This is a genomic window from Nocardia sp. NPDC050408 (assembly GCF_044458905.1).
GTDB lineage: Bacteria > Actinomycetota > Actinomycetes > Mycobacteriales > Mycobacteriaceae > Nocardia.
Window position 1 is genome coordinate 111482 of the sequence record NZ_JBITIL010000017.1, and the last position, 52508, is coordinate 163989.

Annotated in this window: 51 protein-coding genes and 1 other RNA gene (1 of these 52 cut by a window edge); 24 read left to right on the forward strand and 28 right to left on the reverse strand. The window is 64.4% G+C overall.

Features of this window, described 5'->3' with window-relative positions; all coding sequences use genetic code 11:
• Nucleotides 1–896, reverse strand: the 5' portion of a protein-coding gene (locus ACIBJI_RS33800; protein WP_397087297.1) for an ABC transporter substrate-binding protein. Its footprint begins 148 nt before the window's first position; 896 of the gene's 1044 nt are visible here — the first part of the coding sequence; the start codon lies at nucleotides 894–896; its stop codon lies beyond the left edge, outside the window.
• A gap of 209 nt (nucleotides 897–1105) precedes the next feature.
• On the opposite strand from ACIBJI_RS33800, the gene ACIBJI_RS33805 reads away from it, so the two are divergent.
• Nucleotides 1106–1567 carry an STAS domain-containing protein gene (locus ACIBJI_RS33805; RefSeq protein ID WP_364345182.1) on the forward strand — a complete coding sequence of 154 codons (462 nt, stop codon included), beginning with the start codon at nucleotides 1106–1108 and terminating at the stop codon, nucleotides 1565–1567.
• A 13-nt stretch (nucleotides 1568–1580) separates the two neighbouring features.
• Here ACIBJI_RS33805 and ACIBJI_RS33810 read toward each other — a convergent pair whose 3' ends face one another.
• The 6 genes from ACIBJI_RS33810 to ACIBJI_RS33835 form a co-directional block, all read right to left on the reverse strand.
• Nucleotides 1581–2759: a DoxX family membrane protein gene (locus ACIBJI_RS33810; RefSeq protein WP_397087300.1), complete on the reverse strand. Its 1179-nt coding sequence runs from the start codon at nucleotides 2757–2759 to the stop codon at nucleotides 1581–1583.
• A gap of 697 nt (nucleotides 2760–3456) precedes the next feature.
• Nucleotides 3457–5199, reverse strand: coding sequence for an amidohydrolase family protein (locus tag ACIBJI_RS33815; protein WP_397087302.1), 1743 nt, complete (start codon nucleotides 5197–5199; stop codon nucleotides 3457–3459).
• A 4-nt stretch (nucleotides 5200–5203) separates the two neighbouring features.
• Nucleotides 5204–6877, reverse strand: a complete 1674-nt coding sequence (locus ACIBJI_RS33820) for a class I adenylate-forming enzyme family protein (RefSeq protein WP_397087304.1) — start codon at nucleotides 6875–6877, stop codon at nucleotides 5204–5206.
• A 20-nt stretch (nucleotides 6878–6897) separates the two neighbouring features.
• Complete coding sequence (locus ACIBJI_RS33825; RefSeq protein ID WP_397087334.1) at nucleotides 6898–7938, reverse strand: NAD(P)-dependent alcohol dehydrogenase; 1041 nt, start codon at nucleotides 7936–7938, stop codon at nucleotides 6898–6900.
• Nucleotides 7938–9077 carry a serine hydrolase domain-containing protein gene (locus ACIBJI_RS33830; RefSeq protein ID WP_364345174.1) on the reverse strand — a complete coding sequence of 380 codons (1140 nt, stop codon included), beginning with the start codon at nucleotides 9075–9077 and terminating at the stop codon, nucleotides 7938–7940. Before ACIBJI_RS33830 ends, ACIBJI_RS33825 begins: the two co-directional genes overlap by 1 nt.
• 9 nt (nucleotides 9078–9086) lie before the next feature.
• Nucleotides 9087–10454 (reverse strand): flavin-containing monooxygenase, encoded by a 1368-nt coding sequence (locus ACIBJI_RS33835; RefSeq protein WP_397087306.1) that lies wholly within the window; start codon nucleotides 10452–10454, stop codon nucleotides 9087–9089.
• A gap of 154 nt (nucleotides 10455–10608) precedes the next feature.
• Between ACIBJI_RS33835 and ACIBJI_RS33840 the strand changes: the two genes are divergently transcribed.
• On the forward strand, nucleotides 10609–11229 hold the full coding sequence (locus tag ACIBJI_RS33840; RefSeq protein WP_364345170.1) for a TetR/AcrR family transcriptional regulator: 621 nt from the start codon (nucleotides 10609–10611) through the stop codon (nucleotides 11227–11229).
• Here ACIBJI_RS33840 and ACIBJI_RS33845 read toward each other — a convergent pair.
• The 4 genes from ACIBJI_RS33845 to galK all read right to left on the reverse strand — a co-directional run bounded on the left by ACIBJI_RS33845 (nucleotide 11226) and on the right by galK (nucleotide 15753).
• Nucleotides 11226–12455: an epoxide hydrolase gene (locus ACIBJI_RS33845; RefSeq protein WP_364345168.1), complete on the reverse strand. Its 1230-nt coding sequence runs from the start codon at nucleotides 12453–12455 to the stop codon at nucleotides 11226–11228. The two genes, ACIBJI_RS33840 and ACIBJI_RS33845, sit on opposite strands and share 4 nt — an antisense overlap.
• 72 nt (nucleotides 12456–12527) lie before the next feature.
• Nucleotides 12528–12779 (reverse strand): hypothetical protein, encoded by a 252-nt coding sequence (locus ACIBJI_RS33850; protein WP_364345166.1) that lies wholly within the window; start codon nucleotides 12777–12779, stop codon nucleotides 12528–12530.
• A 12-nt stretch (nucleotides 12780–12791) separates the two neighbouring features.
• A complete protein-coding gene (locus tag ACIBJI_RS33855; protein ID WP_364345222.1) occupies nucleotides 12792–14498 on the reverse strand; it encodes a sodium:solute symporter family protein in 1707 nt (568 codons plus the stop codon).
• A gap of 139 nt (nucleotides 14499–14637) precedes the next feature.
• The gene (gene galK, locus ACIBJI_RS33860) at nucleotides 14638–15753 is read right to left on the reverse strand and encodes a galactokinase (protein WP_364345164.1); all 1116 of its coding nucleotides are present in this window, start codon (nucleotides 15751–15753) and stop codon (nucleotides 14638–14640) included.
• Between the two features lie 194 nt (nucleotides 15754–15947).
• Between galK and ACIBJI_RS33865 the strand changes: the two genes are divergently transcribed.
• The 3 genes from ACIBJI_RS33865 to ACIBJI_RS33875 are packed head-to-tail and all read left to right on the forward strand — an operon-like array spanning nucleotide 15948 to nucleotide 18726.
• A complete protein-coding gene (locus tag ACIBJI_RS33865; RefSeq protein ID WP_364345162.1) occupies nucleotides 15948–16538 on the forward strand; it encodes a pyruvoyl-dependent arginine decarboxylase in 591 nt (196 codons plus the stop codon).
• A gap of 20 nt (nucleotides 16539–16558) precedes the next feature.
• Nucleotides 16559–17161, forward strand: coding sequence for a hypothetical protein (locus tag ACIBJI_RS33870; protein ID WP_364345160.1), 603 nt, complete (start codon nucleotides 16559–16561; stop codon nucleotides 17159–17161).
• Nucleotides 17161–18726 carry a diguanylate cyclase domain-containing protein gene (locus tag ACIBJI_RS33875; RefSeq protein ID WP_397087309.1) on the forward strand — a complete coding sequence of 522 codons (1566 nt, stop codon included), beginning with the start codon at nucleotides 17161–17163 and terminating at the stop codon, nucleotides 18724–18726. Before ACIBJI_RS33870 ends, ACIBJI_RS33875 begins: the two co-directional genes overlap by 1 nt.
• On the opposite strand, the gene ACIBJI_RS33880 is transcribed toward ACIBJI_RS33875, so the two are convergent.
• The 3 genes from ACIBJI_RS33880 to ACIBJI_RS33890 form a co-directional block, all read right to left on the reverse strand.
• On the reverse strand, nucleotides 18723–19484 hold the full coding sequence (locus tag ACIBJI_RS33880) for a DUF6319 family protein (protein ID WP_397087311.1): 762 nt from the start codon (nucleotides 19482–19484) through the stop codon (nucleotides 18723–18725). The genes ACIBJI_RS33875 and ACIBJI_RS33880 overlap by 4 nt on opposite strands.
• Nucleotides 19485–19779: 295 nt before the next feature.
• Entirely contained in the window at nucleotides 19780–20253 is a 474-nt protein-coding gene (locus tag ACIBJI_RS33885; protein WP_327101501.1) for an NUDIX domain-containing protein, read from the reverse strand.
• Nucleotides 20237–20998 (reverse strand): hypothetical protein, encoded by a 762-nt coding sequence (locus ACIBJI_RS33890; RefSeq protein WP_397087313.1) that lies wholly within the window; start codon nucleotides 20996–20998, stop codon nucleotides 20237–20239. Before ACIBJI_RS33890 ends, ACIBJI_RS33885 begins: the two co-directional genes overlap by 17 nt.
• Nucleotides 20999–21174: 176 nt before the next feature.
• Here ACIBJI_RS33890 and ACIBJI_RS33895 point away from each other — a divergent pair, with 176 nt between their 5' ends.
• From ACIBJI_RS33895 to ACIBJI_RS33905, 3 genes are all read left to right on the forward strand, one after another.
• Nucleotides 21175–21543 (forward strand): hypothetical protein, encoded by a 369-nt coding sequence (locus ACIBJI_RS33895; protein WP_327101499.1) that lies wholly within the window; start codon nucleotides 21175–21177, stop codon nucleotides 21541–21543.
• Nucleotides 21544–21615: 72 nt separating this feature from the next.
• Nucleotides 21616–21990, forward strand: a complete 375-nt coding sequence (locus ACIBJI_RS33900) for a hypothetical protein (RefSeq protein WP_397087315.1) — start codon at nucleotides 21616–21618, stop codon at nucleotides 21988–21990.
• Between the two features lie 405 nt (nucleotides 21991–22395).
• A complete protein-coding gene (locus tag ACIBJI_RS33905) occupies nucleotides 22396–22743 on the forward strand; it encodes a hypothetical protein (protein ID WP_397087317.1) in 348 nt (115 codons plus the stop codon).
• A 53-nt stretch (nucleotides 22744–22796) separates the two neighbouring features.
• On the opposite strand, the gene ACIBJI_RS33910 is transcribed toward ACIBJI_RS33905, so the two are convergent.
• Nucleotides 22797–22988: a hypothetical protein gene (locus ACIBJI_RS33910; RefSeq protein WP_364345152.1), complete on the reverse strand. Its 192-nt coding sequence runs from the start codon at nucleotides 22986–22988 to the stop codon at nucleotides 22797–22799.
• A gap of 263 nt (nucleotides 22989–23251) precedes the next feature.
• Between ACIBJI_RS33910 and ACIBJI_RS33915 the strand changes: the two genes are divergently transcribed.
• Nucleotides 23252–23824 (forward strand): ADP-ribosyltransferase, encoded by a 573-nt coding sequence (locus ACIBJI_RS33915; RefSeq protein WP_364345150.1) that lies wholly within the window; start codon nucleotides 23252–23254, stop codon nucleotides 23822–23824.
• Nucleotides 23825–24285: 461 nt separating this feature from the next.
• Here ACIBJI_RS33915 and ACIBJI_RS33920 read toward each other — a convergent pair whose 3' ends face one another.
• The 9 genes from ACIBJI_RS33920 to ACIBJI_RS33960 all read right to left on the reverse strand — a co-directional run bounded on the left by ACIBJI_RS33920 (nucleotide 24286) and on the right by ACIBJI_RS33960 (nucleotide 35437).
• The gene (locus ACIBJI_RS33920) at nucleotides 24286–24987 is read right to left on the reverse strand and encodes a hypothetical protein (protein WP_397087319.1); all 702 of its coding nucleotides are present in this window, start codon (nucleotides 24985–24987) and stop codon (nucleotides 24286–24288) included.
• A gap of 210 nt (nucleotides 24988–25197) precedes the next feature.
• A complete protein-coding gene (locus ACIBJI_RS33925) occupies nucleotides 25198–26643 on the reverse strand; it encodes a PepSY domain-containing protein (protein ID WP_364345146.1) in 1446 nt (481 codons plus the stop codon).
• 317 nt (nucleotides 26644–26960) lie between these two features.
• Nucleotides 26961–27524, reverse strand: coding sequence for a hypothetical protein (locus tag ACIBJI_RS33930; protein ID WP_364345144.1), 564 nt, complete (start codon nucleotides 27522–27524; stop codon nucleotides 26961–26963).
• Nucleotides 27525–27693: 169 nt separating this feature from the next.
• Nucleotides 27694–29352: an acyl-CoA synthetase gene (locus ACIBJI_RS33935; protein ID WP_364345142.1), complete on the reverse strand. Its 1659-nt coding sequence runs from the start codon at nucleotides 29350–29352 to the stop codon at nucleotides 27694–27696.
• A gap of 152 nt (nucleotides 29353–29504) precedes the next feature.
• Complete coding sequence (locus ACIBJI_RS33940) at nucleotides 29505–31130, reverse strand: acyl-CoA synthetase (protein ID WP_364345140.1); 1626 nt, start codon at nucleotides 31128–31130, stop codon at nucleotides 29505–29507.
• 183 nt (nucleotides 31131–31313) lie between these two features.
• Nucleotides 31314–31823: a winged helix-turn-helix domain-containing protein gene (locus tag ACIBJI_RS33945; protein ID WP_364345138.1), complete on the reverse strand. Its 510-nt coding sequence runs from the start codon at nucleotides 31821–31823 to the stop codon at nucleotides 31314–31316.
• Nucleotides 31824–31923: 100 nt separating this feature from the next.
• A complete protein-coding gene (locus tag ACIBJI_RS33950) occupies nucleotides 31924–32550 on the reverse strand; it encodes a hypothetical protein (protein ID WP_397087322.1) in 627 nt (208 codons plus the stop codon).
• 238 nt (nucleotides 32551–32788) lie between these two features.
• Nucleotides 32789–34009 carry an acyl-CoA dehydrogenase family protein gene (locus ACIBJI_RS33955; protein WP_397087324.1) on the reverse strand — a complete coding sequence of 407 codons (1221 nt, stop codon included), beginning with the start codon at nucleotides 34007–34009 and terminating at the stop codon, nucleotides 32789–32791.
• Nucleotides 34010–34042: 33 nt separating this feature from the next.
• Complete coding sequence (locus ACIBJI_RS33960; RefSeq protein ID WP_396958688.1) at nucleotides 34043–35437, reverse strand: acyl-CoA dehydrogenase family protein; 1395 nt, start codon at nucleotides 35435–35437, stop codon at nucleotides 34043–34045.
• A 129-nt stretch (nucleotides 35438–35566) separates the two neighbouring features.
• Between ACIBJI_RS33960 and ACIBJI_RS33965 the strand changes: the two genes are divergently transcribed.
• Together ACIBJI_RS33965 and ACIBJI_RS33970 are read left to right on the forward strand one after the other, a co-directional pair.
• Nucleotides 35567–37111, forward strand: coding sequence for a hypothetical protein (locus ACIBJI_RS33965; RefSeq protein WP_397087326.1), 1545 nt, complete (start codon nucleotides 35567–35569; stop codon nucleotides 37109–37111).
• Nucleotides 37112–37411: 300 nt separating this feature from the next.
• Nucleotides 37412–38350: an SMP-30/gluconolactonase/LRE family protein gene (locus ACIBJI_RS33970; RefSeq protein WP_364345128.1), complete on the forward strand. Its 939-nt coding sequence runs from the start codon at nucleotides 37412–37414 to the stop codon at nucleotides 38348–38350.
• A gap of 233 nt (nucleotides 38351–38583) precedes the next feature.
• On the opposite strand, the gene hisN is transcribed toward ACIBJI_RS33970, so the two are convergent.
• On the reverse strand, nucleotides 38584–39366 hold the full coding sequence (gene hisN, locus ACIBJI_RS33975) for a histidinol-phosphatase (protein ID WP_396958686.1): 783 nt from the start codon (nucleotides 39364–39366) through the stop codon (nucleotides 38584–38586).
• A gap of 93 nt (nucleotides 39367–39459) precedes the next feature.
• On the reverse strand, nucleotides 39460–40047 hold the full coding sequence (locus ACIBJI_RS33980; RefSeq protein WP_364345124.1) for an NAD(P)H-dependent oxidoreductase: 588 nt from the start codon (nucleotides 40045–40047) through the stop codon (nucleotides 39460–39462).
• Between the two features lie 129 nt (nucleotides 40048–40176).
• On the opposite strand from ACIBJI_RS33980, the gene ACIBJI_RS33985 reads away from it, so the two are divergent.
• The 12 genes from ACIBJI_RS33985 (at nucleotide 40177) to ACIBJI_RS34040 (ending at nucleotide 50182) form a co-directional block, all read left to right on the forward strand.
• Complete coding sequence (locus ACIBJI_RS33985; protein ID WP_364345122.1) at nucleotides 40177–41034, forward strand: helix-turn-helix transcriptional regulator; 858 nt, start codon at nucleotides 40177–40179, stop codon at nucleotides 41032–41034.
• Nucleotides 41035–41098: 64 nt separating this feature from the next.
• Nucleotides 41099–42214, forward strand: coding sequence for a peptide chain release factor 2 (gene prfB / locus ACIBJI_RS33990; RefSeq protein WP_364345120.1), 1116 nt, complete (start codon nucleotides 41099–41101; stop codon nucleotides 42212–42214).
• Nucleotides 42215–43072, forward strand: a complete 858-nt coding sequence (locus ACIBJI_RS33995) for a mechanosensitive ion channel family protein (protein ID WP_364345118.1) — start codon at nucleotides 42215–42217, stop codon at nucleotides 43070–43072.
• 202 nt (nucleotides 43073–43274) lie between these two features.
• Nucleotides 43275–43955, forward strand: a complete 681-nt coding sequence (ftsE, locus tag ACIBJI_RS34000; RefSeq protein ID WP_373864755.1) for a cell division ATP-binding protein FtsE — start codon at nucleotides 43275–43277, stop codon at nucleotides 43953–43955.
• The gene (gene ftsX / locus ACIBJI_RS34005; protein ID WP_364345115.1) at nucleotides 43955–44860 is read left to right on the forward strand and encodes a permease-like cell division protein FtsX; all 906 of its coding nucleotides are present in this window, start codon (nucleotides 43955–43957) and stop codon (nucleotides 44858–44860) included. The genes ftsE and ftsX overlap by 1 nt, the downstream gene beginning before the upstream one ends.
• Nucleotides 44861–45024: 164 nt before the next feature.
• The gene (gene recQ / locus ACIBJI_RS34010) at nucleotides 45025–46908 is read left to right on the forward strand and encodes a DNA helicase RecQ (protein ID WP_396958685.1); all 1884 of its coding nucleotides are present in this window, start codon (nucleotides 45025–45027) and stop codon (nucleotides 46906–46908) included.
• 147 nt (nucleotides 46909–47055) lie between these two features.
• Entirely contained in the window at nucleotides 47056–47301 is a 246-nt protein-coding gene (locus tag ACIBJI_RS34015) for a hypothetical protein (RefSeq protein WP_364345111.1), read from the forward strand.
• 51 nt (nucleotides 47302–47352) lie between these two features.
• Nucleotides 47353–47826: an SsrA-binding protein SmpB gene (gene smpB, locus ACIBJI_RS34020; protein ID WP_227996102.1), complete on the forward strand. Its 474-nt coding sequence runs from the start codon at nucleotides 47353–47355 to the stop codon at nucleotides 47824–47826.
• Nucleotides 47823–48686 carry an EamA family transporter gene (locus ACIBJI_RS34025; protein WP_397087328.1) on the forward strand — a complete coding sequence of 288 codons (864 nt, stop codon included), beginning with the start codon at nucleotides 47823–47825 and terminating at the stop codon, nucleotides 48684–48686. Before smpB ends, ACIBJI_RS34025 begins: the two co-directional genes overlap by 4 nt.
• A gap of 254 nt (nucleotides 48687–48940) precedes the next feature.
• Nucleotides 48941–49311: a transfer-messenger RNA gene (gene ssrA / locus ACIBJI_RS34030) on the forward strand.
• Between the two features lie 176 nt (nucleotides 49312–49487).
• Nucleotides 49488–49856 (forward strand): type II toxin-antitoxin system RelE/ParE family toxin, encoded by a 369-nt coding sequence (locus ACIBJI_RS34035; protein ID WP_364345106.1) that lies wholly within the window; start codon nucleotides 49488–49490, stop codon nucleotides 49854–49856.
• Nucleotides 49853–50182: a helix-turn-helix transcriptional regulator gene (locus tag ACIBJI_RS34040; protein ID WP_364345104.1), complete on the forward strand. Its 330-nt coding sequence runs from the start codon at nucleotides 49853–49855 to the stop codon at nucleotides 50180–50182. The genes ACIBJI_RS34035 and ACIBJI_RS34040 overlap by 4 nt, the downstream gene beginning before the upstream one ends.
• A 35-nt stretch (nucleotides 50183–50217) precedes the next feature.
• Here ACIBJI_RS34040 and ACIBJI_RS34045 read toward each other — a convergent pair whose 3' ends face one another.
• On the reverse strand, nucleotides 50218–50367 hold the full coding sequence (locus ACIBJI_RS34045) for a hypothetical protein (protein WP_364345102.1): 150 nt from the start codon (nucleotides 50365–50367) through the stop codon (nucleotides 50218–50220).
• A gap of 235 nt (nucleotides 50368–50602) precedes the next feature.
• On the reverse strand, nucleotides 50603–50842 hold the full coding sequence (locus tag ACIBJI_RS34050) for a hypothetical protein (RefSeq protein ID WP_364345100.1): 240 nt from the start codon (nucleotides 50840–50842) through the stop codon (nucleotides 50603–50605).
• Nucleotides 50843–50958: 116 nt separating this feature from the next.
• Between ACIBJI_RS34050 and ACIBJI_RS34055 the strand changes: the two genes are divergently transcribed.
• Nucleotides 50959–52508 (forward strand): ISL3 family transposase (locus ACIBJI_RS34055; protein WP_397087331.1); only part of this gene is annotated, 1550 nt, incomplete at its 3' end.

Here is a 52508-nt window from a genome sequence, read left to right on the forward strand (position 1 = left end):
GCCGCGCCATCGATGTCGGGATTGCGGTAGTCGACCACGATGAGCCCGTCGATCGGGGCGACGGCGAGCTGTTCCTTGCTGATCGTCACGAAAGTGGTTCCGTCCGTGTGGTTGAACGGATTCATCGCACCGGCCTTGTCGATTACGTCGTTCCAGATACCGCCCGCCGCAATGGCCGAAAAGTCGCCCCCGTCGCCCATACCCATACCCGGGAAAATGAGCAGGACATTCTTCTTCGGCTGCCCGGCCACCCGCGCGGATGTCTCGGCGATCTTGCGCTCGGCGTCGTCGATGAGCTTCTGGGCGCGGCCGGGCACATCGAAGATCGTGCCGAAGTCGCGGAGCATCGCATAGCTGTCCTCGATGGTCGGAGTACCGGTGACTGCACCGGTCGAACCGCAATTGGCCCGGGGCACATAGGTATTGGCACCGGCACCCGACAGCTCCGCGCGAGTCGCGAAACCCTGATCGGCGGAGAAGCCGCCACCCCCGGTGGAGATGACGAGATCTGGATGCTGTGTGAGCATGGCCTCGCGGGGGATGTCCTGCAGGTTGTTCGGCGTTATCCCACCGGTCGGCATAGCCGCGATGGCATCGCCGCGGCCGGGCACATCGGAGGAGCCGTAGGACTGCGCATTGGCGATGACGCGGTCCGCGACGCCCAGGGCGACCAGCGACGAAACCTCGCCGATGGAACCGCCGTTCATCACCACGACCCGGTTCGGTGCCTCGCTGAAGGTGTAGCTCTTGCCGCAGTTCTCCACGGTGACGGGATATTTCGTGATGCCCTCGGTCGCGGCAGCGGGTGCGGTGGTCGCCGATTCGGTGACCGTCGTCGAACATCCGGCGACGGCGAGGGTGCCGACGGCCAGGGCCAGCACCGCGCTACGTTTCATGGGCGGGATCTTTCGATGCGATCGCCGGTGTCGGTAGGGCGCATCCGCACCGCTGTGTGCTGCATGCACACTTAGTCGTACGGCCCCACGCCCTGGTTCCCGGAGATTTTTCGCATCCGTTACCGTGCGGCGCACAGGATCCCTGTACAGACCCGGCCGACCCTGCTTGACTGGTGAGACAGGTCCGACCGGACCGCAGGAGCCAGCGCATGTCGACCCATTTCGCTTATCCGGCAGGTAGACCCGCTGACCGTGACAAAACCGGACACGGTGAGCGCGTTGATATTTCGACCGTGTCCGGAGCTCGGATCATCCAATTCACCGTGAGCCGTCCGCGTGGTGATGTCACGCTGGTGGTCGTCGCGGGCGAGGTCGATTTGTCGACCGCGCCGCGACTACGGGACAAGCTATTGCGCGCCTTCGGTTCTCAGGGCTCGATCATGGTCGTCGACCTGTCCCCGGTCACCTTCTTCGCCGCCGCCGGACTGACGACCCTGGTCGAGGCCCAGGCGGCGGCGGAAAAGGCCGACCGCCGAATGGTTTTGATCACCACGGTGCGCTGTGTCGATCGGGCCATCGAGCTCACCGGACTCACCACGAACTTCTGCCGCGTCGGTTCCTTGGCCGCGGCACTCGCGGACCCTACACCGGGATGTGCTGCCCCGGTGTAGGGTCCGTGTGCTTTCAGCTGCGCCGCGCCTCCACGCGGGCACGTGCGTTGGCGATCCGTTCCTGCGCGAGAGCCGCACGCTCCTGAGCCTTATCGAGACGGCGCAGCGCCCTGTCGACCCGCGGCTGCGCCTTCTTGGCCTGCCGCTCCGCCTTCTCGGTTAAACGCGCACCGCGCTTCTGTGCTTTCTCCGAAAGTTCGGCGCCACGTTTGCGTGCGGTCGAGGCGAGTTCGGGCCCGCGTTCCTTGGCGAGCTCGGCGAGCTCGATGCCGCGGTGCTGGGCCTTCTCCGCCAAGCGCGCACTACGCTTTTGGGTTTTGTCCGAGAGTTCGGCGCCGCGCTCGCGCGCGGTCGAAGCGAATTCCGGTCCGCGTTCCTTGGCGAGCTCGGCGAGCTCGGCCCCGCGGTGCTGAGCCATTTCGGCGAGATGCGCACCGCGCTCACGCGCCGTCGATGCGAGTTCGGGCCCGCGTTCCTTGGCGAGCTCGGCGAGTTCGGCCGCCTTTTCCGCCCACTTCGCACCGCGTTCTCTGGCCGACTCGGCCCATTCCGGACCGTGCTCCTTGACGGTATCCGCGATATCGGAGCCCCGCTCCTGCGCGACACCCGCGACCCGCGTCGCCGCGACATCGCCGAGTTCACGGGCCCGCACAGCGGCATCGACTGCATGCCGTCGCAGTGACTCGCCGGTCGCCGAATCCGTTGCGGTGAACGGCAATGCGGCCGAAACCGCCGCCGTGGCATTGCTCGCGGCGCGTCGACCACGCCAGCCGAGCGACGGCCTGCCCTCGGTATCCGCGCTGGCGATCATCAGACCGCCGAGCAGACTCACATCCTTGAGGAAGGCGTTGCGCTTGGCCGCCTTGCGCTCCGGATCCTTTTCCGCCCAGAAATCCTGTTCGGTGACCGTCGCGGGAATCACCGTCGCGGCCAAGGTGAGCGAGGCCAGGCGCGGGAACTTACCGAGGGCAAGCAGCACACCGGCCGAGACCTGGGTGATCGCATTGATCCGCACGACCGTCCCCGGATCCGCTGGCAATTTCGCGGCGAACTTGTCGGGCAGCGATTGCTGACCCTGCTGGACCAGGGTCGATGCCGCTTGGGTGCGCGGCTCGGGGTGGACCAGTGCGTCGACCCCATCGGCGACGAACGCGGTCGCCAGCAGTGGTCGGGCAAATCGGCGTAGCAACATGACGTCCCTTTCCTCGATGGCTGAGGTTCGGGTAACCGCGTTCGGCGCCCTCAAACAACAAGATCAACACCTGAATCCGGGGTTGACCGGGTGTTCTGTAAGGCCGAACGGCCGTACCTCTGGACTGAACAGAAAGGTAGTGATGATGTTCGTTACGGTTCTCTGGATCCTCCACCATAGGCAGGTGGTCGCATTCCGTGAGCTTAATTCGAGTGTGTGGATGCAGTGTCTCGTCGAGTCGGGCTCCCGCGCGGGCCGACAGGATGCGGTTCTGCGCGCCCCCAGATGGTGCAGGTCGACAGAGTCCGGGGCCGGGGGTGAAAACATCGAGGTCAGCGTGGGTCGGGAAGTCCCGTACCAGGTCATTCAGCGTCTGCAACTACCCCAATGCGCCGTGAGCCGTGGTGAATGGTGCAGTTTGCTTCGCCGCCCGCTCTCGCCGAGCTGATCGGCGACGATCCGCGAGATGACGCCATCCGGAAGCGCCAACCGGCGGGCCTCCGGTGCCAGCGGGAGTCTGGTGTCGACCATGCCAGGGCGGACTGGCCGCCCGTGCGCATGGTGTTCCAGGTCAGGGGATGCACAACACCAGGGCGCACGTCCGGATGCGCCATCGCGTAGCGCAGCGAGGTGGCAGCACCCTGAGCGTGCATGCGGCGGCGAAGCGAGCTGTCTGGGGGCGGTCGGTATGGCGAGGTCAGGTACTCGCCCGGAGGAAGCGGCCCGTCCGGCGGGTGCCGAGCACCGGTGCCGACACGCCCGCCCCGAAGACATACTCCCCGCCGACGAGCACCGCGACTACCGTGGCGTCACTACGGTTGACCATGCGCGACAGGTTGTCGAATACGGCGATCGGTGCTTCGGCGTAGGCCTCGATGGTCTCGTCCAGTTGTGCGGGATCGATGACGACCAGATCGGCGCGGTCCCCGAGACGCAGGTGGCCCGCGTCGATGCCGTACCAGTCGGCGAGTTCACCGGTGATCCGATGCACCGCGCGTTCGAGGGACAGGAACGGACGCCCCGCGCGCTCGGCGTCGTAGACCCGGCGCAGAAACCGCAGCCCGAAGTTGTAGAAGGCCATATTCCGCAGATGCGCGCCCGCATCCGAGAAGCCGAGCTGCACCCCGGGGTCGGCGGCGAATTTGTCGAGCACCTGTGGTCGGTGATTGGAAATCGTTGTGCGCCAACGCACTTTGTCCCCGTATTCGACGACCAGATCCAGAAACGCGTCCACCGGATGCAAGCCACCGCGATCCTGCCCGACCTGACCGAAGGTCTTGCCGATCACCGAAGCATCCGGACACTCGACGATTTCGGCGTCGAAGAAATCGCGATGCCATACCCGCGGCCCGAACTTCTTGTCGTAATCCTTACGGAATCGGCGTCGATAGCCTTCGTCCCGCAGTAGCTCCCGACGCTGCTCCAACTGGTTGGACAGATGCAATGCCGCTGCGCCCGAACCGAATTCCTCGAATACCGGCAAATCGATACCGTCGGAGTAGATCTCGAACGGCACCGGCAGATGCTGCCAGCGGAAGTCACCGCCGAGCCGATTGAGCAGCCGTGCGATCAACGGAAAGATCTGGGCGACAGTGGGAATGGCCTTGATATCGGCCGCCGACAGCAGGCTGACCTTCAGTGGTTTGCGGAAGATGCCGAGGCTGCTCGCCGCCATCGCGACCAGACTTTGCGGCCGGGCCACATCCGGCCCGCCCTGCAACGCCCGGCCGCGACGCCGCAGGATCGCATTCAGCCTGCGGCGTTCGCCGGTGGTCGCATAGGTCGAGGGCAGGGTGCGCGATCGGCAGACCTCACCGTCGAGCTTGTCGAATAGCAGCTGTTGGGAGGACATGCCGACGAAGCCCGCGTCCAATGCCTCCTCGAGTTTCACTGCCATGGAGTCCAATTCGGCATCCGTGGGCCGAATCTCCTTGCGGGTGGCGCGATCCAATCCCATCTCAGCGGCGCGGATATCGGAATGTCCGATGAAGGCGGCGAGGTTGGGCCCGAGCGGCAGCGCCTCCAGCGCCTCGACATATTCGTGCGCCGAAGTCCAAGACTTGGTTTCGGTCATTGCCGCGATCACATGTTTGCGCGGAATGGCCTCCACCCGGCCGAACAGATCACCGGCGTCCGATGCGTCGACATGCACCGTCGACAATGAGCACGACCCGAGCAGCACGGTGGTAATGCCGTGCCGGATGGATTCGGCCAGCGCCGGACTCTGCAGCACCTCGACGTCGTAGTGGGTATGGATATCGATCATGCCGGGAATCACCCATTTCCCGGTGGCATCGATGACGTGCGGGCAGTCGGTCTCATCGAGCGGTTCGGCCGAAACTGCGGCTATAGAACCTTCCCGGATTCCGAGGTGACGGATGGCCGAGGGCGAACCGGTGCCGTCGAACCAACGTCCGCCTTTGATGATCGTGTCGTACATAACTTCACTCCGCGGCGGAAAGGGCGTCGGCAATCCCGGCCCGCACGACCTTGCCGGTCGCATTGCGGGTCAGGGGAGTCGTGGTGATCCGCCACCGTGCGGGGACCTTGTAGTACGCGATGCGCTGCCTCGCGAATTCCGTCAGTTCCTGTTCGGTTGTGGCGGAGGCATTCTCGACGACAACCAGTGCCGCGACCAGCTGGCCGAGCTCGTCATCGGGCACCCCGACGACGGCGGATTCGCGCACCGCGGGATGTTCGTCCAGACACTGCTCGACCTCGGTCGGGTACACATTCTCGCCACCGCGCAAGATGAGATCCGAACGCCTGCCGGACAATCGGAGTCGGCCTTGCTCGAGGACTCCGATATCGCCGGTGCGCAACCAGCGCTCTGGCGTGATGGCGGCGGCCGTGGCGGCCTCATCCGCCCAGTAGCCGAGCATGACGTAGGGGCTGCGCACCCAGATCTCACCCTCGACGCCCTCGCCGACGGGTTCGCCGAGCGCATCGCGGATCTGCAGGTCGACTCCGATCACAGGACGGCCCACGGTGTCCGGAAAGGCGGCGAGTTCGGCCGGTGCGGCAATGGTCGCCGCGGTACTGCATTCGGTCATGCCGTAGCTGGTCACCAGCGCGGTCTTGGCGACTGGAAGTTGTTCGCGCAGTTGCTGTTGCAATGCGGCCGAGGACGGAGCCGAATTCAGCGAGAAGGCGGCCAGCGAGGTCAGATCGTACTTCGACAGGTCCACTTCGAGCAGGCGACTCGCCATGGTCGGCATCGCCCCCCAGTTGCTGATCCGCTCTTGTTCGATCAGCCGCAGTATCCGGTCGGCGTCGAACGCGCCCTGATAGATGACGGCGGTATCGCCGGTCGCCATGCGCGGCAGCACCAGATTGTGCAGGCTGGCGATGTGGAACAGCGGGGAGGTGAGCAGGAATCGGCGGCCCTTCGGACTGCCGTCGTCGATGCCGCCCTGGAAGGCGGCGGCGAGCGCGTCGTTGAACCGGTGATAGTCGATGACCGCCACCAGGTTTCGCTGCGAATGCACTGCGCCCTTGGGGCGGCCGCTGGTGCCGCTGGTGTAGAGGATTACCGCGGGATCGTCTTCGTCTACGGGGGTGTTCGGTAGCTCGCCGTCGCCGTACTCGGCGATCAGCGCGGGTAGGTCGTGCTCCATGGTGAGCACGGGAACCCGGATATCCAGCTGCGCCACCTGGCCTGCGCGTTTCGCATCGACGATCAGGACCTTCGGGCTGGTGTGCTCCAAGCCGTAGGCGATTTCGCGCGGCATCCACCAGGCGTTGTAGCCGACGGCGATCGCGCCCAGCGTCTGCGCGGCCCAGAAAGTCACCACCCACTCGGTAGTGTTGGCCGCGAGAATGCCGATTCGGTCACCCTTTCCGACGCCGTATCGCTCCCGCAGCGCACGAGCCAGCGCGCCGACAGCGGCCACGTGCTCGGCATAGGACATCCGTCGGTCCTCGGTGACCAGGTAGTCGCGATCACCCAGGGCGACCGATGCCGCGAGCACTTCGCGCAATGCGCGCACCCGGTCCTTGATCACCGGAATAGGCGCGCCGAGTACATTTTCGACCGTCATCTCGAACGGCCCGCCGGGACCGGTCAGCCGCGCAACGGCCTGTGCGGCCATTGCCTGTGGATCGAAAGGCTTTGTCATAGGAGGCACTTCCTCGTGGGTCAGGGCACCAGTACGGCGCGGCCGGTAATGAGTCCGCGCTCCAGTCGGTCGAGGGCTGCGCGGCCGTCCGCCAGCTCGAAGCGTTCGGTTTCGACGGTCAGCCGGCCCGACTGGGCCAGGGCTACGGAGTTGATCAGATCGGATTTGGTGCCGCCGTAGCACTTTCGAATCGAAGCGCCCCATGGCCAGCCCGGACCGCCCGCTGGTCCGGCCGTGACTTCCGGTGCACCACCGCCGAGCCCGATCATGCGATACGCGCCATTGGGGGCGACCGATTCCACTGCCAACCTGGCGGTCGCATCGACACCGACGAAGTCGAAAACGGCATCGGCACCACGGCCATCGGTGCGGTCCAGGATTTCGCGCGCGGTATCGGCACCGGAGAGCAGGCCATCGGCCGCACCGCAGCGGGCGGCCAGGGCCAGTTTGTCCTCGCTCACGTCAACGGCGATCACGTGCGTCGCGCTGGTCGCGGTAAGGACCTGCACCGCGACATGGCCGAGTCCGCCGATGCCGATGACCACCGCGACCGAACCGGGGTACAACTGCTCTCGCGCGCCGTTGATGGCGTGGTAGCTGGACAGCGCCGCATCGGCCAGCGGCGCGGCCTGCAGGAAATCCAGCTCGCCGATCGGCACGAAAGAGCTGGCGGGTATGCGGATGTACTCCGCCATCCCGCCGTCTGGACCGAGTCCCGGACACGGCGGCATGGCGGTACGTCCGGCGGCGAGGCACACATTTTCATTGCCGCTCACACACTCTCGGCAGACACCGCACGACCAGCACAGGTAGACGATGCCGCGTTCGCCGACCACCCGACTGTCGACCGCACTGCCGACCGCCTCGATGGTGCCCGCCACCTCGTGCCCGAGCGTCAGCGGATCCTCGCGCAATTTGAACGGAATATGCAGCACATGCAGATCGGAATGACAGATACCCGCCGCACCGACCCGCAGCAGCAGATCAGTCGGACCGATCACGGGCACCGCGACCTCACGCAGTTCGAGTACACCCGGTTCGGTGAGCTGTAATGCCCGCATCATGCGCGCACCACCGAAAACACCGCGCGCAGATAGGCATTCGCACGATCGGAGCCGATGAGTCCCGGCGCCATCTTGTTCATGGTGTAGGCGAAGGTGACTCGATGATCGAGATCGTTGACCACGATGGCGCCGCCGAATCCGGCCCACCAGCAGACCTTCCCGTCGGGCACCTCCGGCGCGGTCTGCGACTGGGGGAGTCCGTAACCGAGCCCGAAGCGCAGCGGCAGTAGCAGGGCCAGATCCGCACCGTCGGACTGCTGTTCGAAGATGAGATCGATTGTCTTCTCCGACAACAACCTTCGGCCGTGCAGCGCTCCACCGCAGGCGACCAGCGACTGCACCGCGGCCACTGAATGCGCATTGCCGTGCCCGTTCACCGCCCCGATTTCGGCCTCCCGCCATGCGGCGCTATTGGCCTCCGGAATATCGAGCAGCGGACTGGTGAGCGTCTTGACCAGGATGCTGTCCTGATCGAGCGCGGCCATATCGAATTGCAGCAGCGGCGGCGGGACGAGCGGTGCGATGCGGTGATGGTTTTCGGGTGCGGTGCCGATATGGAAATCGGCATTCAGCGGTCCGGCGAGTTCCTCGGCGAAGAACTGGCCGAGGGTGCGGCCCGTAATTCGACGGACCACCTCCCCGACCAGATGTCCATAGTTCAGTGCGTGATAGCCCGATGCCGTGCCCGGCTCCCACCACGGCGGCTGTGTCGCGAGCCGCGCGCTCGCCGCCTCGGTGTCGTAGATATCGGCCAGCTCGATCGGCCGCTCCCAACCCGAGACCCCGGAGGTGTGACCGAGTAGATGGCGAATCTCGATATCGCCCTTGCCATTCGCGGCGAATTCCGGCCAGTAGTGCGCGACCTTCTGTTGCACATCGAGCTCGCCCCGGTCCACCAGCAGCAGCGCGGACAGCGCGGTCATGGTTTTGCTGATGGAGAAGACATTGACCAGGGTGTCCTCGGTCCATGGCGCGGTCCGCTCGAGATCGCGGTGTCCACCCCAGATATCGACAACCGGTTCGCCGTCGACGGTCACGCAGATCGATGCACCGAGTTCCGCACCCGAGGCGATCTGTGCGGCTAATTCCGTTCGCACACCGGCGAATTCATCCGTACAGAATCCTGATGTCGTCATCGGCCGCCCTCACGCATTCTCGAGCGCTCTGGCGGGCACCGGCAACGCATTGCCGGCGGCGGCAGCCCGCTTCGCGCCCCTTGCCATTTCCCGGTTCATATCGCGCACATAGGGCTCGAACTCGACTTGGATCGTGTGCCGAGGCGAGTTGTAATACCGTCCGGTGCGGCGCTGTTCGGCCGCCGTGATCTCGGCATTCATCTCCTTCTCCGACGGCGGCAGGTACTTGCCGGTCAAATAGGCCGCGACCAACTTGCTCTGCTGTTCGGCGAAATTCACCAGCGTCGGCAACGGTTGGGCCAGACCGAGATAGAACAGATTGTCCACACCCGGTTTCATCATCTGCTTGAACAGCGGGATGCGATTCTGTTCGTCCGGTACCAGCTTCGGATCGGAGAAGAACGGAAAGCTGATGTGATAGCCGGTGGCACAGACGATTACGTCCACCTCCTCGGCGCTGCCGTCGGCGAAGCGCACCTGCGGACCCTCCAGTGCGGTAATGGCCGGTTTGAAGGCGATATCGCCGCAGCCCGCGCGATGCAGGAACTCCTCGCTGGCCGACGGATGCGCCTCGAACGGCTTGTGATCCGGTTTCGGCAGACCGTAGAACTCCATATCGCCGCGGAACTTGCGTACGAAACGCTGCTTGAGCTTCAGGCTGACCTTGCGTGGAATCCATGGCGGCACACTCTGTTTATCGCCGACCTTGCCGTTGACATACTTCGGCAGCACCCAAACCCCGCGGCGTGCCGAAACGGTCAGCTTCTCGGCGACGAACCGCTGCGATAGTTCCGAGGCGATATCGAGCCCGGAGTTGCCCATGCCGACCACCACGATCTTCTTACCGCGCATATCCACCGGATCGAACGGGTCGTTGTAGGCGTGGCTGTGGATCAGCACACCGTCGAATTCGCCCGGATAGTCCGGAGTGCGCGGATCCCAGTGGTGGCCGTTGCAGACGATCAGCGCGTCGTAGGCCCGGGTGCGGCCATCGCTCGCGGTGACCAGCCAGCTGCCGTCCTGCTGGCGCTCGGCCGCGGTGACCTTGGTATTGAACAGGATCTTGTCGCGGAAGCCGAAATGGTCGACATAGTCCTTGAAGTACTGGAAGAGCTGCGAGTGGTGCGGGAAGTCAGGCCATTCCTCGGGCGCCGGGTAATCCTCGAAGGCGAGCCGGAACTTGCTGGTGTCGATATGCAGCGACTGGTAGCAGGCCGACATCCCATTGGGATTCTTGAAATACCAATTGCCGCCCACTTCATCGCTCGCCTCGAAGACCTCGAAGGGAATGTCGAAGTCCTGCAGGCGTTTTGCGGCGGTGATTCCGGAGGGGCCCGCGCCGATGACGCATACCCGGGGCAGATTGCTGTGAGTCAATTCCGTAGTCCTCGTCCGAAGGATTGCCGTCACGTGGGCGGCACCGGATCCGATGCGGCGAACCATCCCGCGCCGCCTGCGGCACGTGGAGTGACGTAGGCAACAAATTAGCACTGGCTAGACGTACTGTCTAGTGAATGACATGATGTCTATCATGCCGACCAAGTCGAATCCGCCCGGACTGAGCCTGCGCGACGAACAGAAGCTGCAGACCCGCGCCAGACTGATGGACGGCGCCAAGGCGCTGTTCACCGAACGCGGTTATGCGGCGGTGCGGGTCGACGACATCGCCGCCGCCGTCGGCTGTAGCCGCGCCACCTTCTACCTGCACTTCAGTAGCAAGCTCGAGATCCTGCGTGCGATTGCCGAACAGAGCACCGCGCCGACCGCACTGCACTTCTATGAGGATCTGGACCGGGTGCTCGACACCGGCTCCCGCGCGGAATTCGTGGACTGGGTGACCCGCGCCATCGCCTGGTTCCACGAATACAAGGACCTGCTGCCCGCCTGGGACGAGGCCACCGCACTGGAGCCGGAATTCCGCGAAATCGCCCGCCGCGGCATCCTGGCCCTGCCCAACGCCATGACTTCCTACCTCGCCCGCTGGCCCGAAAGCCGCCGCGACGAGGCTCGCCTACGCGTGGAACTCCTTGTTGCCCAACTGGAACGTTTCTTCACCCGCTGGGCCATGCAGGGCACCATCGATGTCTCCACCGACCAGGCCGCCGAAGTCCTCACCGACATCTGGTTCCCGGCTTTGCAAGCCCCTGCCTAGCGGCGGCCGCGGAAGGTGCGGCGAAGGTCCTGAGTCCAGAGGTCAGGGATTTCCCAGGGGATGAAGTGGCCGCCCTGGTCGTGGGCGGTCAGGTTGACGTGGTTGTACCAGGGGCCGCGATCGCTGGCGCGGAAGTGCTCGACGCGGTCGGCGGTGGTGACGCCGGGCGGATTCTCGTAGCCGACGAAGGTGATGCCGGTGGGCGCCTCGATGACGGGGTGGCGCTCGTGCGACGGGGTCCAGGGATAGCGGTTGTTATTGGCGTAGGTGCGGATCGAGGTGCCGATGGAATTGGTGGCCCAGAAGATCATGGCGTGGGTGAGCAGATCGTCCTTGGTGAAGACGGTTTCGATATCGCCGTCGTCGTCACTCCATGCCATCCAGCGCTGGAGTATCCAGGCGAGCATGCCCGCGGGTGAATCGGACAGGCCGAAGGCCAAGGTGCTCGGTTCGAGGACGTGCGCCGCGAGGTGGACGCCGAAACGGTGCTCCAACTCGATGATTCGGGCATAGACCTCATCGGGCAGCCCGTCCGGAATGGGACGCCCGCCGCTGATATCCCAGGCTCGGTCGCCCTCGAACAGCGTCAGCTTCTGGCCCGAGCCGATATGGATCGCGTACAGCTCGTCGGCGTATTTGTGGCCGAGTTGACCGGTGACCAACGCGCCCACATCGCACCCCGCGGCGGCATATTTGGTGTAGCCGAGGGTTTCGGTCATGAGCGTGTGCCACAGGTCGGCGACCTTCCAGAAGTTCATATCCGGGTGCTTCGGCAGTGGGCTGGAGAATCCGAAACCGGGAAAAGACGGCACGATCACATCGAAGGCATCGGCGGGATCGCCACCGTACGCACCGGGGTCGGCGAGCGGATCGATGACCTTGGCCCAGTGCCAGAAGGTCCACGGCCAGCCGTGGGTGAGGATCAGCGGTATCGGATTCGGGCCGACTCCGGGTCTGCGCAGGAAATGCACCGGAACGCCATCGACGTCGACGAGGTAGTTGTCATAGGCGTTGATCGCGGCTTCGGCCTTGCGCCAGTCGTATTCGTGCTGCCAGTACTCGACGAGTTCCTGCAGGTAGCGGCGGTCTACGCCGTAGTAGCGGTCGTCATTGCCCGCATCGTCGGGCCAGCGTGTCAGTGCGAGTCGCCGCTGCAGATCCGCGAGCACCGCATCGGGTACGTGAATTGGTGTCGGCCGGAGCGGGAACGGGTCGGCGTGGCTCAAAGCTCTCTCCTGTAACCGCTTCGCGAATCTCGGATGCCTCGACCGTAACACCAGCGAATCGCGAGCCCTGAGTCATGCCTCCGGAGGCGAATCCTCCTCGCTGGCAGGCGCATCCTTGGTCGGCACCGGGACCGGCCGCAACAACACCCAGACCAGGAAGGCGATCGCCACCGCCCCCATCCCGAGCCCAGCCCAGATATTCACATTCACTCCACCGGTCTTGGCCTCCTCGGCCGCGGTGTTGTGCACCAGCCCCGTCACGACCAGAACGACGGCGTAACTGCCGAGCAGCGCGCCGACAATGGTGCGGATATCGAAAAGCATCGACTGGCCTCCTTATCCGACGATGATATTCAGCGCGATGACCAGGACCAGCGCGATCCCCGCCAGCAGCACCGGCCGTTGATACCAGGGCAGATCCGCCTCGTCCGGATCGTGCCGCAGTTCCTTCGGCGTCTGCGAATACACCAGCCCGACCAGTTCGGCATCCGGCTTCGACCGCGTCACCTGGGTAACCGCGACGCTGACCACGATATCCACAACGAACGCCACACCGGCCGCGACGAAACTCGAACCCTGACCGGATAATTCGAAGACATCGGTCTTGTGCAGGATGAAAACCACAATGGCCGAGGTGGTTCCGAAGACCAGCCCCATCCAACCCGCCGTCGGCGTCATCCGCTTCCAGAACATACCGAGAATGAAGGTCGCGAACAGCGGTGCGTTGAAGAAGCTGAACAGCGTCTGCAGATAATCCATCATATTGCTGAAATTGCCTGCGATGAACGCGGTTCCGATTGCCGCGACGGTCGCGCCGACCGTCGCGAGGCGACCGACGTTCAGGTAATACCCGTCCGGCCGATCCCGCCGCACGTACTGCTGCCACAGGTCATAGCTGAATACCGTATTGAAGGCGGAGATATTGGCCGCCATGCCCGCCATGAACGCCGCGAGCAATCCGGCGAGCCCGACACCGAGCAGCCCGTTGGGCAGTACATCCTTCATCAGATACAGCAGCGCCTGGTTATAGGTGGCATCGCCGGAGTAGTTCGAACCCGCCGTCTCCGCCGCCTTGTACTCGCTCATCTGCGGTACCAGCACTGCGCTGATCATGCCGGGAATCACCACGATCAACGGAATGAACATCTTCGGATACGCGCCGATGATCGGGGTGCGTCGCGCGGCCGAAATGGAATGCGTCGCCAGTGCGCGCTGCACCTCGACGAAGTTGGTGGTCCAGTAGCCGAAGGAGAGGACGAATCCGAGCCCGAAGACGATGCCGACCACCGAAAGGAAGTCATTGGAGAACCCGCTGAGCGCATTGCCCGGCCAGGAGTCCCACTGCGCGCCACCGCCGGGGGATGCGCTCACCTTCTCGCGCAGCCCATCCCAGCCTCCGGCCTTGTGCAGACCGACCAGCGTCAGCGGCAGCAGCGCGGCGACGATCACGAAGAACTGCAATACCTCGTTGTAGATCGCCGCGGACAATCCGCCGAGGGTGATGTAGGACAGCACGATCGCCGCGGCGACGATCACCGACACCCATAGCGGCCAACCCAGCAGCACATTCAGAATCGACCCGAGCAGATACAGATTCACCCCGGCAATAAGCACCTGCGCGATCGCGAAGCTCAACGCGTTCACCAGATGTGCGCCGGTACCGAAGCGCCGCCGCATGAATTCCGGCACACTGCGCACCTTGGAGCCGTAGTAGAACGGCATCATCACCACGCCGAGGAACAGCATGGCCGGCACCGCGCCGATCCAGAAGTAGTGGAAGGTGGGGAAGCCGTATTCGGCGCCATTGGCCGACATGCCCATGATCTCGACCGCGCCCAGATTGGCGGAGATGAACGCGAGACCTGTCACCCAGGCGGGCAGCGATCGTCCGGACAGGAAGAAGTCGATACTCGACGAGACCCGCTGCCTGGCCAGCAGACCGATGCCGATTACGAAGACGAAATACAGCGCTACCAGCGCATAGTCGACGGGCTGCGCGTCCAGGCGCAGTGTCGTCTCGGCTTGTACCGAGACGGCATCCAGCGCCGATGAGTAAAGGGTCGAATCGGCAAGCGGCACAGCGTCGTCCCTCCAGGCGATGAAACCGGGCGTCTCGCGTTCTACTGTGCGTGATTGTGCCGTACCCGCGCGGTACATTCACGCACAAAAGTTGGACAGTTGCTCAAACGATGCGGTGCGCACCCGCGCCGGCCACGACGACGAAGGTGCGCGGCGCCTGGAAACCCGATTGCGCGAATCGATCTCGCACCGCGTCCGTGACCGCCGCGGTGTCGTCCTGATCGACGAGCGCGATAACGCTGCCGCCGAAGCCACCGCCGACCATGCGCGCGCCGTGCGCCCCGGCGTCGAGCGCGGCGGATACCGCGGCATCCAGTGCCGGTGTCGAAACCTCGAAATCATCACGCAGTGACTCGTGCGCCACGGTCAGGATCGGTCCGATCGCACGCGGATCCGCACCTCCTCGCAACTTTTCGGCAATCGTGAGTACTCGCGCATTCTCGGTCACCACATGCCGCGCTCGCCGCCGCAGTACCGCATCGCCGATGCGGTCCACAACCGCCGCCGATTCGATATCGCGCAGTGCGGGCACGTCCAGTGCCGCGGCGGCGGCCTCGCATTGAGCGCGCCGCCGTGCGTAACCACCATCGATCAGCGCGTGCGGCTGTCCGGTATCGATCACCAACAGCTCCAGCCCGAACCGATCGAGATCGAATGGGATTTGTTCGTGCGCGACACTGTCGTTCGCGACCAACCGGCGCACATCCAGGAACAACGCATGTCCGGCCGTACACAGAATCGATGCGGACTGATCGAGCAGTCCGGTCGGCACTCCGGCGTAGTCGTTCTCGGCGGCGCGGGCAAGATCGATCAACTCGCGATCGGTGACGGTGGGCGCGAACAGATCTCGCAGCGCGACCGCCACCGCACACGACAGCGCTGCCGAGGACGACAATCCGGCACCGATCGGCACCGCACCGTCCAACTCCAGGTCGACGCCGTCACACACATAACCACGGCGCGCGAATTCGGACACAACGCCCAGCGGATACCGCGACCATCCGGGCACCCGATCCCGTTCGGCGGCAAGCTCGCTCACCGCGACCAGCACCGTCGCACCCGGCCGCTGCCGCGAGAGCACCCGGACCCGGCCGTCGGTTCGCGCCTCTGCCTGACACTCGACCACCAGCGGCAATGCGATGGGCAGCACGAAACCGTCGTTGTAATCGGTGTGTTCACCGATGATGTTGACCCGACCCGGCGCCACCCACTTCGGCACGAATTCCTCACCTCGTCGCATTGCCAGTGCTCACGCATGTCATCCCAGCAACCCTGGGCACCACACCCTACGAGACACGCCACCGGAACATGTCTTTCGGCCCGCGCGGATGCGTGATCGATCGCCTTGACGCACAGTCGAATTTGACGCAATACCGGCCTAAATAATCCGGCCGACGGTTTCGGGAGGGCATTATGATTCAGACAACCCCACGCGGCGGCCTACTCGGGCTGCAGTGGATCGATCGATTACTCCCGCCCATGGGCAGGCCGGACCGCGGCGATCAGCGTGACTCCGGAGCTCCACTGACGATCGAGATCGGCGCGGCGACGGGGACCGGCCCGACGGCTATGTCGGCCTTCGATGCGGCACTGCGTGACCTGGGAGTAGGTGATGCCAACTTGATCCGCCTGTCATCGGTCATTCCACCGCGCGCCGTGCTGGCCCGCACCGGCCGCGTCCGCAAGCCGATCCGCTGGGGTGATCGGCTCTACTGCGTCTACGCCGCGCAGCATGCGAATGCGGCGGGTGAGCGTGCGGGCGCGGGCATCGGCTGGGCACTGCGCGACGACGGTTCCGGCGCCGGACTTTTCGTCGAACACGAGGCCGAGACGGCCGCGCAGGTCGCGACGCTGATTCGCGCGAGTTTGACCGATATGACTCGCAACCGGCCGCAACGTTTCGGTCCGATCCAGCTGTGCACCACCGAGGCCCGTTCCGATGGCACGCCGACCTGCGCGCTTGTGCTGGCGGCGTACCACACGACACCGTGGGGACATCAATGACAGCGTTGCGCAGCGAGTCCATGAGGGATGGTGTTCGGCTGACGGGCGGGCCGCCTGAGCTGAAAGTCACTATCGAATCGACCATTCCGGACGACCGGATCGATATGTTCCACCTGCTGTACGAGGAGGCCTTCGGCCCCTTGCGCACCAAGGCCATTGCCAGACAGGTGCTGCACCGATCGGAATTCCGCGAGGAGATGATAGATCCGCGGGTCGCCAAACACGTCGCGCGCACCGCGACCGGCGAACCCATCGGGGTGACGACGCTGACCAAACATCTCGAGACCGTCCCGTGGATCAGTCCGGAGTATTTCGCCGCCCGCTACCCCGAACATGCGGCGCGCGACGCGATCTACTACGCGGGTTTCACCCTTGTTGCGCCAAGTGCCCGACAAGGAGCCGCATTCCATGCCATGATCAAATCAGTTGTCCAGGTATTGGTGGCCGAGCGCGCGGCGGTCGGTTGGGACATCTGCTCGTATAACAACACTCGGTTTTCCTTCGCCGACAGCATTCGAGCGGTGCTCGATGAGCAGGCGGCGAACGTCGAAGTCGCGGTGGAGGATTCGCAGACCTACTACGCGGCGCGGTTCACTGGGGATGGAGCGACCAAGGGGGGCTGATGACCGTCAGCGAAGAGCAGCCGACCACCGTTCGGCACCACCTCGAAATGCGGTGGTGCACAATATTTCTCGCGCTGACCGCAGTCGGTCTGGCGGTACTGCTCTGCATTGATGTCCGGCCGTTGTCGCTGCTGACCATGGCCGCCGTGGTGCTCGGCGCGCTCACCATGATCTATATCGGCCTGCGGCGATATCGTCCCGAGCGGCCGCTGCCGTGGTACCTACTCTCGGCATCGGCCGTGCTGTTCGCCGTGGGTACGGCCACCCGCGAGATCGACAGCCACGGACTGCATCCACTCGACGACCTGTTCACTCTCGCCGGTTATTTCGGCACCGGGGTGGCCGCGGCGCTGTGGTTGCGCCCGCGCCAGGTCCGGCCGAACTACGATCTGCTGCTCGACTCGGCGCTCATCGGTCTCGGCGCACTGCTGGCCTCGTGGACCTTTCTGATCTCACCGATCCTGCAGTCGCACGACACCACCGCGCACACTGTAGTGGCGGCGACCTATCCGGTGCTCGATGCTCTGCTGCTGACCTTGGTAGCGCATTCGATGGCGACCGCGACCCGTTCGGAGACCTCGTTGCGCCTGCTGCACAGCGGGCTGATCGCTGTGCTCATCGGCGATTTCGGGTACAGCCTCGACGCCGTCGACCGCGCACCCGTCGCGCACGAATTGTTGCTGGTACCGCTACTGGTGGCCTATCCGATCGTCGGCGTCGCGGCGCTGCATCCGACCATGGCGAGTCTCGGTGCGCCACGGCACATCCACCCGCACCATTCGCGGCAGCGAGCCAGCTTCATCGCGGTCGCGTTGATCGTGGCCTCGCTGATTCCGGTGGTCGGTTCCAGTCTGGACACCCTCGATCGCGTGGTGGTCTCGTCACTGTGTGCGCTGCTGCTCATCGGCGTGCTGGTGCGCAGCGAACGCGCGATCGTCCGCAGTGCGCGCAGTGAACGGCGGGCGCAGTACCAGGCCGATCACGACATGCTCACCGGATTGCTGAACCGGGCCGCGCTGCTGCGCGGGCTGAATCGCAATCACGAGCACTGGATCGAGCAGCCGCTGTGTCTGCTGTTCATCGATCTCGACGGCTTCAAGATGGTCAATGACAGCTACGGCCACGCGGTCGGCGACGAGCTGATCGCGAATGCGGCATCCCGGATCCGGCACATCATCCGGCGCGACGATGTGGTGGCCCGCTACGGCGGCGACGAATTCGTGGTGCTCGCACCGCTGGACCGACAGGAGGCCGCCATGCTCGCGGAGCGACTACTCGGCGCCTTCGTTCGGCCGTTCGAGCTGAGCGCGGGCGAAATACCGATCACCGCGAGTGTCGGCCTGGCCTGCGGCAGCCCGCGCAGCTCCGACGACACCATCTACGACCTCATCAGGGAAGCGGATTCGGCGATGTACCACGCGAAGGAGTACTCGCTCGGCTACGCATTCCACGACGACCTGCGCCACGGTCCGGAACCGCGACACAACACCGCCGACCCGGGACGCCGGATCTGGCGCCCGAGCGGCCGGTCCCATAACACCAACGGCAAATCCGCCGCCGTCTAGTCCGAGAGCTCTTCGAGCAGTCGCCGAGCTTCCTCTAACTCGGCCTGTAACTGCTGCACCTTGGACTCCTGGACCACTCGGGCGGCCTCCAGGATCCCGGCAACCACCTCGGCCACCTCCGGATGCAGCACCTTGGCCGCCTGCGCCACCGCGGAGCTGGTCACTGGCAGACCGCGCACGGACTTCTTCTTGCCGCTGACCACATCGACCGACCACTCGCCGTCCGCGGTACCGGTCAGCGTCACCGTGACCTCCGGCGTCTTCGCCTTGCTTCGCGCGGCGGGCGCCTTCGCCGCGGGCTTCGCGGCGCCTGCGGGTGTCGCGGGTTTGGCCGGTTCCGCCGCGGGGGCATCGGGTTTCGCGGCCGAAGCGGGCGGGGTGGGGCTCGGGGCCGGCCTGGGGGCCGGTGTCGCGGTGCTCGTCAAGGTCGACGGCTGGGTCACAGTGGATTCCTTCCTGGTTGTCGACTTCGGCTGGGCAGAGCTTGTGGTTGCCGCCTTATCCCGTGGCGGCTTGGTCAACGTCACTTCGGTCGGAGAAAAGGACAGTACATCCTTCGATCCGGTCGGCTTGACCCGCAGGAAGTCGCTCTCGGATCGATCACCGATCTCGACCACCTTGCCGGACCGTCCCTCCGGCACGCCCACCGCGGCCGCGGTGAACCACACCATCGGCGGGCGACCGCCAGCGATGTCCGTGGCGATCTGCTGAATCTCAGTGTCCGACAACGGCTGTGGTTTCGTTCGTGGGGACGGCATGGTGGCACTCCGAGCGGTATTCGTGGATGGCTGCGTGCACAGATGATGCCGCACGCCACCGACAGATTCACAGCCACCACCGAATCCGCCCAGGATCAATCAAGATTCCGAATCCCAGCGAACATGTAGCTACGGCATCCCGTCCGACCGGCAGATCTGCGCATTTCGGAGGCATCCCGCTCGCCGGTTCCGCACTCATAAGTGACTTGCTCGGAAGCGAGTAGCGCCAGTTGAAGGCGCGTCCGCACAGCCAGGTGGCTGAACCTCGCGGTAGCCGTTGGGCATTTTTAAGGACCTATCCCAGATATGGCTGGCCGCGTTGCTCCATGTGGTGTTGTAGCCGGAGCCGGACGGTATCGTGCACCGGCACATCCGCAAGCTCGTCCGGGTGGAGAAAGCGAACCTCTGTGGATTCATCACTGATCGCGATACGGCCGCCGACAACGCGGCCGTAGAACGTGATGTTGAACTCTTGGCGCACCTCGCCATCGGCATACGCGATGATGTGCTCAGGATCGGTATAGATACCGAGCAGTCCCGTGATCTCGATATCCAAGCCGGACTCTTCCTTGGTCTCACGAATCACGCACTGCTCCAGCGTTTCCCCAATCTCCATGACGCCACCGGGCAATGACCAATTGCCGGAGTCACTCCGGCGCTGCATGAGAATCGCACCATCGTCATCGACAACCAGCGCCGAGCCGCCTGGGACCAGACTGTTGGCCTTCGGCGCGTTCGGGTCTCGGTAATAATCACGCCGTCTGCTCATTTGGGACTCCTAGCGAGTAATAGGCAACAGTGTCCCAAATCTGTTCGACCTGATCAGCGAACGACGAGAATATGCCGTATGGGGAAAGTTGTCTCAGGTAGAGCGCTGGGTGTTGATATCCTCGGGCGCGTACAAGATATGGGGTGACAATCATTCGATCGTCGAATCGGAATACCGAGTTGTACAGATGCGTCGTGTGCAATCCGATCTGACAACCCGGCGTGGCTGTCAGTTGGCCGAGCATGCTCAGTGCATTGCGGATGCGACCGGGCAGTGTTCCGTGCATCTGTTCCAGGTTGTCTCGCTCTGCGACGTGATCGCAATCAGGGTCCGCGAACCCCAGCCGGACTCGAACACCGCTTCGGCACTTGCCGGCAATGATGTCGGCAGCGTTGGGTAGCAGTTCGAGGACGAACGGATAGGCGTACCCGATGATGTCGATTCGTTCGGTAGCTCCGAGTAGCAACGATGTCCACAAGTCGTTCGGGATATCGGCTCGGTGGGCATACGCGCTGAGCACTTCGGCCGTCGCGGGTGCCCCTGCAGTCAGGTCCGGTCGTGTCTGCGGCCACAGCGTGGTCTCTGATTCGTTCAGTACCTCAGCTACCGCGAGTCTTGTTCGCCGGTGAGGTATTCGTCCGGCGAGCCACCGATTGACTGTCTTCACGTCCACTCCGACCCGTTGGGCAAGCATTGCCGAGTCGAGTTCGGCTCGCAGCATCGCCGATTCGAGGCGTTGGCTCATATCAGAACCATACGGGACAGACATGGGACGTTTCGGTGAGTTGGAAGTGTCCGCGCAAACGTCCTCTGCGCAGTTCAGGTGTCCGCGTGGTGGCCATAGCGTCGTAGCCGGCCGCCCGGAGTTGGTGAGGACTCCCAACTTCGGGCTGGCCTGCCAATCGCTGCGAAGGGGATGAAATGCGAAGGTGGTCAAGGCTGTACGGATTGGCGGGTCGTGACGTGGAGCAAGCGGACACCACTGATGCGCGACCCAATTACCTGCTTACGGTGGCCGAATCTCAGCGGATTATGCAGCAGCACAAGGATTGTCGTGCTGTCATGTGCCCGCACAAGGCGACCGCGCTACGCTGTCTGGTCCAGGCGGGCAAACTCGCGCCCGCAGCGATGAGTCCCCGCGAACGCGCCGCCGCCCGTGGCTTGGCGTTCCCACTGGCCGAACACGATCTCCCAGTGCGTGTCGGCCCGGATCTTCGGACTTTGCTGGATGTTCTAGACGGTCTACTCGATCCCGCCATCGATGACGGAGGGCACGATGGCACTGACTAAGCGCCAGACGAAAGTTGATGCCGCGCGGGCGATTCTGGTGCACTCGCTGTTGTGGGCGTCGAGGTGCCGCGAGTGCCGGTCACTGGTTTCGACGAACGGGAACGCGCGATGAGGCAGACACCCACCGCGATCGGCTACCTGCGCAAGGACATATCCGGGGTCTCGCAGGAATGGGATGAGATTCAGATCCGTAGCAGGGCAAAACGACTCGGCTATGACTTGGCCAAGACGGTCACGTTCGCTGCGGCGACCACCGACCCGGAGGGACGGCTGGTGAACGTGGTCCAGGCTCTCGATATCGATGTGGTGATCGCACCGAGCCTGGCACACTTCGGTGGTCTGGTGCCACAAAGGCTAGTACGGCAATGCGAACTGAACACCGTGAACCCCGCAGAGACATACGCTCCTCATGCTGCGTTCCGGTTCGTCGATCTAGACCGCATATAGCCTCGTCAAAAGGCAATTGGGACCCAAGGATCTGGGCGACAACGCAAGTCGGTCGTGGAGCTGAGTGACGGCAATCCGCCGAGGATCGGATTCACGCCGGAGCGCGATAGGACCGTGGCTGCGGCAAATCCTTACCTTGCGAAATGCCGAGTACCACCGTCTCACCAGCCGCCGCGCCGGATAACGTCGACCCATCGACCGACGCCAGAAGGAGATCCTGTGCCTATCGAGCACGAAGCCAAAATACTCGGTATCGACCCCGATACCATCGAGCGGCGCATCCTGGACAAAGGTGGTCGGAAGGTCGGTGAGCAACTCATGCGTCGCTATGTGTAGGACGTCACGCCCGGCTTCGACGGTAAGTGGATCAGGTTGCGCGACAATGGGAATGGAACCACGCTGGCTGTGAAGGAGATCACCAGCGACGCTATCGACGGCACTCACGAAGTAGAGGTGACCGTCGACGACTTCGCCGCCACCAATGCCCTGCTCGAAATGCTGGGCTTCACCGCGAAGTCCTATCAGGAAAACAAGCGGGCCAGCTTCACACTCGACGGCGCGCAGCTCGAGATCGACAGCTGGCCGCGGATTCCGCCGTACCTGGAGATCGAGGCGGCTACGAACGAGGACGTGATCCGCACTGCCGAACTCCTCGGTTATACCGAATCCGACCTCACCGGTGAGAACACGATCAAGATCTATGCACGCCACGGCATCGACCTCACTCCATCCGTGATCTACGTTTCTGAGTGAGTCGTCGGTACCTTGCAGAACCCCTGCGCCGCAACGGGAGTGCAGGGGTTCCGTTACCCGAAGCGCAGCACACGGTAGATCGTCTCGGACTTCGGCGCGGGCCGAGGCACGTCGTTCCACCCGATTTCGGCACCACGCTGCGCAATCGCGGATTTGACCGCGGCGGGATCGACATCGTCCTCGAAGAACGTTACCGACAGTCCATTACCGGTTTCCGGGTCGATGAGGTGGTAGGTGTTCAGCACCCCGGGACAGCCTTCGCGGCATCGATGACCCATTGGCGATCGTCATCAGGCATCGGCTCCCAGCCGGCACTCGGGCCAACAATGCGAACCAGACCTTTCACCGGTGGAACGACAGTGCCAATAAACCCAGCGGGGATCCGGCCACGCAGCGGAAGTGCCGATTTCGACCAGCACGGGCGCTTGCACTGCTGCGTGACAATCGAGTCAACCTCTGCCTCAGCGGATTTGAACCACAGCACTTGTCAATGCGGAACAATCCAGGCGTGACAGATGCCAACAGCAGGTTCGTCGTGGTACCCCTCGCCGAGGTCGTGCTTGCTGGGCAGGGCGTCGATCGACTGAGCAGTACGGAGCGCGATGTAATCGAAGCGTATGCGCTTGGCGGATATGAACGGATTAATCAGGCCATGCGCGGACAGATCCCGATGACGGTCGAACTCGAGCGTCGGATCGAAACGATCCGGTCTGGTCTGCAGAAGTACCCATTGCCGGAAGCCGTGCGAGTGACTAGAGAGACCGACGCAGCGGTCTACGGACTTGTCGACGAGGAGTCGGCACGGGCGCTTATCGACGCAGAGTTTCGCGAGGATGGTTTTCTCTCAACGAGTGGTGTGGCGATCCCGCCTCACTCGACAAGGCATGTGGATCCGGTCATTCTCGACCTGGTCGTACCGGCGGGAACTCCAGTCCTCAGGCTCGGTGAACTCGCTGAGATCGCGGAGGAACGCGAGGTACTTATCATTGACGCGCGGAGCTACTTCGTTGTTGACGTTGCCTTCGATAGCGTGCGTAGTATGTGGCGTATATACGCCGTTGTGATGGAGGGCGAGCTGTGAGTGCACTTACGCGGGATGTGTTGCACCCGGTCAGGGTGAAGTTGTCGCCGAAGCAGGTCCAGGCCCGCCGCCGTCAGGCTGAGGAGATTCTCAACGCGAAGCGGGGGCAACGTGACACCAAGGGTGCCACTAGCAAACGGGACTGAAGCTCTTCTGGGTATCGACGCTACTTGCTAGCCCCTCGCCAGCCCATCCAAGCGCGAATATTCAAGGGGCGCAACGACATCCCGGCCCACAGCACTGACCGTCACAGACCGAACGGCGTACCGGTTCCTCACCAACCACGCTACCTGACTAGCTGGTGAGGCCATTATTCGGTCACACGATCAGGGCTGTTTCATCCGTCCGTGGCAGCCGGTGGGGTCCGCCCCCCAGGCTGCCGCGCGGGGGACGGACCGCCTGGTGCGGACTGTCGAAACCGCAATGGAGCCGACAGTCCGCGCTGATCGGGCGAGCGTTGCCTACTTCCCCTGGAAAGGCGAATTCACCGTGGTGAGGTACTGGATCGAGGCACCGATCGCGACCGGTGCGGTCACCAGGATCTGGCCGGCGAGCACACCGAGTGCACCGACCGCGACGATGCCGCCTAGGCAGCCGATGGCTGCGGCGGGGATGAACGGACCGAATAGGCCGACGATGGTGGCCGAGGCGACGGTTGCACCGGCGATACCACCGAGTACGCAGCCGACGGCGCCGCCGCCGATACCGCCGACCAGGGTGCCGATGGTGGCGCCCATGCCGATGGTGCTGGTCATGCGTGACCAGGCGGCCTGTTCGCGATCGTATTCGGTCTTCCAGGGCGCCTTGTCCTCGTACGGCAGTGCGACCGGCTTGTAGCTCGCGTGTGCGATGTCGAGCTGCGGCGTGAGAGTTGCTGTGTTATCGGCGATTTCGGCCGCGACCGGGAATTCGAAATCGTCGACCCGGAAGGTGAGCGGCGTGCCCGCGACGGTTGTTCCGTTGGCGGCCTTGATCTTCAGCACGCCGTCCTCGACGATCAGCGAACCGGAGTCGGTGGTGATGATCGACTGAGTGTCGGTGGCCTGGGCGGTGAAGTTGATCGGGTCGGCTGCCTCGATCGGTTCGGCGGAACTCGCACCGGCGGCAATCCCCACCGCGGTCGTCATGAACGCGGCGGCCAGGGCGAACTTATTGATCTTCATGGGCTTGGTGAATCCTGTCTGTTCGAGGCATGGCGATACAACGGCCGTACCTCTGACGTTCGGTAGGTCGAATTGGTAACTGCCGGAGCCCCTCACGCCCCGGCAGTTTCAATTGGTGCGTCCCGCGCACTTTCGTCCGCGCCGCGCATGACATGGCGGCGTGATGATGTGCGCGGCAAGTGAATCGGTGTGCGGGAACATCCCGCGGCACTAGGCGGTGGCGCGCTTGCCCATGACCAAGCCGACGATGATGTCGACGGCTAGGAAGGCCACCAGGCTCAGCCCGACCAGCGGTACGAACCAGCCGACAACCAGTGCGGCCGCCATGATGGGCACCGCGAGCCATGGCGAGGTCTGGCGCAATGCACCGCGACGTGGTGGGCGTCCGATGGCGAACCGCGAAGCACCGCGGGTCGGCCGCCGCTTCCACCACATCAGGTAGCCGAGCACCAGCACGACGATCAGCCCGATCATCACCGCGAGCAGCAGCAACTGGTTGAGCACCCCGAACATCAGGCCCATGTGGAATTGGATGCCCCAGTTGGTGAGCTTGGCCATGATCGGCCAGTCGGCGTAGGCGAGTTCGGCGGTGACCGTACCGGTCGCGCCGTCGACGGCGACCGCATCGACGGTATAGGTGCCGGGCATGCGCCGTTCCTTCACCGCGAATGCGCCGACGGGCTCGGCCGGAATGGCGATCTCGGAACCCTGGGTGATGCCATTGGCGCGGGCCGCCGCATAAACCCCGTCGAGCTGCGCGATCCGGGTCGGTACATCGACCGGCGCGGGCGTATGGCCGCCGCCGTGGTGCTCGCCTCCGGCGTGTTCCTGCGTGGCCGCACCCGGCAGTGCGGTGCTCACGGCAGGTGTGGTCCAGCTGAGTTGCTCGCGCAGTTCGGTGATGTTCTCACCCGCATAGGTCGACCAGGTCATCCCGGTCGCCGACAGCAGCAGGATCACCGGCATGATCCAAACGCCAACGGCCCCATGCCAATTCATCGAACGACCGCGACCCTTTTGGGAACCGTCCGGTGCCAGCAGCCAGGCGGCCGAGTTGCGGTTGCGGCGTCCGCGCACCCGACGGATCCACAGCACCAGACCGGCCAGCGCCACGACCCACAGCCAGGAGGCGGCGAGTTCGCTGTAGATGCGTCCCGGTTCGCCCAGGTGCAGATCCCGGTGCAGCCTATCGATCCAAGTGCGCATCGGAAGCGCACCCGAACTGCCGTAGACCACATCGCTGCCGACCGGCTGCGCGGTATACGGATTCACGAACACCGCACGCCGTTCGGACTCGCCGAGCGACGGGTCGTCGAACAGCACGCGGGTGGTGTCGTCGGCCTCGGGGGCCGGCGCCACCGCGACCGGCTTCAGATTCGGCTGGGTGGCGACGGCCGCGGTGACCTGTTCGGATAGCGGCCGCATCTCGCCGTTCGCCTCGACCTTCAACAGGTCGTGCGAGGTAATCGATTCCAGGGTCGGGGAGATGGCGTAGAGCGCTCCGGTGACCGCGGCGATCAGGATGAACGGTGCGACGAAGATGCCCGCATAGAAATGCAACCGCATCGCGAGGGGATAGAGGTCGTTGCGCGACCGTATTTCCTTTGCCGGAGCCGACGATTCGGCATCCGGCGGACTGGTGTCCGTAATGCTCATGACTATTCGTTTCTGGAGTTCGGAAGAACCCGGCAGATCGTCGGCCGTTCGTAATCGGAGAATGGTCGTCGGAATCCGCTGTACGCCCGGCAATGCGGCAAAACGCCGAAATTCATGACGGACAGCGGATCCCGGCGTTCGCCGGGCGAGCAAAGCGTCGCGCGAAAACTGGGCGAGTCCGGACTCGGCAGCAATGCTGACCGGCGAACCGTCATCCGAGGAATCGCTTTCACATGGTCATGTGAAATCTCGCCTCGCAAAGGTGTTGCGCGGTAACGACGACGCACAGGCCGGACCCGTGCACCGGGTAAGGAATATCAGTGACCGAACGCCAATGGCGGACCGCGCGTGCGCAGCGATTCCGCGGCGAATACGCGCAGAACAATACGATCGCGATGCGTCAGGCGCAGCGACACCGGCCTGGGTATCGCGGGCGGGTGATACCGCATCGGCAGCACCCGCGAGAGCACCGCGCAACCGATCCGATACGCGGCCTCCGCACCTCGGATAACCACCGCCGCGAGCACGGCCGCGACGAGGTGCGCGGCCACCATACCGGGCGTGAGCTGTGCATCGAGGTGATGCATATGCCCCGAACTCCAGCCCATGGTGACGTGCCCGAGTAGCTGACCTGCGACGAGCACCGAGATCAGTCCGATCGAGGTGTCGCGCAGCGGTGCGAGCCCGGCGACCAGTGCGCCGACAACGGCGCAAGCGGCGGCGAGGAGCACGAGCGTGGTACTGCCCGGTGGCATCCCATCGGACGCCCACCCGTGTGCCGCAACGGATATGGCACCGGAGATCGAGCCGGCACATGCGCCGCGCACCCGCGCGACGGCGCTGCGTTGCCCCGCAGCGGCCGGGCCGAACTCGATACTCACGCGCTGATGATAGCCGACGAATTACCCGTCGGTCCCCACCCGGGCGGCGGCCGAGATCCATGGGATGTATCGAGTTCCAGCAGGAGAAATGCAAATGCCGCACACCTCCGGATTTCCCATACCGATTCCGCGGCCGGGAATTTCGAAGGTGTGCGGCCCCGAGTGTGACTCAGTTCGCGTCGATTTCCATCTCGCTCAACGGCTTGCGCAGCAACTTACCGGTCGCATTGCGCGGCAGCTCATCGAGGAAGATCACCTCGCGCGGCACCTTGTACCGCGCCAGATTCGCCTTGACGTAATCCTTGATCTCCTGCGCATCGCGCTTGGATTCCGGCCCCGGAACGACGAAGGCGCGCAACCGCTTCCCGAATTCACGATCGTCCACGCCGACCACCGCGGCCTCGAAGATATCGTCGCGCCCGGCGATCAGGTTCTCCACCTCGAGCGGGAAGACGTTCTCGCCGCCGGAGACGATCATGTCGTCGTCGCGGCCGTCGATGTAGAGCAGGCCCTCGGCGTCGAAATGCCCCACGTCACCGCTGGACATCATGCCGTCAACGATCTCCTTGGTGCGGCCGTCGGTGTAGCCGGTGAAGGCGAAACCGTTGTCCACGAAGATGGTGCCGGTCACATTCGGCTCGGTGATCGGCTTGCGGTTCTCGTCCAGCAACACGATCCGGATGCCGACCGGCGCCTTGCCCGCGGTGGTCGGGGCTTTGCGCAGGTCCTCCGGGGTCGCGACGGTCATGACCGCGCATTCGGTGGAGCCGTACAGGTTGTAGAGGCTGTCGCCGAAGTAGTCGAGGGTGCGGGTGACCACATCGGGTGCGATGGCCGAACCCGCCGCGAAGATCACCTTGATGCTGCGCGGATCGTACTTGGCCAGCACCTCGTCACCGAGATCGAGGATGCGCTGCAGCATGGTCGGTACCACGACCAGCGAATCCGCTTGGTAGCGCTGGATATTCGCCAGCGTCTTTTCCGGATCGAACCTGCGCTGCTGGAAGATCACCCGGTTGCCGAGGGCAAGACCCAGGGTGAACTGGGAAAGTCCGGTGCCGTGGAAGATCGGCGCGGCCATGATCATGGTGCCGTTATTGGGCAGCGGCACCCGGTCGACGAACTGGGCCGAGGCGAACGGGCTGACCCGGTCGCGCGGCGCACCTTTCGGCGTGCCGGTGGTACCGCTGGTCAGGACGACCACGCCGCCGGGCTTGGCGGGCGCGGGCAGCGGCGCGGTGGAGCGGCCCTTGATCAGCGATTCGATGGTCGAGACCGCCGGGTCGACATTGTCCTTCTCGTCCACCCAGGTGAGCACCCGGGGGATCTCGGACGGGATCGCGCTCATCAGGTCGAGGAATTCGCTGTCGTGCAGTACGGCCTTGACGTTCTCGCGCGCGGCCACATCGGCCAATTGCGGTTTCGCGAAGCCGGTATTCATCAGCACCGTGCGTACGCCGAGCTTGCCGGTCGCGAGCAGGCTCAGCACCATGCCACGATGGTCGCGCGCGAGCAGCGCGACGACGTCGCCAGGCTTGATTCCCTGGGCTTCGAGCCCGCGAGCCAGGGCGCTGGACTGCTCGTTGAGTTCGCCGAAGCTCACCTCACCGCGCTCGTCGACGATGGCCGCCGCATCCGGTCTGGTCTGCGCCGCGTGCATGACGACACCGGCGAACGGGCCGAATTTGAGCACATTGAATGCGGACCGCGCCGCGTGATCGGGTCGGAGCGGATTGAACAGGCGCCGCTTGACCATGACATTCACGCCCTGGGCGAGATCGCCCGCTTTCCGGACGGAGTCATTCAACGCAGGCAGGGATAGGGACATTCGTCAACGCCTTCCGCGGTCCACCCCACCAGGACCGGGGTGGTGTGGACCGCAACTTCGAGATCCAGTGCTGCCGCTAACAATAGCAAGCATCTGTGACCCGCTGTGTCACGTATCTCAGTTGTCCCGCTCGGTGCCGCTGCGGCCCAGGTCTAAGCCTTGACTTCGTACTCGACGAGCACCCGGCGCAGCAATTTCCCGGTGGTGTTGCGGGGCAGATCGTCGAGGAAGACGACCTCGCGCGGCACCTTGTAGCGGGCCAGATTCTCCTTGACGTAGGCCTTGATCTCCTCGCCGTCGGGGGCGTGACCGTTCTCGGGGACCACGAAGGCGCGCAGACGCTTGCCGAATTCCACATCGTCGACGCCGACGACGGCGGCGTCGAACACGTCCGGCCGCTCCAGCAGCAGGTTCTCCACCTCCTGCGGGAAGACGTTCTCGCCGCCGGAGACGATCATGTCGTCGTCGCGACCGTCCACCATCAGCAGTCCGTGCTCGTCGAAGTGGCCGACATCGCCACTGGACATATAGCCGTCGATGATCTGCTTATGCCTGCCGTCGGTGTAGCCCTCGAACGGCGCACCGCTGCGGACGAAGATGCGCGCGGTGGTGTTTATTGCGTTGACCTGCTTGTCGTTGTCGTCGTAGAGCCGGACTTCGCAGGTGATCGGCGCGCGACCGACGGTGCCCGGCGCGATGGCCAGATCGTCCGGGTTCGCGACGGTGGCCACGGCGCATTCGGTCGAGCCGTACAGGTTGTAGAGGACCGGACCGAAGATCTGCGTGGCCTTGACGCACAACTCCGGTGCGAGCGCCGAACCCGCGACCAGAATGCACTTCAGCGAGGTGGTGTCGTATTCGGCGCGGATCTCCGGTGCCAGCTCGGTCATCCGGTGCAGCATGGTCGGCACCGCGACCAGCATTTCGGCCTTGTGATCGGCCACCATCTTTAGCGTGGCCTCGGCGTCGAAGCGGCGGCGCACCACCACCTTATTGCCCATCGCCGAGGCGACCAGATAGGTACCGAGCCCGGTGCTGTGGAAGATCGGCGACACGATGACCTGAGTTCCCCTGACCGGGAATGGGATTCGGTCCACCATCTGCGCGGTGGCCAGCGGGGTCACCTTGCTGCGCGGTGCGCCCTTCGGCAGGCCGGTGGTGCCACTGGTGAGGATGACGAAACCGCCCGGCTTGGACGGTGCGGGCAGGTCCGCGGTCGAGTTGGCGGCGATGAGATCGTCGAGAGTCTGTGCGCCCTCGGGCAATTCGGTGCCCTGGTCGACCCAGGTGAGGTAGCGCGGCAGGTTCGGCGGCAGTGCGTCGAGCAGACCCAGGAATTCGCTGTCGTGCAGCACTGCCTTGACCTTCTCGCGCTCGCAGACCTCGGCGAACTGCGGTTTGGCGAAGCCGGTATTCATCAGCGCGACCCGCACGCCGAGCTTGCCCGCTGCGGCCATGGCCAGGATGAGGCCGCGATGGTCGCGGGCCAGCACACCGATCACGGACCCTTCGGTCAGATTCGCCTGTCGCAGCCCGCGCGCGATGGCCGTGGACTGCTCGTCGAGTTGCCGGTAGGTCAGTTCGCCGCGCTCGTCCACCAGCGCTGGCGCATTTGGCACGACTCGGGCCGAATGCCGGATCAAGGTCGCCTGCGGTCCGTAGACCTTCGATTCTTTCACCGTCCGCAAGGTTTCCAGCGGCTTCTTGGGATCGCTGACCCCGCGAGCCCGCAGCACCCCGAATGCCTTCACAACCTCCAGCGCATGCGCCAACTTCATCGTCGACCACCTCTACCAGCAACTCGCGTCGGCACTTGCCCAAGCGATCTCGAACCACCGTTCTGTCTCACCAACCGTATCAGCGCTATGACCCACATCACACCCGAAGCCGGGCGGGCTGGACAAAAACCGAGCCGGCGAAAGGTGAGAGGCTCCCCACCACCAGTTCCCACCTGGTCTTGATCATCTGCGTGCGGTAGCCAGCGCGACGAGTAGCGCGACGACCCGATTCGGGGGGACTTCGAAGTGGCTGCTGCCCACGGTGTGGAGCCAGCCGGTAGCCGCCAGTTGACGGAGGTGGTGGTAGATCTCGCCGGAGGTGCCCACCTCACCGAGGTCTGTGAGTTCGGCGGCGGTTCTGCTGCCCCGAAGTATCTCCCGAAGAATGCGCAGGCGGACCGGACTACCAAGGGCGGCGAGGCATTCGGCGGCATCGTCCCAGTCGTAGCCGACGATGTCATCGGTGCTGAACTGGACTTGCCAGTCGAACTCTTCCGCGCTGGGTAATGAGCCCGAACCGGCGAACATCACCCCGCCATTGCGCTGATCCGCATTCGTGAACTCCTCATGAAGCCGTCGCAGTGCCCACCCTCCCTGCGGGGCGGATCCACTCGCTTGCCCGCCGCCATCCTTGATGAGGTCCTGGGCCGCAAGTCGGCGTTCGAGCTTCGCTAGTCGGTCCTCCACGCTCACGAGCGCAAATTTACGGAGTTACGTAATTGCTGGCAATGGTTAGCTGATGTGATGCAAAAGCCCGGCACAAAAATCCGTGCCGGGCTCGCGTGCCGGATGGTCAGTTGTAGATCGATCCGAAGGACGGGACCGAGATGGTTGCGAGTTTGTACTGGAAACCGTCCGGGTTGGCGTCGCTGATCGGGACGGGCCAGCGGTGCAACAGAGTGCCATAGACCGCGCCGACGATGAGGCCGCCACCGGTGTCGACCGGACGGGTGCGGATCGTGGTGTCGACCGTGGCGTCGTTGTGCTCGGAGAGCACCTCGGTGCCGCTGCGGCCGTTGGACAGATTGATCCACAGGACCTGCAGCTTGGCCCCGGTCTGATCCGGTGCGATCGTGCCCGGTCCGCCGAAGAATCCGAATCGCAACCCGTCGTAACCGAGGGCGACGCCGGACCCGTAGACACCCGGCCCGTCACCGCGTCCGATATCGGATTGCGCCGGGATCTGGAACGGCTGTGCGGGCACTGCCACCTGGGTGGCGACCTGCCCGGATGCCAGCAGCCGGTCCACTGCCTGTTCGGCGGCGGGATTGCCGATGGCGGCCTTCCGCAATTGCTGCGTGGCCGTACTCCAGTCGATCGTCGCCGGCTCGGCCGCGGCATGACCCGCGAAGACGGCGACGAATGCGGTGGTTGCCGCGATTGCGGCGGTGAAGCGACGTATCAAACCCAGCCTGTGCATAACCAGTCTCCTGTTGGGATTCTTGGTACTGCTCGATGGAATTCGTCCGCGGAATCTCAGCTCGCCAAGATACCTTCCGTTACTTCACCGTTTACGGCGGGTGCCTCGAACCCGCCGTGGCCGTGATCGCGGGGCCGAGGTGCGTCGGCGTCGTAGCAGGCTGCACAGCCGAGAAAATAAAGAAAACCGGTGCGCATCGTTCGCACCGGTTTCCTATGCAGCACTTGCTATTTCGGCATCACTTCAGCTCGGCGCTGGTCTTGCCGAGGATGCGGCGGGCCACGATGAGCTGCTGGATCTGCTGGGTGCCTTCGAAGATGTCGAGGATCTTGGAGTCACGGCCCCACTTTTCGAGCAGGGTGCGCTGCGAGTAGCCGATGGTGCCCGCGAGTTCGACGGCCTTGAGGGTGATGTCGGTGCCCGTGCGGCCCGCCTTGGCCTTGGACATCGAGGCTTCCAAGGAGTTCGGCTTCTTGTTATCGGCCATCCACGCGGCACGCAGCGACAGCAGGTACGCGGCCTCGTAATCGGCCTCCATACGCAGGAATTCGGCGGCGGCCGCGGGCTGGTTGTTGGCCGGGACGTCGTAGGACGGCTCGATGCCCGCATCCTTCAGGATGGCGCGCAACTCCTCGAGCGCCGCCCGCGCGACACCGACCGCCATCGCGGCCACCAGGGGGCGGGTGTTGTCGAAGGTCTGCATGACCCCGGCAAAACCCTTCTCCACGTTGACTTCCGGACTGCCGAGGATGTTGTCCTTCGGAATCCGGCAGTCCTGCAACAGCAGTACGGCGGTATCGGATGCCTTGATGCCGAGCTTGTGCTCGAGGCGGGCCACCGAAAGTCCGGGAGCGTCGCGCGGCACGACGAACGACTTGATCGCCGCGCGGCCCAAGCTGCGGTCCACCGAGGCCCAGACCACGATGTGGGTGGAGCGCTGACCCGCGGTCACGAAGATCTTCTCGCCGTTGAGCACCCACTCGTCGCCGTCGAGTACGGCGGTCGTGGTGACGGCGGCCGAGTCGGAACCGAAGGACGGTTCGGTGATGGCCATCGAGGCCCACACCTTGCCGAAGCGCTTCAGCTGCTCATCGGTGGCGACGGCCGCGATGGCCGCATTGCCCAGACCCTGGTAGGGGATCGACAGCATCAGGCCGACGTCGCCCCAGGAGGTCTCGAGCGCGTTCAGCAGCGCGGACATATTGCCGCCGTTGGAGTTTCCGAGCAGCTCGGTGGCGTGCTCGTCCGAATCGGAACGGCCACCGGCCGCGCCGCCGATCTTCTGGGTGCCGGAGTCGGCGAGACCCTCGACCATGGCGGCCATGGTGTCCAGCTCGACCGGGTACTCGTGTTCGCCGAGGTCGTACTTGCGCGAGATCGGCCGGAAGATTTCCTGGGCGACCTGGTGGGCCTGGTTGGCGCTGGCCCGCAGCTTCTTGGGGAGTTCGAGATTGATCATGGTGATGTCTCCTGGAAGTAAGGAACCAGCCGGTCAGACGAGCACGACACCTTCGGCGATGCCGATCGCCCGCAGATCGCGGTACCAGCGCTCGACCGGGTGTTCCTTGGTGAAGCCGTGGCCGCCGAGCAACTGCACGCCATCGAGGCCGATCTGCATGCCCTTGTCGGTGGCGAGCTTGCGCGCCAGTGCCGCCTCGCGGGCGTAGGAAAGGCCCTGCTCCGCGCGTGCGGCACCCCGCAGGGTCACCAGGCGCAGGCCGTCCAGTTCGATTGCCATATTCGCGACCATGAACGCGACCGCCTGACGATGCGAGATCGGCTCGCCGAATGCCTCGCGCTCGTTCACATACGGAATCACGTAGTCGAGCACGGCCTGTCCGGTACCGATGGCCAGCGAGGCCCAGCCGAGGCGGGCCAGGCGCACCGCATCGGCGTATTCCTCGGCGCGGGCCGTGGCATCGCCGTCGCCGAGGATGGCGTCGGTGCCGACCGCGACATCGTTGAGCAGTAGGCGACCGAGACCGGCGGCGCGCAGACCCATGCTCGGATCGGCCTCGATGACCAGCCCCTGGCTGTCCGACGGCACGATGAACAGGGCGGGGCGGCCGTCGAGTTCGGCGGCCACGATGAATAGTTCGGCATCACCGGCGGCCGGGACCAGGCTCTTCACACCGTTGAGGCGGTAACCGCTGGGGGAGCGGGTGGCCTTTGTCTGCAGGGCGAACGGGTCGAACAGCGCCCGCGGCTCGCTGATCACGACCGAGGCCTGTGGCACATTCTCGCCGGTGAAAGCGGGCAGGTAGGTCTGCTGCTGTGCGTCGGTACCCCACTGGGACAGGGCGACCGCGACACCGCTCGGCGCCAGAATCGGCAGGGCCAGACCCATGTCGCCGTGCGCGAGCGCCTCGGCGACCAGCGAGTTGGTGACCGCGCCGCGCTCGGCGGCCGCGCCTTCCAACTCCTCGGGCACATTGATCAGGGTGATGCCGAGTTCGGCGGCGCGCTCGAGCAGGTCGCGCGGGGCCTTGGCGGCGTTGTCGGCCTCGTAGGCGGCCGGGCGCAGGATCTCGGCGGCGAATTCCTTTACCGTCTCGACGATCATCTGCTGCTCGTCGCTCGGGGTCAGATCGAAGAAGTCCTTGTGCTTGGACTCGTTGTCCGCCAGGCGTTTCGGGGCACCGCCGCCGGCGACCTTGCCGAATGCGCGAGTGGCGGCACCGAGGGTGCGGAAACCGGTCTTGGTGCCTTCGTAGGTGACCCGCTCGATCGGCTTGCGCAGGTTGTACTTCTCGGCGAGCTCCGACCCGGTAATGGTCGTCATCACCCGCATGGCCGCGCCCATCCAGTCCCGCTTGGGGTGGGTCAGGCCGACCGCGGACGTGTCTGGACGTCGCGTCGTTGCGCTGTCTCGAGTGCTCATCATCACCTGTTTTTCTCGGGTGGGTGGGTGAGGTCTTTTCCCAGCTATCTTACTCCTGAGTAAGGCTATCTTACTCCAGAGTAAGAAGTGCGTCGAGGGGCAGCATACGCCGCCGAACTGTGTCAGGCTGGACAAGTGCCCAAAGTCGTGGGACGACCGCTGTGCGTCGTCGCTGTGCTGTTCGCCGCGCTACTCACCGCATTCGCCCCGCGCTACGGCTATCACCGAGACGAGCTGTACTTTTTGGCGGCGGGCAGACATCCGGATTGGGGCTACCCGGACCAGCCGCCATTGACTCCGCTACTGGCCCGCGCGATGTCGGCAATCGATGCCGATTCGTTACTGCTGCTACGGCTTCCGTCGGTCTTGGCCGCGACATTCGTCGTTGTCGCAGCGGGCTTGATGGCGCGCGAGCTCGACGGCGGGCGCGGGGCGCAGGTGTTGGCGTCGGTTGCCGTCGCGAGTGCGGCGATGGTGATGGGGATCGGTCATCTGCTGAGTACCGCGTCGTTCGATATGGCGGCATGGGCGTTGGTTTGTCTGCTGGTGCTGGTGTTGTTGCGAGGTGCGGAGGGGGGTGCTGAGCGACTCGGGCAGAGAGCCCAGGCGGACGGGTGCGCGGGCGGGGGTGTTCCTGCGGCGCCGAATGGGCGCTCGGGTGTCGGTAGGTGGTGGCTCGGGGTGGGGCTGGTTGTGGGGATCGGGTTGCAGAACAAGGCGCTGTTGATCTTTCCGGTGGTGGCGCTGACGCTTGCGCTCGTTCTCGTCGGCCCGCGAAAGATATTCGGCACCAAGTACTTTCCGATGGCAGTCGGGTTGGCGTTCGTGATCTGGCTACCATATCTGTTGTGGCAGTGGTGCAATGGCTGGCCGCAGTGGGAGATGAGTCGGGCGATCGCGGGCGGGTCCTCCGGAACATCGGATTCGCCGGTGATGTTCATGCTGTCGCAATTCGGGCTGATGGGCCCATTGCTGCTGCCGCTGTGGGCATTCGGGCTCTGGCGACTGTGGCGAGATTCGCGTCGGCGCGCGTTTCCGGTCGCGTATGCGGTGCTTTTCGCGGTTTTCCTGGTCAGCGGCGGGAAGGCGTACTACCTGGGCGGGATGTATCCGATTCTGTTGGCCGCCGGTGCGGTGCCGGTCGCCGCTCGGCTGGGGGATCGGCGAGCCCGTTGGGCGGCAGTCGGTTCGGTGATCGCGGTGAATGCAATCGTCTCGGCGGTGCTGTTCCTACCGGTGTTACCCGTCGCGGCCTTGAGGGATTCGCCGGTCCTCGCGATCAACTACGACGCGGGCGAAACCATCGGCTGGCCGCAATTCGTGCACCGAATCGCCGAGGTGCGCGCCACGCTCGGACCCGATACCGCGATCCTTACCGACAACTATGGCGAGGCGGGGGCGATCGAACGGTTCGGTGGCGAATACGGATTGCCGACTCCGCACAGCGGTCACAACTCCTACTGGTGGTGGGGCCCGCCCAGCGACACAGCCTCCGCGGTGATCGTCGTCGGCCTCGATCGTGACCACCTGACTGGGTACTTCGCCGAAGTCCAACCCGCCGGTTACATCGACAACGGTCTCGGCATCGACAACGACGAACAGGGCCAACCGCTGTTCATCTGCCGCAAACCGCGAGCGCCAATGTCCGAAATGTGGCCTGCGGCGAAACATCTGACCTGAGCGGTCCCGTTGCGGCCATCCACGAGTCCGACCGCAACGAAGAACGATCGACGCCTATCTACAAAGGTGCCGCCCACAGTGCTCGGCCGTTTTTCCGTCGAGGCTGAATCCTGCTGTACGAGTAAGGAGATGTCATGGTTCTGCGCATTGTCGATCAGTTCGTCTCCGGGGTCCTCAATATGATCGCGACGCTGTTCATTCCGTGAGTCGAGTCGCCCGGGGCGGACTGTCCGTCCCGGGCAACATTCCAGCGCGGCTGTTAGGTTGTGCCGCATGGCAAGACGGCCGCGGAGTCGGCGATTGAGGGCAACGCTGCTGACCGCGGCGATTACGGCGGGCATCTTGTCTGGGGGGACGGCCGAGGCGCAGACGCCGTCCGGATCATGTGCGGATGGGTGGGACGTCTCGACGATCGTCAGCGGGGTCGGCAATCTGGAGAATCTCGATACCGACGGGTCCGGCGGTTTCTATGTCACCGGAATCCTCGACGGGTACCTGGCTCATATTGATGCCGCGGGCAAGTTCGAGAAGCTGGTGACCGGTCTGGATCACCCTGCGGGCGTGCGGGTTGTCGGACGGTCCGTGTACTTCGTCACCGGCGATGGTTTGGCGGAGTCGCCGGGCACCTTGCAGCGCTATGACATCGACACCCATGCGGTGACGATTCTGCTCACCGAGCTGAACGGTCCGAACGGACTGCTCGAATTGCCCGACGGCGACCTGGTATTCGCCACCATCGGCATCACCGGCCCGCCGACCGGCATCTCGCGGTATCGGCCGTCGACGGGGGAGTACACCGAGACCTGGTCCAACCTGCCATGGACCAACGGGCTGGCGCTCGCCCCCGACGGCAACTCGATCTACACCGACAATATGACCCTGCGCGTCTTCCGGGTTCAACTCGATGATCCCGATAACGCGACGGTCGTCGCCGGTGCTCCCGATCTGGTTGCGCTGCTCGACGATATGGAAGCGACCCGCGCGGGCCAACTCTTCGTCGCCGACCACATCCAAGGCGCGGTCTTTCAGATCGACCCGGCCACCGGCGCGGGCTGCACGATCATCACCGGCCTGATCAAACCCGGCCCGATACGCAATCCACCGGACGGCGCCACTTCCGTGCGGATCGCTCGCGACGGTAATGGGTGGGCGCTGTTCGTCACAAGCATGGACGGAACCCTGCGTCGACTACGTCCACCCGCAGGCATCGACCTGACCCCCGCCGATTCCAGGCGATAGGAAAGCGACTGCGCCCGAACGTGACTCGCTAGCACCCGCAGAGACGATCGCGGCCACCCCCGACCGATGCCGCCGACATCGCCAACCCGCGTGATCGCCTCGCGCACTGGATGATCGACAAGCGCATCGGCCAGTAGCTGCCCGACGAATGATTCATCCGGCGCGCCAGCAGCCGCTGAGAATGCACTGGTGGTGGGGCCACTCGTTTGCCGCCCCCAATACATTCTCGAAGCTCAGTTCAAGCGGGTGAGGACAGCGTCGTGGAGTAGCGAGTTGGTGGCTATGGCGTCGCCGTTGTGGGGGCCGGGGGTGCCGGAGAGGGAGGTGAAGCGGCCGCCTGCTTCGCGGACGAGAATGTCGAGGGCGGCCAGGTCCCACAGGGAGACTTCGGGTTCGGTGGCGATATCGACCGCGCCCTCGGCGAGCAGGCAGTAGGTGAAGAAGTCGCCGTAGCCGCGGACCCGCCACACCGCGTCGGTGAGGTCGAGGAACTTCTCCCGCAGACCGCGTTCGCGCCAGCCCGACAGGCTGGAGAAGGCGAGGCTCGCCGAGCCGAGCTCACTGACCGCGGAGACCGAAATCGGTTTCGGCGCATCGGAATCGATGCTGGCCCAGGCGCCGGAACCGGCCGACGCCCACCACCGCCGCGCCAATGCGGGGGCGCTGACCACACCGACCACCGGAACGCCGTCTTCGAGCAGCGAGATCAACGTCGCCCAAATCGGCACCCGCCGCACGAAGTTCTTGGTGCCATCGATCGGATCGATCACCCACTGCCGCCCGCTGAACTCGACGTCACCGCCGAACTCCTCACCGAGCACCGAATCCCCGGGGCGCTCCTGCCCGAGGACCTGGCGTATCGCCTTCTCCACCGCCAGATCCGCATCCGACACCGGCGTCAGATCCGGCTTCGAATCGACCCGCAAATCCAACGCCCCGAACCGCGCACGGGTAATCCCATCGGCCTGATCGGCCAACCGCAGGGCGAGTTCGAGATCGGAGGAGTAATCAGTCACCCTCGAACCCTATCGCCCACACCCTGCCCCGCCAGACGCATCCCCGCTGCCGCAAAAGCAGTGCCGACGGCGCACTGTTCGAGATACCACAAGCTATGCGGCAGCGGAGACGGAGCGGGCGGCGGCGAGGGCATTTGCCCACCAGTGGAGTTGGTCGAGCATGGCCTGCGCGGCGGACGCGGGTTCCGTCGGCTCGCGGAGCTTGCCTTCGGCATCGAAGAGCAGGTAGTAGCGGGGGAAGCTGACGTAATTGCGAACGGTGTGAGCATTGAGTTCGTTGAAGACCTGACGCAGGTGCTCGATGGCGAGCAGGCCCCCGCTCCCACCGCTGTAGCCGACGAAACCGATTGCCTTGCTGTCCCATTGGGTGAAGTGCCAGTCGATGGCAGCCTTCAGCGCGGCCGGGTAGCTGCGGTTGTAGTCCGGAGTGAGGATGACGAAAGCGTCCGCTTCACCGAGCCGCCTAGTGAGGTCGGACATCCCGGCCGGGCGTTCCGGATCGGGGTTCATCGCCGGGGAAACGGCGGGCAGTGCCAATGGCAGGTCGGCCTCGGCAAGATCGATCAGGTCGATCTCGAATTGTCCGTGCCGGGCGGCCTCCTCGACGAACCAGTTGGCCACGGTCGGCGCGAAGCGTCCCTCCCGGACGCTGCCGATGATCACCGCGAGCTTCAAGGACATGGTGTTCTCCTTCGATCGGAAATTGTTCGAGTCCCAATTTGCTGCCCGGCGGCAACACCAGGAAGGCCGCACGAAGAGTGGTAGTGGCAGGGACACCCTCGGCGCCGGTCGCGCTTGTACCGTCGAGGAGTGAGCGACAACGAGTTGGGCCTTTTTCTGCGCACCCGCCGCGAGGCGGTGACACCGGCCGAGGTCGGCCTGCCCACCGGACCGCGTCGTCGAACCCCCGGCCTGCGTCGCGCTGAACTGGCAACCCTGGCGGGCGTGAGCGTGGAATACATCACACGCCTCGAGCAGGGTCGTGACCGCCGCCCCTCACCGCCGGTGCTGTCCGCACTCGCCGACGCCCTCGCCTTGACGCCGAGCGAACGCATCCACCTGCACCGTCTCACCAAGGGCGCTGATCCGGGATTCAGCTGCATGGGCGGTGCACAACCGCCGCGTGAGGTGCGTCCCGCGGTCCGCGCCATCCTCGATCGCCTGGAACCCGCGCCCGCGCTGGTCGTCAACCGACTGCGCGAGGTGCTCGCCTGGACCGAGGGATACCAACGCCTGATGGCGCCGATCGGACTGCTCCACAACGAACACCGCGCCAATCTCGCTCTGTTCGCCTTCACCGACCCGCGGGCCCGCACCGCCTATCCGGACTGGGACCACCTCGCCGACGAACTGGTCGCCGCATTGAAACAGGGTCCGTTCCGCAGCGACCCACACATCGCCGCTTTGGCCGACGAACTCACCGTAGCCGCAGGTGCCGAGTTCACCCGTCGGGTCGAATCCGTCCCCAGCCTCGCCGCCGCCACCGGCACCACCCGCCTCGCCCATCCCGAGGCGGGCAACCTCCGGCTCACCTACGAAACCCTCGAACTCTCCGCCGACGACGACCAGCAGCTCATCGTCTACCTTCCCGCCGATGACGCCACCGCGACCGCCCTCGACGCCCTCGCCGGTCGCCGCCCAGGCGGGCTGCGTGCCGTCTCCGGCTGAGGACGGCACCCGCGCAGCACCGCGTGTTTCACCGTCTGCACCCCGCCCAGTAGGCTTGAGCATCGTGCATCCTGACGTCTCCGCTGACCTCGCCGAACTCGACGCCACACTGAAGACCGTCGAGTCGGTCCTCGATGTCGAGGAGCTGCGTCGACGGATCGATGAACTCGAGCACCAGGCCGCCGATCCCGATCTGTGGAACAACCAGGAGCACGCGCAGCAGGTCACCAGTGAGCTGTCGCACGCTCAGAGCGAGTTGCGCAGGGTCGAGGAACTGCGCCAGCGCCTCGACGATCTGTCTGTTCTATACGAATTGGCCGAGGAAGAGGAGGGCGAGGCTCGGGTGGCCGCGCTCGCCGATGCCGATGCCGAGCGGGCCACGCTGCACAGCGATATGGAGGCCATGGAGGTCCGCACCCTGCTCTCCGGCGAGTACGACAAGCGTGAGGCGCTGGTCAATATCCGCTCCGGCGCGGGCGGTGTGGACGCCGCTGACTGGGCCGAAATGCTGATGCGCATGTATATCCGCTGGGCGGACCGGCACAAGTACTCGGTTGAGGTCTACGACACCTCCTACGCCGAAGAGGCGGGCATCAAGAGCGCCACCTTCGCGGTGAAATCACCGTATGCCTACGGCACCCTCTCGGTGGAAATGGGCACGCACCGCTTGGTCCGCATCAGCCCGTTCGACAATCAGGGCCGCCGCCAGACCTCCTTCGCCGAGGTCGAGGTGCTACCGGTGGTCGAAACCACCGACCACATCGAAATTCCCGAGGGCGAGATCCGCGTGGACGTCTACCGTTCCTCGGGTCCCGGCGGCCAGAGCGTCAACACCACCGACTCCGCGGTCCGGCTCACACATATCCCGACCGGCATCGTCGTGACCTGTCAGAACGAGAAATCCCAGCTGCAGAACAAGATTTCGGCCATGCGGGTGCTGCAAGCCAAACTGCTGGAACGCAAGCGGCAGGAGGAGCGCGCCGAAATGGATGCGCTCAAGACCAATGAGGGTGCGTCCTGGGGCAACCAGATGCGCTCCTACGTGCTGCATCCGTACCAGATGGTCAAGGATCTGCGCACCAACTACGAAGTCAACAATCCGACTGCCGTGCTCGACGGCGATATCGATGGTTTCATCGAATCCGGAATTCGTTGGCGAATGCGAGAGCAGGCGAGCTAGTTGGACGTACCCCAGGCCTTCTCCACGTCCACCGACTTCACCACCTGGCTGCGGTCCGCCGGTCTAGAGATCGTCCTGCTGCTCCTCGGCGCGACGCTGTTCAGCCGTTTCGCCACCTTTATCCGGGATCGGATCACCCGCAGGATCGACGCCGGGTTCCGCAGCAGCGACGCACTGGTGCGTTCCGAGGCGGCCAAACATCGGCATGCGCTGGCCCAGGTGGTCACCTGGGTGGTGCTGACCGTCGTCTATGTCCTGGTCGGCATGGAAGTGCTGCGGCGGATGGGTTTCGCGGTCACCGGTCTGGTCGCGCCCGCGGCCGTGCTCGGCGCCGCACTCGGCTTCGGCGCACAGCGGATCGTGCAGGATATCCTTGCCGGATTTTTCCTGATTACCGAGCGGCAGTATGGATTTGGTGATGTGGTTCGCATCGCTGTTACTGGATCCGCGGAGCAGGCCGAGGGTACGGTCGAGGACGTCACGTTGCGGATCACCACACTGCGCAATGCCGATGGTGAGGTGATCACCGTGCCCAACGGGCAGATCGTCAAAGTGACGAATCTGTCGAAGGATTGGGCGCGCGCCGCGATCGACGTTCCGGTTGCGGCCAGCGTCGATATCACCAGGATCAACGAGATCCTGCACGAGGTCGGTACAAAGGCGTACGAGGACCGCAGATTGAAGCCGCTGCTGCTCGACGAGCCCAGCGTGATGGGCGTCGAAGATCTGACAGTGGACCAGATGAATATTCGAATGGTTGCCAGAACATTGCCAGGCAAGCAGTTCGAGGTCGGTCGCGAGTTGCGGGTGCGAGTCGCCGCGGCATTGCGCCGGGAGGGAATCAGTGAGACCACGTAGATCCACGGCGATCCTGATGGCATCATGGGTCGCCACGTTCGTGTTGTACCTGTTCGTCAAGCCCGATCAACCGATCGTGACATCGCCCGAAAAACTCAATACCGTTCCCGTGGTAATGAATACGGCTACGCCCGGTCATTGACCATGATGTAGCTGGTGGCTGCGCGGCGGTTGCTGGTTACACTGACCAACCGTGATCGCTATGCGGAACGTGACCAAGTCGTATCAGACCTCGACGCGACCCGCGCTGGACAACATCACCGTCGGTGTGGGCAAGGGCGAATTCGTCTTCATCATCGGCCCGTCCGGTTCGGGCAAGTCGACCTTCATGCGACTGCTGCTCAAGGAAGAGGCCCCGACCGCGGGCGAGATCCGGGTCGCCGACTTCCAGGTCGACCGGCTGCCCGGCCGGAAGGTGCCGAAGTTGCGTCAGCGCATGGGTTGCGTCTTCCAGGACTTCCGGCTGCTGCAGCAGAAGACCGTCGCCCAGAATGTGGCGTTCGCGCTGGAGGTGATCGGCAAGCGGCGCCAGTTCATCGACCGGACCGTCCCCGAGGTGCTCGATATGGTCGGGCTCGGCGGTAAGGCCGATCGGCTACCGCACGAATTGTCCGGTGGTGAGCAGCAGCGCGTTGCGATCGCGCGGGCCTTCGTGAACCGCCCGCTGGTGCTGCTCGCCGATGAGCCGACCGGCAACCTCGATCCCGACACCAGCGGCGACATCATGCTGCTGCTGGAGCGGATCAACCGCATCGGTACCACCGTGGTGATGGCCACCCACGACAATCACATCGTCGACGCGATGCGTAAGCGAGTGGTGGAGCTGGACCGGGGTCGTCTGATCCGCGACGACGCGATCGGCGTCTACGGGGTGGGCCGGTAATGCGCGCTGGATTCCTGTTCAACGAGGTCCTCACCGGCCTGCGTCGCAATGTCACCATGACCATCGCGATGATCCTGACCACCGCGGTATCGCTGACCATGCTCGGCGGCGGTCTGCTCGCGCTGCGAATCGCGGATAAGACCCAGAACTACTTCATGGATCGGGTCGAGATTCGGCTCTACCTCACCGACCTGGTTTCGGCGAGCGATCGGGACTGTTCGCTGAATCCGTGTCAGCAGCTGATGTCGGATCTGAAGAAGACCGACGGTGTGGTCTCGGTCCAGTTCGTCAACAGCGACGAGGCGATGAAGGAAGCCACCGAGGTGACCTTCAAGGACCAGCCCGAAATGCTGGACATGATCAAGGACACCCGCTTGCCCGCGTCGTTGCGCGTGAAAATGACCGATGCCGATCAATACCCGCGGATCTACCAGACGTTCAACGGTAAGGACGGGATCCAGAGCGTACTCAACGACAAGGACACTGTGGACCGGCTGGTCGGAGTGTTCGACGGCCTGCGGAACGCGGCCTTCGCGTTGGCGGCGTTGCAGGCGTTGGCGGCGTTGCTGTTGATCGCGAATATGGTGCAGATCGCGGCGTTCAGTCGACGCGAGGAGGTCGCCATCATGCGAATGGTCGGTGCGACGCGTTGGTACACGCAGTTGCCGTTCCTTTTGGAAGCGGTGGTCGCGGCCTTGGCCGGGTCGATTCTGGCGGTCGTCGGGTTGTTCCTCGCGCAACCGTTGGTGGTGAATCGTGGGCTCGGTGCGCTGTTCAACAGCAATGTCTTCCCGCATCTCGCGGGTGAGGACATCGCGCTGGTCTCACTGACCATCGCGCCGCTCGGCATCGTGTTTGCCGCGATCACCGCCTATGGCACGTTGCGTTACTACGTCCGGGACTGACAACTCGCGCTGACGGTCTCGATGTAGCTTGTGCGGGGCCGTCAGGGGAACCCCCGCGCGGTGATCGAAATTGGTTGTCCACATGTGGGCAACTCGGCCGATCACCTGGGATCCGCGCTGACGTAGGAGTTCCGTTGTCCGACCGCGCTCGTAGGATGGGCCGCGTGGAATCCCCCGATGCTTTCGCGGCTGTATCGAACGACGGCGCGGTCGCCGAATCCGGTGCGGCACAAGAGGTGCTACGCCGGGTTTTCGGCTACGACAGCTTCCGCGGTGATCAGCGGGAGATCGTCGAGCATGTGGTCGGCGGCGGAGACGCGCTGGTGCTCATGCCGACCGGCGGCGGTAAGTCGCTGTGCTATCAGGTGCCCGCGTTGGTGCGGCCCGGCGTCGGGGTGGTGGTGTCACCACTGATCGCATTGATGCAGGATCAGGTGGACGCACTCAGCGCACTCGGCGTGCGCGCCGGATTCCTGAACTCGACGCAGTTCCCGGATGAGCGGCGGATGGTCGAGGCGCAGTTCGTCGCGGGGGAGTTGGATCTGCTGTATCTCGCGCCCGAGCGCTTGCGCCTGGAGTCGACCGCCGCGCTGCTGGATCGCGGCAAGGTGGCGCTGTTCGCCATCGACGAGGCGCACTGCGTCTCCCAGTGGGGCCACGACTTCCGACCCGACTATCTGTCCCTGTCGATGCTGCACGAGCGCTGGCCGGATGTGCCGCGCATCGCGCTCACCGCGACCGCGACGGCGAAGACCCGCGATGAAATCATCCAGCGGCTCGACCTCGGCTCGGCCCGCCGTTTCGTCGCCAGTTTCGACCGGCCCAATATCCAGTACCGGATCGAACCCAAGAACCGGCCGGATCGGCAGCTGCTCGACTTCATCAAAACCGAGCACGCCGGAGACGCCGGCATCGTCTACTGCTTGTCGCGCAATTCGGTGGAGAAGACCGCAGCTTTCCTCACCGAGAACGGCGTCGAGGCGGTTCCGTATCACGCGGGCCTCGACACGCGCACTCGCACGGTCAACCAAGCGCGGTTCCTGCGTGAGGACGGCCTCGTCGTGGTCGCGACAATCGCCTTCGGCATGGGCATCGATAAGCCCGATGTGCGTTTCGTTGCCCATCTCGATCTGCCCAAGTCGGTGGAGGGCTATTACCAGGAGACCGGGCGAGCGGGCCGTGATGGCCTGCCGTCGACCGCGTGGATGGTCTACGGACTCGCCGACGTAGTGCAGCAGCGCAAGATGATCGACTCGTCCGACGGCGACGCCACTCACCGCAGGCAATTGCAGTTGCATCTGGATGCCATGCTCGCGCTGTGTGAAACGGTGTCCTGCAGGCGAACTCAGCTACTGGCCTACTTTGGACAGTCGGGACAGTCGTGCGGCAATTGCGATACCTGCCTGATCGCGCCGGAAACTTGGAACGGCACCGTGCCCGCACAGAAGGTGCTCTCGACGGTGCTGCGGCTGAAACGCGAACGCGGACAGAGCTTCGGCGCGGGCCATATCGTCGATATCCTGCTCGGCAAATCGAATCCCAAAGTGCTGCAGCATGATCACCACGAGCTGAAGGTCTTCGGCATCGGCACTGATCTGCGCGATGTCGAATGGCGCGGTGTCATAAGGCAATTGCTCGCACAGGGACTACTCGCCGTGCACGGCGACTACGGTGTGCTCATCCTCACCGAGGCCAGCAACGAGGTGTTGTTCGACGGCCGCGAAGTGCTACTGCGCCGCGAACCGGAGCGTGCGGTCAAACCGGCCAGGACACCCAAGGCAGCCAAGGGCAAGTCTCCAGCTGCCGACCTGGCTTCCGTGGACGTGCCGGTCTTCGAGAAGCTGCGTGAATGGCGGGCCGCGACGTCCAAGGAGCAGGGCGTACCCGCCTACGTCGTCTTCCACGACGCGACGCTCCGGGAGATCGCCGCACGCAAGCCCGAGAGCCTGTCCGAACTCGCGACGGTCGGCGGTGTCGGCGAGAACAAACTGGCCAAGTACGGCGAAGGAGTACTCGCGGTATTGGCCGGAGAAGTGAGCAACGCGTGATCGGGCAATGCGTGCGCACCATCGACCCGGGGTAGTAGCCGTCGATCTCGTGATCGGTGGTGCCAGTGAGGCATTTGCGCGCCGAATTGCCTGAATCGCAATGAAATTGCGCGGCGTCGAACCGGTTTCACGGCTAGCGTGCAAGATATGCATTCCGGTGATGGCCCCACCGACGACGGGCCCGACCTGGGCGGCTCGCCGTCCACGGACCCTGGTGATCCGCCGCCGCATCGGCGCGGCACCCATGACCCCGCGGTGGAATCGGTGTGGCTGCGCCGCACCCCGCCGTTACCGCTGCGCCCGCGCGGCATACCCCGCATGACCACGGTATTGCTGGTCGCGGCCTTCATCGCGGTCCTGCTGCTGTATCTCGCGGTCCGGCCGGGTGGCTAGCGCGACAGGCACGGAATAATCCGGTTGCCGAGTCACCTAGAGTTGACCGTTATGAAGGAACAAGGGCGCAAGGTCATCGCGACCAACCGCCGGGCGCGGCACAACTACACGATCCTGGACATCTACGAGGCCGGGATCGCGCTGGTCGGTACCGAGGTCAAGAGTCTGCGCGAGGGTAAGGCCTCGCTGGTGGACGCCTTCGCGACCGTCGACAACGGCGAGGTCTGGCTGCGGGGTCTGCACATTCCCGAGTTCAGCCACGGCACCTGGACCAACCATTCGCCGCGCCGGGTGCGCAAGCTACTGCTGCACAAGCGTGAGATCGAGCGGCTGGTCGGCAAGTCGCGTGAGGGCAACCAGACATTGGTGCCGCTATCGATGTACTTCTCCGACGGCAAGGTCAAAGTCGAGCTCGCGCTCGCCAAGGGTAAGCAGGACTACGACAAGCGACAGGATCTGGCCAAGCGCACCGCTGAGCGCGAGGTCACCCGGGAATTGGGGCGGCGGATCAAAGGCATGCGTTGACCGCTGTTCTACTGGCGCTGGTGGCGGCGGTCGGCTATGGCGTGAGTGATTTCTTCGGTGGTGTTGCGTCACGGCGGGTGACCGCCCTGCGCGTCGTTGTCGTCTCTTATCCGATGTCGACGCTATTCGTCCTCGCGCTGTTACCACTGGTCGGTGGAATCCCGGACACCGCATCGATGCTGTGGGGACTGGCCGCCGGTGTCGCGAGCGGCTTAGCGGTGTGGTGGTTCTATGCCGCGCTGGCCAGCGGCCCGATGGCGGTGGTGTCGCCGTTGACCGCTTTGTTGGTCGCGGGAATTCCGGTGCTGGTCGGTCTGTTGATCGGCGAACGTCCGGGTCCACTCGCCATCGCCGGCATCGTGTTCGCGCTCGGCGCGGTTTACCTGGTGAGCCGGGAGTCGCCCGATGACGTCACCGAAGAGATAACCGGCGGGCGAAAGCTGCGCTTCACCAGGAAAGTCGCGCTGCTCACCGTCGGCTCGGGCGCGGCCTTCGGACTCGCCTTCGTGTGCCTGCACGAAACTCACGCGAGCGCCGGGGTCTGGCCGCTGCTGGCCCAACGCGGCGCCGCAAGTCCGATGGTCTGGCTCATCGCGTTATCAGCGGGGGAGTTGCGACCGCTGCGCGGTGAACCATTGCGGTTGGCGGCCTATATCGCGGTGCTGGACACCATCGCGAATGCCGCGCTGCTGTATGCATTCCACGGTTCGCTGCTCTCGCTGGTCAGCGTGATCGGCTCGCTGTACCCGGCCGCGACCGTCCTGCTGGCGATGGTCCTACTCGGGGAGCGGGTCGGGCGACAGCAGCAGTTCGGGATGGTTTTGGCGCTCGCGTCGGTCGGATTGATCGCGGCGGCCTGATCGCCGTCCACGCATCCAGCAAATCAGAGCTCGCCACCTGCCGAGATCAAGGCGCACTCATGGCGGAACGTTCCCGGGCCGATGCCGTCACAGCATCCGTTGATCTTGGCCGACTCGCGTAGCAGGCCGGAGCCAGCCCCGGTGCGATCGCATCCGTGCAGGTCGGAGGCGTGATTCGCGCCGCATGGATAATGGAATGAACGCGGCATGGCCGAGTGTTAAAGTAACTAGCCCGACAAGGTGTCGGGACGTACGGGGCTGAACGGTTTCGACTGCGTACGTAGATTTAGGGGAAGCGTGTCGGTGCAGGCAAGAGACCACCGTAAGCGTCGTTGCAACCAATTAAGCGCCGATTCCAATCAGCGCGAGTACGCCCTCGCTGCCTAAGTAGCAGGCGTCTCTGTCAGTCCGGGTTCGTCCCTCGACCCGGGTACTGGCATCAGCTAGAGGGAATTACTGTCCGGCTCGGTCGCGGAGTCGGATGGGACATCCAACAGCGACTGGGATCGTCATCCGAGCTTGTTCGCGAGACCCGGAGATCCGAGTAGAGACCTAGCGAACTGCACACGGAGAAGCCCTGAAGACGCGGCGGAGGACCCGGGTTCGATTCCCGGCAGCTCCACAAGATGGGAACCCGCAGGTCAACAACCTGCGGGTTTTCGTTTTTCGATGGCTGGATCGAGTCAGGTGGTGGACGGTGCCTGTACCTGCGGATTTGCACCGACCGCGGTTCGATTCCCAGCACGTCTCTGAGGCTGCATCGAACCCCCGACGGGCATAAGGATTAGTTATAATCTTCTCGTGCGATGGGGCATTGTGCTGCTAGAGCCAGTCAACGACTGGTTCCTTGACCTGGTGAAGAACGAGCCGATGATCGCCGACAAGATTGAGATAGCGCTGGACGAGCTCGCCGAGCGTGGACCGGAGCTGGGAAGACCTTTGGTCGACCGGATCCAGTCCAGCAAGGCACTACACAACCTCAAAGAACTTCGCCCTCGAACCCCGCCAGGTTCCGAGATCAGAATGCTGTTCGTCTTCGATCCGACGCGGGAGGCGATCGTCCTGGTTGCCGGGGACAAGACCGGCCAGTGGAATCGTTGGTACCGAGACGCGATCCCCCTCGCCGAACAGCGCTATAACGACTACCGAGCAACGAAGGAGGAGTCATGAAGGGTGTGTCTTGGGAAGAGACCAAGCGTCGAGCTCGCGAAATCGACCCGACATGGGATTCCCCTGAGCGCATCGCAGCGCGAGATGAGAGCCGCGAGCAGATGCGCGCGGAGCAGCGCGGACACCAGCTCGCCGAACTCCGCAAGCAGTGCGGAGTGACGCAGGCCAAGGTCGCTGAGCTGATGGGGGTTTCGCAGGCCAGGGTGTCGCAGATCGAGCACGGCAAGATCACGTCCATGGACTTGGTTCGCGAATACATCGCCGCGCTCGGAGGAACCCTGGATGTTGTTGCTCACGTTGGTGATTGGAGCGTCAAGGTCGCCTAGCCTGTTCGGGGCACGTTCACCTAGCCCCACGGTATTCAGCGTTCCCGTGCCTCAATGTCGCGTTGTGCCTGCACGTGGCTCATGAGCGCCAGCGCCAGCTTCTTCAAATCCGGCTGACCACGCAGCGCGCCAACAACAACGACCTGCCGTTCCCGCTTGGGCCGTTTACTTTTCTGTTTTCCCATACCAACCCTCCGGTCACTACAAGCTGGTGCCAGCTAGTGATCGCCCGTGGCGAGTTCCTGCTCGCGGTCGGATACTCATCAAAACTCGCTAACGATAGAATTAGTCACTGATGTTGTCGTTTGCGTTAAAGCGAAGCTGAAACACAAACGGCGATACTAGATTTCTTCCAGTCTGGCCTGTGAATTTTGCATCGACTATTTGAATCAGGCTCAGGCCCGGACCAAGTTCCACCAACTAGCTGTGACTGGCGAGCCATCGCTGGTAGCTCTGGTGCCGGAACTGGTAGGCAGCGCCGGTTACTCTGAGCAGGCCCGCGCGGCGTGCCCAATCCAGGAAAGGCCCTGGTGCAGAGGTGAAAGATGTTCCGGTGGCGAATAGTAGCTTCGCGCAGGCGTAGCGGACGCTGGCCTTAGCGCGAGCCAAGAAGATCAAGGTAATGATTATCACCCCGATCGGCGTCGCTACCACCTTCATGATAGGCACGATGGTTCCGCTGATTCCGCGAGCCTCGGGTTGAAAGGGACTGTCAGATAGTCGGCTCTGGCTCACTTCCGGTGGTAGCTGAAGCAGGGTGAGGGCACGATGCCTCGATGGCCGAGGTGAATATCGCTGTCGGACTTGTATTTTCAGGGTTGTCGCCGCTGGTTGTCGAGGACGTGGTCGATGAGGGCAGCCGGATCGTGGTGTCGGCTAGGACGGGGCCCGGTCCGGCCGTGTGCTCGCGGTGCGGCGCTGGGTCGGTGAGGGTTCACAGCTATCACAACCGGACCGTTTCCGACTTGCCGATCGACGGCCGGCTGGTCGTCGTCCGAGTGCGGATCCGGCGGTTAGCCTGCCCAACACTGCAGTGCTGCAAGACTTTCCGTGAGCAAGTCCCTGGAGTGCTTGAACGCTACCAGCGCCGCACCGCCCGGCTGACCTGCCACGTGCGGGCGGTGGTGCGCGAGTTGGCCGGGCGGGCCGCGGTCCGGCTGCTGGCCGTGTTGCCGGTGCGGATGTCCCGCCCCACCGCAGTGCGGATGCTGCTACGCATCCCGCTGCCGCACCGGCCGGTTCCTCGCGTGGTAAATGTGGACGACTTCGCGCTGCGTCGCCGAAACCGTTACGGCACAGTGCTGATCGACGCGGTCACCCACGAACGGATAGACGTCCTCGGTGACCGGAAGTCCGAGACACTCGAGGCGTGGTTGCGCAATAACCCCGCCGTCGAGGTCGTCGTGCGCGACGGATCGGCCACCTACGCCGAGGCCATCCGGCGGGCCCTGCCCGGCGCGGTGCAAGCCAGCGACCGCTGGCATCTGTGGCACGGGCTGGCCCGGTCAGTGGAGAAGGTTGTGGCCGCACACGGTCGATGCTGGGCGGCCGTGGGGCCGAAACGGCAGACGCTGGTCCGCGAGACGACCACTTTGGAGCGTTGGCACGCGGTGCACAACCTGCTCGATCAGGGAGTCGGATTGCTCGATTGCGCACGGCGGCTGGGGTTGTCGCTGAACACGGTGAAGCGCTACGCCCGAGCGGCCGAGCCCGACCAGCTTCGCCGCCCGCCGCAATACCGATCCTGCCTGGTCGACCCCTACCGCGACCACCTCCGCCGACGTCGCGCAGAGCAACCCGGTGTCCCAGTGCTGCACCTGTTCAACGAGATCAAGGCCCTCGGCTACACCGGCGGCCTCAACCTGCTGCACAAATACCTCAACCAGGGCCGTGCCGAAAGCGAGCGACTCAGTCCCTCGCCACGGCGGCTGACCTCCTGGATCATGAGCCGGCCCACCGATCTGCCCACCGGGCGCCGCGCTCACCTGGACGAACTTCTCGCATCCTCTCCGGAGATGACGGATCTGGCCAGACTCGTCGGCGAGTTCGCGGCGATCCTCGTCGAGCGCCGTGGCACTGATCTCGACACGTGGATGAAACAGGTCCGAGAGGCCGGGCTGACCGAACTCGACCCGTTTCTGCGCGGACTCGACCAAGACCACGACGCTGCAATCGCTGGTCTGACCCTGCCCTACAGCAACGGCCCGATCGAGGGCGTCAACACGAAAACCATTCTGTGGAATCTGAAAAGTCAAGCCGGTGACCGTTGTCCGTGGCGGACGCCAACGATCGGCAGCTGGATGCCGATCGCGGTGCCGGCCCGGGG

Bases quoted from the DNA above. Each gene is read 5' to 3' on its own strand.
- ACIBJI_RS33940 (WP_364345140.1), bottom strand. From the start codon at position 31,130: ATGAAGTTGGCGCATGCGCTGGAGGTTGTGAAGGCATTCGGGGTGCTG.
- ACIBJI_RS33875 (WP_397087309.1), top strand. From the start codon at position 17,161: ATGACCGTCAGCGAAGAGCAGCCGACCACCGTTCGGCACCACCTCGAA.
- smpB (WP_227996102.1), top strand. From the start codon at position 47,353: ATGAAGGAACAAGGGCGCAAGGTCATCGCGACCAACCGCCGGGCGCGG.
- ACIBJI_RS33890 (WP_397087313.1), bottom strand. From the start codon at position 20,998: ATGAGCCAACGCCTCGAATCGGCGATGCTGCGAGCCGAACTCGACTCG.
- ACIBJI_RS34045 (WP_364345102.1), bottom strand. From the start codon at position 50,367: ATGGGAAAACAGAAAAGTAAACGGCCCAAGCGGGAACGGCAGGTCGTT.
- ACIBJI_RS34015 (WP_364345111.1), top strand. From the start codon at position 47,056: ATGCATTCCGGTGATGGCCCCACCGACGACGGGCCCGACCTGGGCGGC.
- ACIBJI_RS33865 (WP_364345162.1), top strand. From the start codon at position 15,948: ATGATTCAGACAACCCCACGCGGCGGCCTACTCGGGCTGCAGTGGATC.
- ACIBJI_RS33820 (WP_397087304.1), bottom strand. From the start codon at position 6,877: ATGACAAAGCCTTTCGATCCACAGGCAATGGCCGCACAGGCCGTTGCG.
- ACIBJI_RS33955 (WP_397087324.1), bottom strand. From the start codon at position 34,009: ATGATCAATCTCGAACTCCCCAAGAAGCTGCGGGCCAGCGCCAACCAG.
- ACIBJI_RS33840 (WP_364345170.1), top strand. From the start codon at position 10,609: ATGCCGACCAAGTCGAATCCGCCCGGACTGAGCCTGCGCGACGAACAG.
- ftsX (WP_364345115.1), top strand. From the start codon at position 43,955: ATGCGCGCTGGATTCCTGTTCAACGAGGTCCTCACCGGCCTGCGTCGC.
- ACIBJI_RS33825 (WP_397087334.1), bottom strand. From the start codon at position 7,938: ATGCGGGCATTACAGCTCACCGAACCGGGTGTACTCGAACTGCGTGAG.
- ACIBJI_RS34050 (WP_364345100.1), bottom strand. From the start codon at position 50,842: ATGAAGGTGGTAGCGACGCCGATCGGGGTGATAATCATTACCTTGATC.
- ACIBJI_RS33925 (WP_364345146.1), bottom strand. From the start codon at position 26,643: ATGAGCATTACGGACACCAGTCCGCCGGATGCCGAATCGTCGGCTCCG.
- ACIBJI_RS33885 (WP_327101501.1), bottom strand. From the start codon at position 20,253: ATGAGCAGACGGCGTGATTATTACCGAGACCCGAACGCGCCGAAGGCC.
- ACIBJI_RS33980 (WP_364345124.1), bottom strand. From the start codon at position 40,047: ATGTCCTTGAAGCTCGCGGTGATCATCGGCAGCGTCCGGGAGGGACGC.
- ACIBJI_RS33830 (WP_364345174.1), bottom strand. From the start codon at position 9,077: ATGACGACATCAGGATTCTGTACGGATGAATTCGCCGGTGTGCGAACG.
- ACIBJI_RS33815 (WP_397087302.1), bottom strand. From the start codon at position 5,199: ATGTACGACACGATCATCAAAGGCGGACGTTGGTTCGACGGCACCGGT.
- ACIBJI_RS33870 (WP_364345160.1), top strand. From the start codon at position 16,559: ATGAGGGATGGTGTTCGGCTGACGGGCGGGCCGCCTGAGCTGAAAGTC.
- ACIBJI_RS33920 (WP_397087319.1), bottom strand. From the start codon at position 24,987: ATGAAGATCAATAAGTTCGCCCTGGCCGCCGCGTTCATGACGACCGCG.
- ftsE (WP_373864755.1), top strand. From the start codon at position 43,275: ATGCGGAACGTGACCAAGTCGTATCAGACCTCGACGCGACCCGCGCTG.
- ACIBJI_RS34040 (WP_364345104.1), top strand. From the start codon at position 49,853: ATGAAGGGTGTGTCTTGGGAAGAGACCAAGCGTCGAGCTCGCGAAATC.
- ACIBJI_RS33880 (WP_397087311.1), bottom strand. From the start codon at position 19,484: ATGCCGTCCCCACGAACGAAACCACAGCCGTTGTCGGACACTGAGATT.
- ACIBJI_RS33810 (WP_397087300.1), bottom strand. From the start codon at position 2,759: ATGTTGCTACGCCGATTTGCCCGACCACTGCTGGCGACCGCGTTCGTC.
- ACIBJI_RS33950 (WP_397087322.1), bottom strand. From the start codon at position 32,550: ATGCACAGGCTGGGTTTGATACGTCGCTTCACCGCCGCAATCGCGGCA.
- ACIBJI_RS33805 (WP_364345182.1), top strand. From the start codon at position 1,106: ATGTCGACCCATTTCGCTTATCCGGCAGGTAGACCCGCTGACCGTGAC.
- ACIBJI_RS33850 (WP_364345166.1), bottom strand. From the start codon at position 12,779: ATGCTTTTCGATATCCGCACCATTGTCGGCGCGCTGCTCGGCAGTTAC.
- ACIBJI_RS33895 (WP_327101499.1), top strand. From the start codon at position 21,175: ATGCGAAGGTGGTCAAGGCTGTACGGATTGGCGGGTCGTGACGTGGAG.
- ACIBJI_RS33935 (WP_364345142.1), bottom strand. From the start codon at position 29,352: ATGTCCCTATCCCTGCCTGCGTTGAATGACTCCGTCCGGAAAGCGGGC.